Genomic DNA, 56,645 nt, shown 5'->3' on the forward strand with positions numbered 1-56,645 from the left:
GTCGAACAGCTCGGTCGGGAACGGGCCGGCGCCGACCCGGGTGGTGTAGGCCTTGAGGATGCCGATCACCCGGTTGATCTTGGTGGGGCCGATGCCCGAGCCGGTGCAGGCGCCGCCGGCCGTCGGGTTGGACGAGGTCACGAAGGGGTACGTGCCGTGGTCGACGTCCAGCAGGGTGCCCTGGCCGCCCTCGAGGAGGACGACCTTGCCCTCGTCGAGCGCGGTGTTGAGGACCAGCGTCGTGTCGGCGACGTAGTCCTTGATCTGCTCCGCGTAGCCCAGGTACTCCTCGACCACCTGGTCGGTGCTGATGGCACGGCGGTTGAAGATCTTGATCAGGACCTGGTTCTTGTCGTGGAGGGCCGCCTCGACCTTCTGACGGAGGATCGACTCGTCGAAGAGGTCCTGGACCCGGATGCCCACGCGGTTGATCTTGTCGGCGTAGGCGGGACCGATGCCGCGACCGGTGGTGCCGATCTTGCGCTTGCCGAGGAAGCGTTCCGTCACCTTGTCGAGCGTCTGGTGGTACGGCGTGATCAGGTGCGCGTTACCGCTGATGAGGAGCTTGGACGTGTCGACGCCGCGCTCGTTCAGCCCGCTCAGCTCGGAGAGCAGGACCGCCGGGTCGACGACGACTCCGTTGCCGATGACCGGGGTGCACCCTGGCGAGAGGATCCCGGAAGGCAGGAGGTGCAGCGCGTACTTCTGGTCGCCGACGACGACCGTGTGGCCGGCGTTGTTGCCGCCCTGGTAGCGCACCACGTAGTCCACGGAGCCACCGAGCAGGTCGGTGGCCTTTCCCTTGCCCTCATCACCCCACTGAGCACCGAGCAGCACAAGTGCGGGCACAGGCGTACACCCCTTCCGGGCGGGGCATGTCCAACGTGGCTCCCCATGGCGGGGAGAGCCGTCGGACCGGTGCCCCGGAAATAGACGAAGCCCCTGGCGCAAGGCAGCGCAAGGGGCTCTTGCACCGAGATGTTACCTGAGGAAGGACCAAGGTGTCGGCTCAGCGACCGTCCGGGCAGCCCCTGCTCGTGGTCATCGACCCCGCCGCCCGTGTCATGGACGGCGAATCCGTGCGCATCGCGAAGGACGTGCTGTGCGGGGGAGCCCCCTCCGTGAAGATCGCTCTTCCGGAGTCCGAGGAGGAGGCCGTCCGGGTGCTGGAGCACCGGGGCCGGCGGCGCCCGGTGGTCGTGGGCGACGACGCGGCGCTGCTGCGCACGGTACGGACGCTGCACTCGGGCCGGGGGCTGGGCGAGGCCGTCGTCGGCCTGGTGCCGGTCGGCCGGCGGACCGGCCTGGCGCGGGCGCTGGGCGTCCCGGGCGGGGCGGTGAGCGCGGCGCGCGCGGTGCTGGACGGGACGGAGCGCGAGCTGGACCTGCTGCTCGACGACAGCGGCGGCATCGTGCTGGGCGCGCTGCGCATCGGCTCGGCAACGCCCGCCTGGTGGACGCCGGTGGAGCGCCGGGCCCGCTCGCTGGCCCGCACGCTGAGCCTGAACGGCCACTCCCCCCACCTGGGGCTGGGGATGCGCGGCGGCCACCGGCTGCGGATCGAGGCGGACGGGGTGGTGCTGGCCGACCTGGACGACTGCGTCGAGGAGGTGTCGGTCTCCACGGCGGTGCCCGGCGTCGCCGAGGTGCTCGTCCGCAGGGAGGGCATCACGCCCGCGGGGCCGGTGCACGCCCGGAGCGTCACCGTCTCGGGACGGGACTTCCGCTACACGGCGGACACCGCGCCGGCCGGCCCGGTCCGGCGCCGCACCTGGACGGTGGTGCCCGCCGCCTGGCGGCTGACCGTCCCGCGGTCGGCCTACTAGACCGTGTCCCGGGAGGGCGTCAGAGGACGCCCTGTTCGCGCAGTTCCGCCTTGCGCTCGCGCCAGCGGTCCATCATGTCCACGAGTTCGTCCTGAAGGAAGTCGAAGAAGGCCGCGGTCTCCGCGAGCCGCCGGCCGGCCGCGGATTCCGGTCCGAGGGCGTCGATGCCGGAGCGCAGGGTGTTCTCCCAGCGGGCGAGGACCTGGTCGCGGCGGGTGAAGGTCTCGTACCACTGGTCGCTGTGCACCCGGTAGCGCTCGCGCCGTGAGCCCGGCTCGCGTTCACGGGTGAGCATGCCCACCTGCGCCAGGTAGCGGACCGCGCCGGAGACGGCGGCCGGGCTGGCCTGGAGCCGTTCGGACAGCTCGGCGGCGCTCAGCACGCCGGTGTCCGAGGCGAGGAGCGCGGCGAACACCCGTGCCGCCATGCGCTGCATGCCCGCCTCCACCAGTTCCGCCGCGAAGCGCTCGACGAACGTCATCGGCTCCAAGGACTCATCCGCCACCGTCATCGCCTCCCGTCCCGAAGTTTATACACTTCCTTAACTTCACAAATTTGTGAATCTACTGTACGTTCGGAATCATGACGAAGGCAATCAGTGTGGCCGGACTGCACAAGTCCTTCGGCCGCACGCACGCACTGGACGGCCTCGACCTGACCGTCGAAAAGGGAGAGGTGCACGGCTTCCTGGGGCCCAACGGCGCCGGCAAGTCCACCACCATCCGCATCCTGCTCGGGCTGCTGCGCGCGGACCGGGGGGCCGCCCGGCTGCTCGGCGGCGACCCGTGGCGCGACGCCGTCACGCTCCACCGGCGCCTGGCCTACGTCCCGGGCGATGTCACCCTCTGGCGCAACCTCAGCGGGGGCGAGGTCATCGACCTGCTGGGGCGGCTGCGCGGCGGGCTGGACGAGGCGCGCAGAAGGCAGTTGCTGGAGCGCTTCGAGCTGGACCCGACGAAGAAGGGCCGCGCGTACTCCAAGGGCAACCGGCAGAAGGTCGCACTCGTCGCCGCCTTCGCCTCCGACGTGGACCTGCTGATACTCGACGAGCCCACGTCCGGCCTCGACCCCCTGATGGAGGAGGTCTTCCGCGAGTGCGTCCGCGAGGAACGCGACCGCGGCCGGACGGTGCTGCTGTCCAGTCACATCCTCAGCGAGGTCGAGGCCCTGTGCGACCGGGTCAGCATCATCCGCGGCGGGCGCACGGTGGAGACCGGGAGCCTCGGCGAGCTGCGGCACCTCACCCGCACCTCGGTCACCGCGGAGCTGGCCGGCCGGCCGGAGGGCCTCGGCGGACTGCCGGGCGTGCACGACCTCGACGTGCGCGGCAACCACGTCCGGCTCCAGGTCGACACCGACCGGCTCGACGCCGTGCTGCGGCGGTTGAGCGAGACGGGCGTACGCAGCCTCACCAGCACTCCCCCCACCCTGGAGGAGCTGTTCCTGCGGCACTACGAGGACGGCCCCGCCAACCCAGCCAACCCAGCCAACCCAGCCGGCCCCGAGGACCCGGCCGTCGCCACCGGCGCCCTCGGGGCGGACTCGGAGGCCCGGCGATGAACGCCCTCACGGGGACGGGCACGCTCACCCGGCTCGCGCTGCGCAGGGACCGCGTCATGATCCCGGCGTGGGTCGTGCCGATCGCGCTGCTGGTCGCGTCCACCGCCTCGGCCTTCGGCGGCCTCTACGACACCCCGGCAAAACGCGCGGGGGTCGCGGCGAGCACCGCGGGCAACGGCTCGCTGCGCGCCCTGTACGGGCCGGTGTTCGACACGAGCATCGGCGGACTGACGGCCTGGCGCATGATGGCCTTCGGCGCGGCGCTGGCCGGCCTGATGGCGATGCTGCTCGTCGTCCGGCACACCCGGGAGGAAGAGGAGGCCGGCCGGCTGGAGCTGGTCGGTGCGGGTGCCGTCGGACGACGGGCGCCGCTGGCCGCCGCCCTGGTCACCGGCTTCGGCGCCTCGCTGCTCCTGGGGCTGCTGGTCACCCTGGCCCTGCTCGGACAGGGTGCGCGGGGCGCGGTCGCCTTCGGGATCGCCTTCGCCGGTGCGGGCTGCTCCTTCGCCGCGGTCGCGGCGGTCGCGGCGCAGCTGACGGAGAGCGCCCGTGCGGCACGCGGCCTCTCCGGCGCGGTCCTCGGTCTCGCCTTCCTGATACGCGCCGTCGGCGACGCCGGGAGCGGCACGCTGAGCTGGCTCTCGCCGCTGGGCTGGGCGGAGAACATGCGCCCCTTCGCGGACGAACGCTGGTGGGTGGCCGCCCTGTTCGCGGCCTGGGCCGCCGGGCTCGTCGCCGTCGCGTACGCCCTGGTGGCCCGGCGCGACATCGACGCCTCCCTGCTGCCGCCCCGCCCGGGCCCGGCCACCGCCGGCCACCGTCTGCGCTCCGCCCAGGGGCTGGCCTGGCGGCTGCAGCGCGGCTCGCTGTGGGGCTGGACGGCCGGCTTCGCCGTGGGCGGCGGCGCACTGGGCGGCCTCGCCAACGGGGCGGCCGACCTCGTCCGGGACAACGAGCAGCTCGCCGACGTCATGCGCGACATGGGCGGCGCCTCCGGGCTGGTCGACTCCTACCTCGCCTCCATGACCGGGGTGATGGGGATGATCGCCGCGATCTACGCCGTCCAGGCCGTGCTCAGGCTCCAGGGCGAGGAGAACTCCGGCGGCGCCGAGCCCGTTCTCGCCACGGCCGTGAGCCGGGTGCGCTGGGCCGCGGGCCACGCGCTGCTCGCCTTCGCCGGATCCGTGCTCCTCATGGCCGTCTCCGGCCTGACCATGGGGCTCGGCTACGGGGCGACGGCCGGCGACGTCGGCGGTCAGGTGTGGCGGCTGACGGGCGCGGGCCTGGTCCAGCTGCCCGCGGTCTGGTTCGTGGCCGCGGTGGCGCTGCTGCTGTACGGCGCGGCACCGAAGGCGGCACGGGCGAGCTGGGGGGTGGCGTCGCTGACGCTCGCCATCGGGCTCTACGGGCCCGCGCTGGGGCTCTCGCCCTGGGTGATGGACCTGTCCGTCTTCACGCACCTGCCGAAGGTGCCCTCGGCGGACGTCACCGTGACCCCGCTGGCGGTGCTCACCGCGCTGGCCCTCGCGCTCGCCGCCCTGGGGCTCGCGGCACTGCGCCGCCGCGACATCACGGCGTGAACGGCGTGAACCGCGGGACTCGCGGGACCCTGCCACCGGGCCGGGTCCCGCGGGCGGCGCGCCGGGCTGCGGCCTAGGCCCTGTCGTCAAAGTCCCTCCTGCCCCGCGCCGCTCCCCCAGCTCCGCTGGGAGGTGCCCCCAGGCACGCCACCTCGCTGCGTTGTCGAATCGTCCGAGTAGCCCACTACGAGGACGACTCTCCGCCTTGCGATGCACCGCACTGGGGGCACCTCCCAGCGCAAGCTGGGGGAGCCGCGGGGCCCGCCCTCCGGGCGGCCGGAGCTACTTTGACGACACGGCCTAGCAGGTGACGCGCAATTCGCGCAGACCGCGGATGACGTAGCCCTCGTTCCAGGCCGGCTCCGCCGCGAGCTCCAGCCCCGGGGCACGGCGCAGCAGCGCCGTGAAGGACGCGGCGAGTTCGATGCGGGCCAGCGGCGCGCCGAGGCAGTAGTGGATGCCGGCGCCGAAGGTGATGTGCGGGTTGTCGGCGCGGGAGAGGTCCAGCCGGTCGGGATCGGCGAAGCGCTCCGGGTCGCGGTTGGCGGAGCCGAAGAGCAGCGCCACCTCGCTGCCGCGCGGGATGACCGTGCCGCCCAGCTCGATGTCGTCCAGAACCCAGCGCTCGAACATCTGCAGCGGGGTGTCGAAGCGCAGCAGCTCCTCGATCGCCGAGGGCAGCAGCTCCTCCGGTGCCGCCCGCAGCTCCGCCAGCTGCTCGGGGTGCCGGAACAGCGTCCACCAGCTGTTGGCCGTGGTGTTGACGGTCGCCTCGTGGCCCGCGTTCAGCAGCAGCACGCAGGTGGAGACCATCTCCTGCTCGCTGAGCCGGTCGCCCTCGTCGTGCGCCGCGATCAGCGCGCTGATCAGGTCCTCGCCGGGCGCCTTGCGGCGTTCGGCGATCAGCTCGCGCAGGTAGGCGGAGAACTCCTCGCTGGCGCGGACCGCCTTGCGCGCGGCCTCCTCGGAGGGGTTGAGCTCGAACATCCCGACGATGTCGGCCGACCAGGGCCGCAGCAGGTGCCGGTCCGCGGCCGGTATCCCCAGCATCTCGGCGATGACGGCCACCGGCAGCGGTTCCGCGACCGTGGCGACGAGGTCGCCGCCGCCCTCCGCGACCAGCCGCTCCACCAGTTCCCCGGCCAGCCGCTGCACGGTCGGCGTGAGCCGCTCGACCGTGCGCGGGGTGAACGCCTTGGAGACCAGCCGCCGGATGCGGGTGTGGTCGGGGGCCTCCAGGTCGAGCAGGCCGTTGCCGTTGAGCGTGGTGAAGGGCTCGTGCTCCGGCGGCGGCGCGGTGCGGCCGAACTCCTCGTGCGTGAATCGGTGCAGGTACGTCCGCCCGAGCCGCCGGTCCCGCAGCAGCGCGCTGACGTCCGCGAAGTGCGGGATGAGCCACTGCCCACTCGGCTCGAACCAGTGGGCGCGCCCCTCGGCACGCAGCCGGGCGTAGGCCGGGTAGGGGTCGGCGACGAACTGCGGCGACCAGGGATCGAAGGCGGTGGCAGTGCTGCTCATGTGCGGAGACTACCCTCCGCCCGTTCAGCCGCCCGGGGTGACCAACCGGGCCTCGTACGCGAAGACCGCCGCCTGGGTCCGGTCGCGCAGCCCCAGCTTGACCAGGACCCGGCTCACGTGGGTCTTGACCGTCGACTCGGCGACCACCAGATGGTCGGCGATCTCCGCGTTGGACAGCCCCTGGGCGACCAGCACCAGGACCTCCGTCTCACGCTCGGTGAGCTCCCCGACCCGGTCCTGGGCGGGCGGCCGGGGCGTGCCCAGCCGGTTGAACTCGGTGATCAGGCGCTTGGTGATCGCCGGGGCGAGCAGCGCGTCGCCGGCCGCCACGATCCGCACGCCGTCCGCGAGCTGGCGGGCCGAGGCGTCCTTGAGCAGGAAGCCCGACGCACCGGCGCGCAGCGCCTGGTAGACGTACTCGTCCAGGTCGAAGGTGGTCAGCACCAGCACCTTCGCGTCGGCGTCCGCGGCGACGATCTCGCGGGTGGCCTCCAGGCCGTTGAGCTCGGGCATGCGGATGTCCATCAGCACGACGTCCGGCCGCAGCGCCGCGACCTGCTCGATCGCCTGCCGCCCGTCGACGGCCTCGCCGACGACCTCAATGTCCGGCTGGGCGCCCAGCAGTACCGAGAAGCCCTCGCGGACCATCATCTGGTCGTCCGCGATCAGCACCCGGATGGTGTTGCCGCTCATGCCCGCTCCCCGGGGACCGGGATGAACACGGTGACCTCGTAGCCGCCGTCCCCGGTCGGCCCGTCGGTCATCTCGCCGCTGAGCATGGCCACCCGCTCCCGCATGCCGGCTATGCCGTGCCCCGCTCCCGGTGACGGTTTCACCAGGCCGCGCGGCGGGCCGTTGACGACGCGCAGCCCGAGCCCGCCGAGGACGTAGCTGACCTCGACCCGGGCGGCGGCGCCCGGCGCGTGCCGCAGCGTGTTGCTCAGCGCCTCCTGGATGATCCGGTACGCCGACAGCTCGACGCCCTGCGGGAGCTCGCGCACCGCGCCGGTCACCGTCCGCTCCACGCCCAGACCCGCCTCGCGCACGTTGGTGACGAGCCGGTCGAGGTCGGCGAGGGTCGGCTGCGGCGCGTCGGGTGCCTGGTAGTCCTCGGCGCGCACGACCCCGAGGACGCGGCGCAGCTCGGTCAGGGCGATGACGGCGTTCTCACGGATGATCGAGAAGCTCTTGGTCAGCTCCTCCGGCGGGTTCTCCACGCGGTACGGCGCGGCCTCCGCCTGGATGGCGATCACGGACATGTGGTGGGCGACGACGTCGTGCAGTTCGCGGGCGATGGTCGTGCGCTCCTCCAGCAGCGTGCGCCGGGTCCGCTCGACCTCGGTCACGGCGACCTGGGCGGCGACCTCCTGCCGCGACTGGCGCAGCCCGCGGACCGCCGACACGACCGAGAGCACGACCGCCGAGAGGAAGATCATGATGAACGGGTCCGAGCCGTACATGCCGGACATCGGCTGGAAGACCAGTGCCAGCGCGGCGGTGAGCAGCCACATCTCCGCGGCCACCCGCGCCCTGGTACGCCCCGCCACCACGGCCAGCACCGTCAGGTGCGAGACGAAGCCGACGTCCGTCCACGGGTAGGTGGACGACCACTGGCCGGCGCCGACCACCCCGGTGAGCACCGTGGCCCCGACGGACAGCCACCACGCCCCGATCGGCCGGAACATCGTGGTGATCACGGGCGCGGCGGCCAGCAGCGCCAGCACCGGGCCGCCCGGCCCGTCCTGGCTCTCCAGCGAGACGAACATCAGGAAGACCGCGAAGCAGGTCAGCGCCGCGTGCGGCATCCAGCGCCCGTACCCCCGGAGCCTGCGCGGCACCACGGCGAGCAGCGGGTGTCCTTCCCGCAGCGGTGCCATCGGGCGGAAGGCGAAGCCGTCGGTGATCAGGTCGTGCCGCAGCCCGCTGAGGGCGCCGCGGGCCATGCGGAGCTCGGTCCGCAGCGAGGTCTGGCTTGTCTCGGTCACACTCTCACCGTAGGGACTCCGCACGTCGCCGTCGTCACCTGCGAAGACGATGTAGCGGCGTCATCCTCAAGTAGGACCCGCCGCGGGAGGGCGCGTCACCAGGCGAGCTGGGCGATCTCCTCGGCGACCACGGCCGCCGCGTCCGCCGCCGGGTCGATCACCGGGAAGTGGCCGACGCCCTCCAGCAGGGTCAGCTGGACCTCTTCCCCCGCCTTCGCCGAGGCTGCCGCGAAGGCCTCCGCGACCTGCGGCGGGACGACCTCGTCGCGGTCGCCGTGCACGACGGTCACCGGGATGCCGGTGGGCAGCAGCGCGGCCGGGTCGGTCTCCGCCCGGCGCTCGGCGAGCAGTTGCGCCCCGCCGAGGAGTTCCGCGACCGCCCCGGAGCACACGTCCCGCTCGACGGCGGCCTCGAAGTCGGCGATGGGCGCGAGCGCCACCACGCCGCGCAGCGCGGGCGCGCCGGGGCGGTGCCAGCGCGACCCGGCGGGCAGCACGTGCCGGGCGGCCGCCCACAACGCCAGGTGCCCGCCCGCCGAGTGACCGGTGAGCACGATCCGCCGGACGTCCACGCTGTCGGCGCCGAGGGCGGCCTCGGCCAGCGCCGCCACGGCGTCGGTGGCGGCCGCCACGTCGTCGAAGGTGTCCGGCCAGCGGCCCGCGGCCGTACCGCCGTTGCCCCGGCGGTACTCCACCGAGGCCACCGCGAAGCCGTGCCCGGCGAGCAGGCCGGCCAGCGGCGAGACGTGCGTCCTGTCGTACGCCGCCCGCCAGGCGCCGCCGTGCAGCAGCACGACCAGCGGCCCGGGCCGGGTGCCGTCCGCACCGGGGCGCGGACGGTAGAAGTCCACGACCTGGTCCGGGTGCTCGCCGTAGGCGGCGGTGGCGTCCGGCGGAACGGGGGCGTGCGAGAACGCGGACGCCTCCTCGGCCGCGGCCCGCTCGGCGGGGTCCAGCGGAGCGGGCCGGGCCCCCACCGCGTCGGCGCGGCCGTCGGCGCCCGCCGGAATGGTGTCGCTCGACGAGGTGGGGTCGGACATGCGTTACCGCGTTCCTTCCAGGACCTGGGCCAGCACCCGCGCCGCCCGCTCCGCGTCCGCGAAGCGCGTGTACAGCGGGGTGAATCCGAAGCGGAGGATATCCGGCTCGCGGAAGTCGCCGACGACGCCCCTGGCGATCAGCTCCCCCATCACCGCGCCCGCGTCGGGACAGCGCAGCGCGACCTGGCTGCCCCGCTCGGCGTGCGCGGCCGGGGTGACCGGCCGTACGACGCCGTCCGGCACGTACGCCGCGACGCACTCCAGGAAGAAGTCGGTGAGGGCGAGGCTCTTGGCCCGCACGGCGTCCAGGGACACGCCGTCCCAGACGTCGAGGGCCGTGTCCAGCGCCAGCAGCGACAGGATCTCCGGGGTGCCGACCCGGCCGCGGACGCTGCCGTCGGCGGGCCGGTAGGCGGCCTCCATCGCGAACGGGTCACGGTGGGAGTTCCAGCCGGGCAGCGGGGAGTCGAAGCCCGGCTGCAGGTCACGGCGGACGTACAGGTACGCGGGCGCGCCGGGGCCGCCGTTGAGGTACTTGTACGTGCAGCCGACCGCCAGGTCCACGCCGTGCTCGTCCAGGCCGACCGGCAGGGCCCCGGCCGTGTGGCAGAGGTCCCAGACGACCAGGGCGCCGGCCGCGTGCACGGCGGCGGTGGTGCCCGGCAGGTCGTGCAGCCGGCCGCTGCGGTAGTCCACGTGGTTGACCAGCGCGACGGCGGTGCGCGAGCCCGCCGCGGCGGCGATGTCCGCGGCGTCGACCGCGCGGATCGCGCACCCGGTCATGCGGGCCGCGGACTCCGCGATGTACCCGTCCGTGGGGAAGGTGGCGGCGTCGACCAGCACCTCGTCGCGGGCGGGGTCGGTCCGCTGGGCCATCCGGACGGCGCCGACGACGGCCTTGAAGACGTTGACGCTGGTGGAGTCGCCGGCCACGACCTGGCCGGGGGCGGCGCCTATGAGCGCGCCGATGCGGTCGCCGATCCGCTCCGGCGCCGTCCACCAGCCGCTCTCGGTCCAGGAGCGGATGCGCAACTGCCCCCACTCGCGCCCGACCACGTCCGCCATCCGGTCCTGCACCCCGGCGGGCAGCGCGCCCAGCGAGTTGCCGTCCAGGTAGACCACGTCGTCCAGCACGAAACGGTCGCGGAGCTTGGCCAGCTCGTCGGCGGTGTCGAGACGGGCGGCCTTCGCCGCGGGGGATTCGGTGGGCTTCATCGCGTCAGACATGGCTGCGGGCCGTCCAGAGCTCGGGGAACACGTTCTTGGTCGCGCGCTTCTCCAGCCAGGAGACCCCCGCGGAGCCTCCGGTGCCGGTCTTGGCGCCCATCGCGCGGCGGGTCGCCACCAGGTGGTCGTTGCGCCAGCGCCACACCAGCTCGGCCACCTCGGTCAGCGCCTCGCCCAGCCGGACGAGTTCGCTCTCCTGGTCACCGGAGTAGACGGCCTGCCAGGCCCGCTCGACGGCCGGGTCGGCCTCGTAGCGCCGGGAGAGGTCGTCGCGCTGCGGGATCTCGTGGCCGCGGCGGGCCAGCAGCCGCAGCACCTCGTCGTAGAGGCTGGGCTCGTGCAGTGCCTTCTGCAGCTCGTCGTGCACCCGCGGCGCACCGCGGTGCGGGACCAGCATCGACGCGGACTTCTCGCCGAGCAGGAACTCCATGCGCCGGTACATCGCCGACTGGAAGCCCGAACCCTCGCCGAGGGCGGCGCGGTAGGCGTTGAACTGCGCCGGCGTGAGATGGGCGATCGGCTCCCAGGAGGCGTTGAGCGACTGCAGTTCGTAGGTGCTGCGCTTGAGCGCGGCCAGCGCCGTCGGCAGGTCGTCGGCGGCGAGCGCACGGGAGGCGGTCTCCCACTCGTGCACGATGACGGTGAACCACAGCTCCATGACCTGGGTGGTCACCAGGAAGACCATCTCGCCGGGGTCGTCGGAGCGGGGGTGCTGCAGATGGGTGAGGACGTCGGCCTGGACGTAGTCCTCGTACGGGGTGGTCCCTTCGAAGTCCAGGTTCGGTGCCTCGGGGGCGTCCTGGGAAACGTCGGGGCGGTGGGACATCGGTGTCTCCGTGGATACGAGCTACCGGGTAGCGGTCTGTCCCGCGCGCCGTCGCGGCGGGACCCCGGTCCCCTCGGGCCCGCGCTCTACCGGCGCCGGGCCCAACGGGCATCATGCGTGGTCAGAGCACGCTACGGCAAGACCTGCCCGGCGCGCGCGCCGGACAGGTCGGAGTGGGTGCCGTGGTCGCCGGCGGGTCGGCGGCTCAGCCGAGGGTCTCGGCGGCGGTCTGCGAGGAGTCCCGCAGGAAGGTGCTGCAGCGCTCGTACTCCTCCTGCTCGCCGATCGCCTGGGCGGCCCGCGCCAGGGCGTGCAGGGCCCGCAGGAAGCCGCGGTTGGGCTCGTGCTCCCAGGGCACCGGGCCGTGGCCCTTCCAGCCGTTGCGGCGCAGCGCGTCCAGGCCGCGGTGGTAGCCGGTGCGGGCGTAGGCGTACGACTCGACGACGCGGCCGGCCTCGAAGGCGTCGTCCGCGAGCTGCGCCCAGGCCAGTGAGGACACCGGGTACTTGGCGGCGACCTCGGAGGGGGCCGCTCCCGAGGCGAGCAGCTCGCGCGGCTCGGGGTCGTCGGGCAGGTTCGTCGGGGGCGGTCCCCCGAGCAGGTTCTCGTGAATTGCCATGGGTTCCAGTATGGCCGGGGCCCGGCCCCTCCACGTGGAAGGGCCGGGCCCGGTGCGTTACCGCCGTGCGGGGCGGTTACTTGAGCTTGGTGCCGGCGGAGCGCAGGTCCTGGCAGGCCTCGAGGACACGGGCGGCCATGCCGGCCTCGGCCAGCTTGCCCCAGCTGCGCGGGTCGTAGGTCTTCTTGTCGCCGACCTCGCCGTCGATCTTCAGCACGCCGTCGTAGTTGCGGAGCACGTGGTCCGCGACGGGACGGGTGAAGGCGTACTGCGTGTCGGTGTCGATGTTCATCTTGACCACGCCGTTCTCCAGCGCGGTGGCGATCTCCTCCTTGGTGGAGCCGGAGCCGCCGTGGAAGACGAAGTTGAACGGGTCCTGCTTGCCGAACTTGGCGGCGACGCCCTCCGCGAGCTCCTTCAGCAGCTCGGGGCGGAGCACGACGTTGCCCGGCTTGTAGACGCCGTGGACGTTGCCGAAGGAGGCGGCCAGCAGGTAGCGGCCCTTCTCACCCAGACCCAGCGCCTCGGCGGTGCGGATCGCGTCCTCGACCGTGGTGTAGAGCTTGTCGTTGATCTCGTGGGTGACGCCGTCCTCCTCGCCGCCGGTGGGGGTGATCTCCACCTCGAGGATGATCTTCGCCTTGACGGCCTCGGCCAGCAGCTCCTGCGCGATGGCGAGGTTGTGGTCGAGGGTCTCGGCCGAGCCGTCCCACATGTGCGACTGGAACAGCGGGTTGCGGCCGGCCGCCACGCGCTCCTGGGAGATCGCCAGCAGCGGGCGCACGTAGCCGTCCAGCTTGTCCTTCGGGCAGTGGTCGGTGTGCAGCGCGATGTTGACGGGGTACTTCTCGGCGACGACGTGCGCGAACTCGGCCAGCGCCACCGAACCGGTGACCATCTCCTTCTTGTACTGGCCACCGAGGAACTCCGCGCCGCCCGTCGAGATCTGGACGATGCCGTCGCTCTCCGCCTCCGCGAAGCCGCGCAGCGCGGCGTGCAGGGTCTGGGTCGAGGTCACGTTGATGGCCGGGTAGGCGAACTTGCCGGCCTTCGCCCGGTCGAGCATCTCGTTGTAGATCTCGGGGGTTGCGATGGGCATCTGTCCGCTCCTTGTGATGTGCGGGTTGTTCGGTGAGTGACCCTGACCTGGGATCGACGTCATCGTCGCCCCCATCTTGGCAGACTTGCGCAAGAGCTCCACACACTGCGCACCACGGACAAACCTCAGGGGTGAAGGGTTTCACGTGAAACCCTTCACCCCTGAGGGAAAGCGCAGGTCAGACGGCCGATCAGCCCAGGCCGAGATCGTCCAGACCGAACGCGCGGACGTACGGAAGCCCCGCCTGCTCGATGGCCGGAGCGGCACCCCGTTCGACGATCACGGCGACGGCCACGACCTCGGCGCCGGCCTCGCGCGCGGCCTCCACCGCGGTCAGCGGCGAACCGCCCGTGGTGGAGGTGTCCTCGACGACCAGCACCCGCCGGCCCTCGATGTCCGGCCCCTCGATGCGCCGCTGCATGCCGTGCGCCTTCTGCGCCTTGCGCACGACGAAGGCGTCCAGCCGGCGGCCGCGGGCCGCCGCGGCGTGCAGCATCGAGGTGGCGACCGGGTCGGCGCCCAGGGTGAGTCCGCCGACGGCGTCGTAGTCCAGGTCGGCGGTGGCGTCGAGCATCACCTGGCCCACCAGCGGAGCGGCCTCGGCGTCCAGCGTGATCCGGCGCAGGTCGATGTAGTAGTCGGCCTCGAGACCCGAGGAGAGGGTCACCTTGCCGTGCACCACGGCCTTGTCCTTGATCTGCTGCAGCAGGGCATCACGCGCGTCACTCATGGCCACGAGCCTAGCCCAGCGGCTCCCAGGCCCAGGTCGCGCGGATCTCCAGCGGATCGATGGGGGTGACCAGACGCGGCGCCGTGTTCAGCCCGTTCGGCGGACCCGACTGCGGCTCCACGCAGATGGCCGGGGGCTGTTCGTCGTAGACGACCACCCACTCCGCGGGGCTGGTGATCCGCAGCCGCAGCTCGTCCGGCCAGGTCAGGGTGACGTCCACACCGTCCGGCATGCCGAAGCAGTCGTCCCAGGGGCGGGGCTTCGGCTCCACCCGGTGGCCGGTGGGCAGGTGGTCGTCGCCGCGCTCCTCCATCCAGCCGGGGGTGAAGTCGATCAGGGCGTCCTGGCCGCCCCGGCCGAGGTTGCGCAGGAACCAGGGGTGCCAGCCGGCCTGGGCCGGGAAGGAGTCGTCCGCGCTCTCCACGCTCATCGTGAGGTCGAGGCGGTCCTCGGACAGCTCGAAGCGCTGGCTGACCCGGCCCTTGTACGGCCAGGGCTCGGCCAGGTCGTAGTAGAAGCAGGCGCTGCTGCCGGTGGCGCCGGGCGCCGTCCGCCAGGCCACGTGCCGGCCGGTGCCGTGGATGGCGTGCGGGCCCGCGTCGCGCGGCATCTGGTGCAGCACCCCGCCGTTGCGGAACTGCCCGTCGCGGGTGCGGCCGCACCAGGGGACCATCGGGAAGGACCCGAAGTTGGGTCCCTGCCGCAGCAGCTCGACGCCGCCGACGGTCAGCGAGCCGACACGGCAGCCGAGATCCGGAAGGATCGTCAGCCGCGCCGGTCCGGCTTCGAGTTGGACAGCGTGCTCGTCGTCTCGCCCGTCAGGGGTCTCATCCGTGGCCACGGCACAGACCCTACGGGAACGAACGCCTGCGCCGCCGCAGCACCCGCCCCGCGACGACGGCCGACAGCAGCAGCGCCGCCGCGGCCGGCGCGTAGCGGCGCAGCGAGGCGGTCGCGGTGCCGCTCTGCGGTGCGGGCACCGGGGCGTAGCGGCCGCGCGGCGGGGCGTGGTCGACCTCCTCGGCACTGCGGCCGATCAGGGTGCGGCGGGCGTGCGCGGCCTCGGCGGGCAGGTCGATCCCGGCCGGGTCCTCGGGGACCGCGGCCGCCGTGTCCCCGCCGGGCAGCGCCTCGCCGGCGTCCTCGCCGTCCGCGTCCTGCGGCTCGGGGAGCTGCTGCAGCTCCTGGGCGTCGTGCCCGGCGAACTCGTCGAGCTGCGCGGGCAGGTCGTCGGTGAGGTCCTCGACGCCGGTGCCCTCGGCGGCGGTCCCGGGCGCCCCGGCCGGGGCCTCCTCCTCCAGGTCGGAGGTGAGCGCCGCGACGAAACGGTCCAGCAGCCGGTGGCCCGCGGCCCCGACCGCCGCCTCCTCGTGCTCGGCGAGCCGCCCGTCGGCCTGCACGGTGCCGGTGAAGGTCAGCAGCGCGCCGCCCGACACGGTGTCCACGCCGAGCTCCAGCGCCACCTTGACCGTGCCCGCGCCGCGCGCCTCCACCGCCTCGCCCTCGATGGTGAGCCCGCCGCCGCGCGGGACGAGCCGCAGCGTGCCGCGGTAGGTGATGGTCGAGCCGCCGATCCGGAGCCTCAGCCGGCCGGCCAGCCCCTCCTCGGCGCCGGCGTCGCGCTGGAGTCCGGGCACGCAGCGGGCCACGCGCTCCAGGTCGGCGAGGGACCGGCGAATGGTTTCGGCCGGAAACGGAACGAACACCTCATGCGGCTCCATGCCGCGAGCCTAATCCGCCGGGCGGCCCTTCGGTGCCGATTCGACGCCGGTTCGCCCTCACCCGGAGCGCGGATGCATCAGCGTGGACGGGGGCAGGTCCCGCAACGGGGTCCGCGCCGCGCGCCGGGCCGCCGAGGAGAGTCCGGCGGAGGACAGCGACCGCAGCCGCGGCGCGTCCGCGGCGAGCCGCAGCGCCGGGGCGCGGTGCCGGGTGGCGAGGACGAAGCCCCAGTCCTCGTCCCCGCGGCCGCTGCCGATCCAGTAGTCGGCGGTGCGCAGCCCGGCCGCCCGTACGGTCGCGTCGACCGTCCAGAAGCCGCGCCGGGCGGCACCCGGCGCGCCCGCGTGCACCGCGAGCCGGCCGCCGGGGGCGAGCACGCGCCCGACCAGTCCGTAGAACTCCTGCGAGTACAGCTTCGCGCTGCGCGAGATCCCCGGGTCGGGGAGGTCGGCGAGCACGACGTCGTACCCGCCGGACGGTCGCGGCGGCCGTTCCCGCCGCAGCCAGTCGAAGACGTCCGCGGTGGTCACCCGGACCCGGGGGTCGCGGTAGGCGTGCCGGTTGAGCCGGGCCAGCGCGGGGTCGTCCCGCGCGAGGGCGACCAGCCGGTCGTCGGGGTCGACGAGGGTCACCGAGCCGACCCCCCGGTGGCGCAGCACCTCGCGCAGCGCGAGCCCGTCGCCGCCGCCGAGGATCAGCACGCGCCGGTGCCGGCCCGTCATGGCGGGGTGCACCAGCGCCTCGTGGTAGCGGTACTCGTCCCGGCCGCGCACCCGCAGCCGGCCGTCGAGGAAGAGCTGCAGCGGTGCCGCGGTGAGCACGACCTCCTGGACGGCGGTCTGCTCGGCGAGCCGTACGTCACCGCCGTACACCGCCTGCCGGGCGGCCCGCTCGAAAGGTCCGGCGGCCCAGGCCGCGCCCGCGAGCAGTGCGAGGACCATGACGTTGGCGGCGAGCAGCCGGGCGCGGGCCCGTGGTGTGACGTCACCGCGGAAGAGCCACAGCACGATGGCGCCGCCCGCCACGGCGTTGACGGCGCCCGTGACGAGCGCCCCGGTCAGCTGTCCGTAGCAGGGCAGCAGGAGGAAGGGGAAGGCGAGGCCGCCGACCAGCGCGCCCACGTAGTCCGCCGCGAAGAGGTCGGCGACGGCACCGCCCGCGTCCTGCCGCCGGATCCGCTGGATCAGCGTCATCAGCAGCGGGATCTCGGCGCCGATGAGGACGCCGATGGCGAAGGCGAAGACCGCCATCGCGGGCCGTGACTGGCCGAACCAGGCGAAGCTGGCGTACAGCGCCATCACCGAGAGCCCGCCAACCAGCGCCAGCGCGATCTCGACGGCGGCGAAGCCGATCGCCGGCGCGCAGCTGAGCCGCTTGGCCAGCAGCGAGCCGACGCCCATGGCGAAGACCATCACGGACAGCACGATCGACGCCTGGGTCACGGAGTCGCCGACCAGGTAAGAGGCGAGGGCGACCAGTTCGAGCTCGTACACCAGGCCGCAGGCGGCGCAGACGAAGACCGCGGCCAGGACCAGCGCCCTGGCGGCGGCCGCCGGGACGGGCAGCCGCGGCCCGCGGACGCGCGGGGCGGCCCGGGCCGTACGGGAGGTGGACTGGTCGATCATGACTGCACGCTATGTCAGCTGTATGGCGGTCCACGTCACCCACAGGGGTGCGATTCGTGGCATCCGGCGGCGCGTTGACGCCGTGCCGGCCACACCCGTACCACCGCGCTCACGGCTGCGCGCTGAGCGTCGAACGGGTCGCCACCAGCCGTCCTTCCTGGGGGTACGCGTGCCAGGTGCGCCACAGGACGCTGCCGCCGCGGTACTGCACCAGCATCGCGGTGAAGGCGAGCGGATCACCCGGGAAGGTCCCCGCCAGGCCGTTGGGGTGATCGGCCACCAGGGCGAGCAGTTCCTGCGCCCGCCCGGCGAAGCACCCGCGGGAGAGCGTCTCGATCCGCGCCGCGAACTCGTAGTCCCAGCCGTCGATCCGCCGCGCCACCCCGAACGGCAGCGGCGCGCTGCTGCCCGGCATGCAGGCGACGGTCTCCGAGCAGCGGCCGCGCGGCGAGTCCAGGATGACCTGGTGGGAGGCACCGAGCAGCCGCAGCTGGACCTGCACGCGGGGCGCGCCGGACGCGGCGCCGCCGGCGGCGGTGCCCGGCAGCTCACGGTCGAGCACGGCGAGCGCCGGCAGTTCGTCCTTCCCCAGACACCAGGCCAGGTCGCCGGCGCGGGTGTCGGTGTAGGCGGTCTGAAGCGTGGTGAGCATGAAGTCGGCTCCGCAGGCACATCGCGAGCAAGCGAGGGGAGGTCACGGGCGTGGGGGGAGAGGACGCGCCGACCCGCGCCTGTGGGGAAGGACGTCCGTCGGCTCGTGCCCACGGGGGGTCGGTGAATACGCAATCATGAATGGCGCGTCGCCTTCAGCGTTTTTACCCATCTCCACCCGCTTTACATCCCCAAGGGCCCGGACGGGTTCAGGTGTTCACTACAAATGCGCCCGACGGGTGAACAACCCGCCGGGCGCATATGCGATTCGGCACGGGCAATACGCAATTTCGTATCGTCAGCTTCCGCCGCCGCAGCCGCCGCCCCCACCGCACGAGCTCCCGCCACCGCAGGAGTGGTGGCCTCCCCCGTGGTGGCCACCGCCTCCCCCGTCCCCGGAACTCGCGTCCCCCGCCCACCAGCTCATGCCGCCCCCGGCCTCGGCACCGGCCACGGCGGAGCCGCGCGAACGCCGCCGCCGGTGGCCGCGGCCGGAGTTCCGCGCCACCAGGACGAGCAGCACAATCGCGCCGAAGACCAGCAGAATGATGAAGGCCTCCATCGTTCCCACCCCCGTTTTCCTTGCTTTCCGTTGTGCGACGGTGATGCCCCCGCCGTCCGCGGCCGAAAGCAAAGTTGAGGAAGTCCAGAGGTTTCCGTGTGCGGGAAGGCCCCTGGTCTGCATCGGAAGCAGAACCAGGGGCCAAGGGTGGACGACTGGGCCGTCTAGGGGCCGTGATCTTCATCGTCAGGCGGACCAAGGACTCGGTCAACGGCCCGCCGGGATCGCTCGCGGCTATTGGGCATCAGGTGCGCGTACACGCGAAGGGTCATCGCCGGGTCAGCGTGTCCCATGTACTCGCTCACGGCCTTCACGCTCTCCCCGGAGTCCAGGAGAACAGAGGCGTAGAAGTGCCGGAGAGCATGCATGCCGTGTTCACGGGCGGAGACGTAGCGCTTCCCTTCCTCCGCCTCCGGGATTAGGCCGATCGAGGCGAGAGCCGGCTTCCAGTCGTGGGCGTTGAAGTTGCTCCGCCACACGATGCCCCCGCCGGGGTTGGTGAACAGCAGGCGGGCAGTCACTTTCGGGCCCTCCGGAGAACCCCAGGGCAAGGACACCTCGACCGGCTTGCAGAGGTCCATGTGCGCCTTCATGGCGTAGGCCACGGAGTCGGGGAGCGGCACATCGCGCTCCTTCTCGCACTTCGGCAGCGCAAACACAGGCTTGCCCTCCACGTGCTTGATCTGTCGAACCACGTGCAAGGTCCGGCCCGCAAAGTCCAGCGCGCCCTCAGCGAGCCCGAACACTTCCCCCTGGCGCAGTCCGCACCCAGCCGCGACATCGACTACGGCGCGGTAGCGCTCCTCAAGAGCAGTCCTGACGCCTCGCACCTGATCTGGGGTCCACGGCACCACCCGGGAAGCATCACCCCTGGGTGCCCGCACCGATTTAGCACTGCATGGGTTCCGGATCAGCAGCGTGTCGTCAACGGCCGCCGACAACACCGCCCGCACATCGGCATAGATCGAACGCGCGTACGAGGAACTGATTCCGGGCTTCGCCTCCAACACCGACAGCAGGTGCCGGATGTGCTCGGGCCGAAAGGTCCCGATCGAGCGAGGACCGATCACCGGGTACGCGTGGAGGCGCAGACGGCGACCCAGCTCTGTCCGCGTGGTCGGACTAGATGTTCGGGTCCCCAACCAGCGCTCGGCGTACTGGCGGAAGGTGATCCGAGCTGCACCGGGGTCGATGTACTGGCCGCGCGACATGTCGGCCTCGATGTGGATCAGCCACTGTTCAGCCTCGCGCTTCTTCCGGTCCGGGAAGCTCTTGGACTTCTCCGTGCCGTCTGGGGCGACGTAGCGGGCGCGGTACCGCAGGCCCAGGCCGAAACGGTCAGTCTTGACCTTGACCGACTTGCCATCGGACCCAGCCTCGACCTTGAACCAGCGATCTTGGACGTGTCCGGCCATCAGGCAGCCCCCTCCATCTGGGACTCGACCCAGACGCGGACGTCCTCAGGGTCGAAGCGGAGGTGACGGCCGACACGGAATCCACGCGGTCCGGTGTGCTTGCGGCGCCACTGATAGACGGTTTCGACGGGGACGCCGAGAAGGTCTGCCAGGTCAACCGGGGTCAGGTAGCGGGCGGGCAGTGGGCGCGGCACAGTCACCACTCCCCCGCTTCGTCGTCGGGTAGGTCGGCGAGGGCTTCGCGGGCGGTGTCGCGGTTGATCCGGATGTCCCGAGCGATCGAGGCGGCGAGCCAGGATTCACCGGGCGTGTGGCCGTGTCCGGCGTAGGTCCAGTGGGCGAGCACGAGCGTGGAGCCCTCCAAGGTGTCATCGGGGTCGGGAAGCCCGCGCTCACGCCGTTCCTGGTGGGCGCGGTAGTCGGCGCGGACCTGGCGCAGCGCCCCAAGGGTGGTGGAGTAGCGGCGGGACTTGGTGGAGAAGTGGCCGCGGAACCCGAGCATGTGAGCCCAGGCGCGCAGCTTGCGGTCCGGGTAGTGCGGGTCGAGGTCGAAGCAGGCTTCGATCAGCCGCCGGGTGTGCGCGGGCAGGTCGAACAGGTCCAGGGCCTCACGGTTCCCGACCCGCCGGTCTACGGTGCCGGTGGTCTCAGCGGCCTTGGTGGCGTACTTGGCCACATACGCGGCGACAGCCTGTTCGGTCAGCTCCTGCCCGTCATCCGTGCCGATCGGGCGGACATCGACCTGCGAACCTCAGCGCAGCTCCCGGGCCGGGAGAGTGCCGGCGGCCGAGACCGGAACCGAGACCCGAGCAGCAGCGGCATGGATCGCGGCATCCAGCAAAGCGACGCTCGCCCACGACGGCGGAACCTCCTCCGGACCGCCGGGGCCGTCGAGACGGACGATCGCGTGGAAGTGCACGGCCCCGCGCTTCTGGTACTCAGCGACCTTCCCGAAGGAGACTCGGCAGACCTCCTTCATGGCGCTCTGGGAGAGTCCGGTGCGGGCGGCGATCTCGCGGCGCAGGTAGATGGTGAAGCGCCGCCACAGGTCGCCCGCGTGGTTGTTCCACAGCACCGCACCCGCATAGTCGTACCGCTCCGGATCGAGCGGAGTGCCGATCGCAGGGTCGTGCTCGGCGTGGGCGACGCCGCAGCGGCAGCGGCCGGTGTCGGGGCGGTTGTGGACAGGCCCGAACGACGGCGCGGTCAGCGTGGCGAACACCTTCGGATGCGTGCGGACCGCCACCGGCACGTCCTTGCGCTCATCCCCCGTCAGCCCCGCCCGGATCAGGTGGAAGGTATCGCCCGCGTAGGTCCAGGCGCACGAGGGGCAGCGCGATGCCCGGCGGTTGCCGCACGCCACCCGTAACCGGCCCCCCGGCTCCCCGTCGGTCGAGTACGAGTAGAGGACGTCGCCTGACTTGGCGTCCCGGGTGACCGTGAGTCCTTGCAGGTGGATCGGGTCGGCACAGCCCCCGGTGCGCTGGACCTGTTCCCGCCACCGCTCGAACCCGGGATCATTGGCCAGCCGCAGCGCGTCGAGGAGCGTGCGGGGATCGGTGCCGCAGGCGGCCGCAGCGTCAGCCACGACCGCCGGGGCAACAGGCATCAAGGTCACGCGACCACCGCCAGCGGGCCGGTGAACAGGGCGGCGCGGACGGCGGTGTTGTGGCGCATGCAGGCCGTGAACAGCGGGCCGTCGTCTTCGATGTAGTTCAGCGGGATCGGCACCCAGCCGGTGTGGCCGCCGTCGTGGTCCCAGGTCGGTACCCAGCAGGGGCAGTGCTCGCCGGGCCGGTCGTGCAGGTTGTGGAGGCGGCACTCCCCGCACGGGAGGACGACGCCGGGCAGGCCGGTCAGCGAACCGTCGTTGTCGATCTCTTCACCGGAGCCCTGGCAGCTACCGCAGATAGCGGCGGCGAGACGGGGACGAACAGCGAGCGATGCAGGCATGATGAAGGCTCCCTTTGTGGGAGCCCCGGGCGGCGTCGTGATCCTGGCAGAGAGCGCGCCGCACGGGGCGTGGTCATGTAGCCGAGCAGTAACCCGAAGCTACTCGCAGAAAAACTGCGGGTCAATAGAAAAGCTGCGACTAGTAGTAGATCTACACTTCTGCGATGCTGGGAATCCGGCATCGAGGAGGAAAGATGAGCAACTTCGCGCTGTTTGTACGGTTCACGCTCAAGGAAGGCGGAGCCGAGGGCTTCGACGCCCTGGTGCGTGAGACCACCGCCGCCATTCGCGCGAAGGAGCCCGGAACTCTCGTCTACGCCTGCCACGAGGTCGAGGGCGCCCCGGATCAGCGCATCTTCTTCGAGCTGTACGCCGACCGCGCCGCCTTCGACGAGCACGAGCGCCAGGGCCACACGAAGCACTTCCTGTCCGAGCGCGACAAGTACGTGGCGCACACCGAGGTCGACTTCATGGCCCCGTACGCCGGCAAGTACCCGACCGAGGCCCCCGGTGAGTGACGCCGACAACCGCACCGCAGGCCAGCGGGTCGCCGAGCTGCGCCGCAAGAGAGGCTTGTCCCAGCGCGACCTGGCGGCCGAGATGGGCCGTTCCGAAAGCTGGGTCTCCCAAGTCGAGCGCGGCGTCCAGCCGATCGAGCGCCTGTCGGTGCTCCAAGCCCTCGCCGACGCCCTCGGCGTGCCGGTGCGCGAACTGCGCCCGGAAGCCGAGATCGCGCCCGAACCCGAACCCGAGCAGCAGCCGCAGAGCAACGACCTCGACGGGCTGCGTGTCGCCCTGACCGGACACCCCTCGTTGGGAAGCCTCTTCGGGCAGATCACCGCCTGCCCGGAGCCCTCACTCGACGACTTCCACCGGCACGTCGACGAACTGTGGGAGCTTGCCCATGCGGCGAGCTACGCGGCACTGAGCGACCGGCTCTCCAAGTTGCTGCCGCAGCTCGAAGCCGCCGTACGCCACGGTCCCGAAGCCGAACGCGCGGAACTTCACGCCCTACTGGCGCGGACCTACCAGGTAGCCGCGGCAAGCTTCGTGCGCCAGGACGAGCCGGATGCCGCATGGGTCGCTGCCGACCGGGCACTCCAGGCAGCTGAACGCGCCGGCCAACCGCTGGAAGTCGTTGCGGGTCTCTTCCGCCTGGCTCACGCCTTCATAAGGCAGCAGCGCACCGATCAGGCCGAACAAGCCGCCATGTCGGCGATCAACGTGCTGACACCTCGCAGCCAAGCAGACGCCAGCCCCCCGGAGGAGAGGTCGCTCCTGGGAGCCATGCACTTGGTCATGGCCGTGATCAGCGCCCGTGAGGGAGCCCGCTCCGCCACCCACGCCCACATCGAAGAGGCACGGCGTATCGCCGCCACCAACGGAGCCGACCGCAACGACTTCGACACCGAGTTCGGCCCCACCAACGTCGAGATCCACGCCGTCAGCACCGCAGTCGACCTCGGCGACGCCGGCATGGCCCTGGACGTAGCCGAACACATCGACCCCACAGGACTGTCCCCGGAGCGACAGGCACGTTTCCTGGTTGACGTGGCGCGAGCGCACGCGCAGCGGCGACACGTCGGCGAGGCCACCGCCGCACTCCTCGAAGCCGAAACCCTAGCCCCCGAACAAGTCCACTCCCACCACCTGGCCCGCGAAGCAGTCCGCGACCTCCTCCAGTTCTCCGGCCACCGAGTCCCCGAACCCTTGGCAGGGCTCGCTGACCGCATGGCGATCGCGTAAGGCTTCCTGGCGATACAGCACGTCACTAGGCTCGCGACGTGACAGACCACGGCATCGAGTTCCCAGTCTTCCGACTCCACGTTGTGCCAGCGGTCCTGGCGCTCGCGAGCCCGTCTTGGCAGCGCGATGTGTGGCTGCGGCCGGAGGGACTCGAAGATCTGGACTACGTGATCCACGTGCTCTTCGACGACTTCTGCAACGCGGACGACCCTGCCCCGTGGCTGGGCAAGAGTCTGCGTACGGAGGAGGAAGTCACGCTCATGAAAGAACTGGGCGAGGCCTACTCCATCGTGCAAGACCAAGTCGGCCACATGGCACCGGACCAGGACTATCTGGATAGTCCTGACTGGGCTCCGGTGATCACAATCGCGGCCAAGCTGGCTCAGGTGATGGTGACCAACGATCTCCAGGCTGCGGTTCTGCTGCACGAGGAACGGTCTCAGCAGGGCGCATCCCCCGGTATCGGACACACAACCAACTGAGCTGCACTGTTACGGATTTCTCTACCTCATCAAGACGCTCCCGCCGCGCAGAGCGCGGCGGCGCGCGGCCCGGCGCCTCGGGCCGACGCTCCTGTCTGCGCCCCGCTCCGGCCCGGCCGCCGGCCGCCCGCCAGACGGCGAGGGGTGGGGCCGAGGGGAGACCCGCTGTGGCCGGGGCGGTCAACTCCGCGGCTTTACGCAGCCACCATGGGGCGAGCCTCGAAGATCGGGGGCCCACTTCGGGCTATTGCGGGCAGCCGAGGTGCTGCCCGAGTCGCGGCGAGCTTACGGGCCCCCGATCTCTCGCCCCATGGCGGCTCCTGCCCAAAGCCGCTACGCCGACCTCCGCTGTACGGTTGCCCCGTGATCGAAGAGAACGAATGGGGGCTGCGACCACTCACCCCAAGCGAGGCCGACCGTCTTCGGGAGCTCGCCGAAGCAGTGGGGGAGGATCTGGGCCAATTCGGGCTCACTTTGTACAACCGTGAGGCGCCAGATTGGGAGACAGCGGCTGGCGGGCTGGATATCGAAGTAGACGCGTTCGATGATGCCGCGGGCGGGATCTGGCTCCACTGGAGCGTACATCCTGCTCTCCGCCGTGCGAGCCTCGAAGCTCATCAGAGTGGGAAGCCGAACCAATCAGTGATCCGGGCTGCAGGGCACGTTCACGAACGGATGGCGTCAGCGATCCTGTCCATGTTGCAAGCGCTCGGATACGTCGCCGAGAACAGCAACGATGACTATCGCCCCTTTGCGATCAAGGTTCTCTCTGGACCCCGCTGATCCCAGGGCCGTGCCCCCCGCTCCTAAACGGTGGCGCGACAGTGCTGTACAGCAGCGGAGTACAGCAACCTCCGCGCCCACAACCGACCGCCGCCCGCTCCAGGAAACCGCCTGACATCCCCAGCAGACCTCAGCGACCGTCGCGCCCATAGTTCGCATCGAGGGGATCAGGCCGGGCGTGCCACAGTCGTGCCAGGTGAGGCAGTGCCGAACGGGGACCCACGGGGAACAGCGGTGACAGGGTCGGTTTGCCGCAGGTCCGCTCCCCCCTGGCACCCTACTCAAGCTCAAGTGGCGTCTACTGCCTTGCCGGCGCGACGGATCGGCGGCCCAAGAAGACCATCGACCTCCGTCGATACAGCGTCGAGGAATACATCACCAAACAGGCAGAGGGACTCTTCCCACGGGTGCCCAAAGCTGCCCATACGGAAGTCTTGCGAAAGGAAGATGTAGTAGTCCCCGTCTGGGTACGGACTCAGTGGCCAAGCCGGTTGTTCAGGACCGCCGACCTCATGCGGAGTGAAGCGGTACGACGTGTGCTGCCAGTCCAGCGCGAACAGCGTGCCGTGCACGTCGACGCACGAGGCCAGCCCCTGTTGGACCACCTCGACTAGGCGGTCCAGACTCTCGTAGCCAGGTTCATCGGGAAGGGTCGCCAGGCTCCAGGTGACTGACTCGGCTGGCTCCTTGATGGCTGGCCATTTGAGCGAACTCACACTCGGCTGGAAGTTGAACTCCGCGTAGAAGCGGTCCCAGACCTGCCGGTACTCGGACTCTGACAGTGCGGTAACGGGTTCGTCCATCACGGGTCGATCCTAAAGCGGGTGTCGCCCGGCAAGGAGGGCACCATTACGGGGCCGTCTCTGGGCCGTGCGGCGGTAGCCAACGACGACAGATGACGACAGTCGCCGACGCCCCATCCCCTGCTCAGGGGCGGTGCTCCGAACGCCGTCGCAGGTGCCATCCCCCGGACGGAAGTAGAGGAAGTCCAGAGGTTCGGCGGAGGATGGCGGTCATGACCTCCTCGCGACCCCCGCTCAACCGCGCACTCGCCGAGTTCGGGACCACGATCTTCGCCGAGATGTCCGCCCTCGCCGTCCGTACCGGCGCGATCAACCTGGGCCAGGGCTTCCCGGACACCGACGGCCCCGAGGAGGTGCGCGAGGCCGCCGTGCGCGCGCTGCGCGACGGCCGCGGCAACCAGTACCCGCCCGGGCCCGGCGTGCCCGAGCTGCGCCAGGCCGTCGCCGAGCACCAGCTGCGCTTCCACGGGCTCGGCTTCGACCCCGACACCGAGGTGCTGGTCACCGCGGGCGCCACCGAGGCGATCGCGGCCGCCATGCTCGGACTGCTGGAACCCGGAGACGAGGTGATCGCCTTCGAGCCCTTCTACGACTCGTACGCCGCCTGCATCGCCATGGCCGGCGCCCGGCGCGTCCCGCTCACCCTGCGCGCGCCGTCCTTCCGCCCCGACCTGGACGCCCTGCGCGCGGCGGTCACCCCGCGGACCCGGCTGCTGCTGCTCAACAGCCCGCACAACCCGACCGGCATGGTCCTCACCCGCGAGGAGCTGACGGCCGTCGCGGAGCTGGCCGTCGAGCGCGACCTGATCGTGGTCACCGACGAGGTCTACGAGCACCTGACGTACGGGGCCGAGCACGTACCGCTCGCGTCCTTCCCCGGGATGCGCGACCGCACGGTCACCATCTCGAGCGCGGGCAAGACCTTCTCGTTCACCGGCTGGAAGGTCGGCTGGGTGACGGCCGCCCCCGCCCTGGTCAACGCCGTGCGCGCGGCCAAGCAGTACCTGACGTACGTGAGCGCGGGGCCGTTCCAGTACGCCGTGGCCGAGGCGCTGCGGCTGCCCGACGCCTACTACCGGGACTTCCGCGAGGACCTGCGGCGCAAGCGGGATCTGCTCTCGGACGGCCTGGAGGAGGCCGGGTTCCGGGTCTTCCGCCCGGAGGGGACGTACTTCGTGACCACCGACATCCGGCCGCTCGACGAGAAGGACGGCCTGGCGTTCTGCCGGGCGCTGCCCGAGCGCTGCGGGGTCGTGGCGGTGCCCAACGTGATCTTCTACGACGACACCGAGGAGGGCCGCAGCCTGGTGCGCTTCGCCTTCTGCAAGCGCGAGGACGTGCTGCGGGAGAGCGTGGAGCGACTGCGCCGGCTCTGAGGCGGCGCGGGGGCGGAAAACGGCAGCCCGCCCGCACACGCCCGCTCATCGGCGGTCGCGTGGCGGACGGGCCGCTCACGTGGGGTCCTGTGCGCCCGTGCGGGCGGGCTCAGTCCTCGCCGTCGTCGTCCGTGGACTCCGCGTCCTTCTCCAGTCCGAGGGCCTCGAGGATCCACTTCTCGAACTCGATGGAGGCCCGGACCCAGCTGACGGTGCTGGAGACGAAGTGCTCCAGACCGACGCCGAGGCCGATCAGCATCTGGGCCTCGCCGATCAGACGGACCGTGCCGTCGTCGTGAGTGTGGGTGTAGACCTTCGGCCACAGGGTGCGGCGGTTCCAGTCGTCGAGCGCCTCGTGCAGCTGAGGCTTGTCCTCGATGCTGTAGGGCCGGTCGTAGAAGGTGCGGACCGCGAAGATCTGCTGGTCCTCCTCACCCCGGAACATGAAGTAGGTGCGGAACTCCTCCCACGGCGCGGCGAGGTCGCCCTCCTCGTCGACGACGTACTTGAGCTCCATCTGCTCCAGCAGCTGCTTGACCAGATCCTGGTCAGGAATGACCACGTTCCCGGCAGAGCCGGGCTGGGGGTCCGGCTGGCCCCCGAAATTCGGAATCGAGGACGGGTCGATGCTCACCTTGGAGTTCCCTTCGTACGGATACACCCATCCTCCCTCACGGCGGGCCGCTCCGTGCAAGCGCGGCCCGCCGTGCCCCATTCGCGTGGGATTCCCGCGGGAGGCCTCAGAGGGTCTTGCCGGTGGTGGCGCCCACCAGCAGCTGGTCACCGACCCGGTCGACCCGCACCGTGTCGCCGTCCCTGACCTCGCCGGCCAGGATCTCCCGGGCCAGCTGGTCGCCGATGGCGGTCTGCACCAGGCGGCGCAGCGGACGGGCACCGTAGGCGGGGTCGTTGCCCTCCTCGGCGAGCCAGTCCAGGGCCTCGTCGGTGACGTCGAGGGCGATCCGCCGGTCGCGCAGCCGGAGCGCCAGGCGGTCGGTCTGCAGCCGGGCGATGCGGCGCAGCTCGTCCTTGTTCAGGGCACTGAAGACCACGATGTCGTCGAGCCGGTTGAGGAACTCGGGCTTGAAGGACGCCCGCACCGTCTCCAGCACGCTCTCCTTCTTCTCCTCGGCGCCGAGCACCGGATCGACCAGGTACTGGCTGCCGAGGTTGGAGGTGAGGATGAGGATGGCGTTGCGGAAGTCGACCGTACGGCCCTGGCCGTCGGTGAGCCGGCCGTCGTCGAGCACCTGGAGCAGGACGTCGAAGACCTCGGGGTGGGCCTTCTCCACCTCGTCCAGCAGCACCACGGAGTACGGGCGGCGGCGCACCGCCTCGGTCAGCTGACCGCCCTCCTCGTAGCCGACGTAGCCGGGCGGGGCACCGACCAGGCGGGCGACGGAGTGCTTCTCCCCGTACTCGCTCATGTCGATGCGGACCATGGCCCGCTCGTCGTCGAAGAGGAAGTCCGCCAGCGCCTTGGCCAGCTCGGTCTTGCCGACGCCGGTCGGGCCGAGGAAGAGGAAGGAGCCCGTCGGGCGGTCGGGGTCGGCGATGCCCGAGCGCGAGCGGCGCACCGCGTCGGACACCGAGCGCACGGCCTCGCTCTGGCCGATCAGGCGCTTGCCGAGCTCCTCCTCCATGCGCAGCAGCTTCTGGGTCTCGCCCTCCATCAGGCGGCCGGCCGGGATGCCGGTCCAGGCGGCTACCACGTCGGCCACGTCGTCCGGGCCGACCTCCTCCTTGACCATGGTGCCCCGCTTGGCCACCTCCTCGGCCTCGGTGGCCTCGGCGAGCTCCTCCTCCAGCTTCGGCTTCTCGCCGTACAGCAGCTTGGACGCGGCCTCGAAGTCGCCGTCGCGCTGGGCGCGCTCGATCCGGGTGGTCAGGTCGTCCAGGCGCTCCTTGAGCTCGCCGACCCGGTTGAGGCCCTCCTTCTCCTTCTGCCAGCGGGCGGTCAGACCGCGCAGCTCCTCGTCCTTGTCGGCGAGGTCCTTGCGCAGCTTCTCCAGGCGCTGCTTGGAGGCCTCGTCCGTCTCCTTCTCCAGGGCCATCTCCTCCATGCGGAGGCGGTCGACGGAACGCTGCAGTTCGTCGATCTCGACCGGCGAGGAGTCGATCTCCATGCGCAGCCGCGAGGCGGCCTCGTCGACCAGGTCGATGGCCTTGTCGGGCAGGAAGCGGGCGGTGATGTAGCGGTCGGAGAGGGTCGCGGCCGCGACCAGGGCGGCGTCGGCGATCTGCACCTTGTGGTGCGCCTCGTAGCGTCCCTTCAGACCGCGCAGGATCGCGATGGTGTCCTCGACGCTGGGCTCGGCCACCAGCACCTGCTGGAAGCGGCGCTCCAGGGCCGGGTCCTTCTCGATCCGCTCGCGGTACTCGTCGAGGGTGGTCGCGCCGACCATCCGCAGCTCGCCGCGGGCCAGCATCGGCTTGAGCATGTTGCCCGCGTCCATGGCGGAGTCGCCGCCGGCGCCCGCGCCAACGACGGTGTGCAGCTCGTCGATGAAGGTGATGATCCGGCCGTCGCTGGCCTTGATCTCCGCCAGTACGGCCTTCAGCCGCTCCTCGAACTCGCCGCGGTACTTGGCGCCCGCGACCATCGCGCCCAGGTCCAGGGCGACCAGCCGCTTGTTGCGCAGGCTCTCGGGCACGTCGCCCTTGACGATGCGCTGCGCCAGGCCCTCGACGACGGCGGTCTTGCCGACGCCGGGCTCACCGATGAGCACCGGGTTGTTCTTGGTGCGCCGCGAGAGCACCTGCACCACGCGCCGGATCTCGTTGTCCCGGCCGATCACCGGGTCGAGCTTGCCCTCGCGGGCCGCCGCGGTGAAGTCCGTGCCGTACTTCTCCAGCGCCTTGTACGTGCCCTCGGGGTCGGGTGTCGTCACGCGCTGACCTCCCCTGATCTGCTCGAAGGCGTCCTGCAGCCGACTGCCGGTCGCACCGTGTTGTCCCAGCAGCTCACCGGCGGCCCCGCCCTTGAGGGCGATGCCGATGAGCAGGTGCTCGGTGGACACGTACGCGTCCCCGAGTTCCTTCGCCCGCCGTGCCGCGTCGGCGATCACGGCGAGCAGTTCGCGGTTCGCCTGCGGCGGCGCCACCGTACTGCCCTGCACGCTGGGCAGTCCGCCCAGCAGCCGTTCGGCGCCGGAGCGCACCGCGGCGGCGTCCGCGCCGGTCGCCGCGAGGACGTCCAGCACGCTGTCGTTCTCCGGCTGCTCCAGCAGCGCCAGCAGCAGGTGCGCGGGAGTCAGGTCCGCATGCCCGGCCGAGACCGCCTTGGTGTTGGCGGCGTTCAGGGCCTCCCGGCTCTTGTTGGTCAGCTCGGCGTCCACGTCCGCGTGCTCCTCCTTCTCGACCCACCATCGAAGCTGCTTTTTCCAGCGTAAGACAAGTTGAGTCTATTCCACTCAAGGTTGCTTTTCCAAGGAGCGCCCGCCATCCGGCCCGCCGCTTCGCCGGAGCCCCTCCGGGGAGGGGACCTTTCACAGGTCCATACGCATCAGGGCGGCCAGGGCCGCCACCATGACCGTCACCGTCGGCGCGAGCCGCCTCGCGCCGCCCGCCGGCGCCGCCCACGCGGCCACCACCAGCTCCACCGGGGTCCGGGTCGCGTCCTCCTACGCGAACACCACCTCCAAGGGCGCCCCGAAGAAGACCACGCCCGGGGCGGGGCGGCGCGGAGCCGGCCGCCGACCCGTCGGGGCTGCAGCTCATCCTCACCGGCGTCACCGACCGTGACCACTACTACGCCGTCGTCGCCGTCATCCGGGCCGGCGCGACATCCGGGTACTGCGCCGGCCACCTGCCGGTCCGGCAGCCGGCCGGCCTGCGGCCGACCGAGATCCACGAGACCTCCGAGGGCGACTGCACCGCCACGCCGCGCCGGGCGGCCGCCGGATCGCGTTCCGGGCCGAGCAACGGCGTGACCTACTACTACGCGGTCTCCGTCCGGCCGGTACGACCAGGGCGAGTCGGGGCTGTCACCCGAGGTGGCCCTGACGCCGCACAGCTGAGACCGGGGCGGAAGCCGGGGCCCGGGAGCGCGGCCGCAAGGTGACGTAACCTCGCGGACATGGCCATCGACCCCCGCAACCCCGAACCCGGCTACCTCGCCTTCTGGCGGGAGTACCTCATGAGCACCCTCACCACCCACCGCCCCGACGGCACCCCGCACGTCGTCCCGGTCGGCGTGACGTACGACCCGGAGGCCGGGCTGGCCCGGGTGATCACCAACAAGGCGAGCCGCAAGGTCGCCAACGTGCTGGCGGCCGGACCGCAGGGCACCCGGGTCGCGGTGTGCCAGGTCGACAAGGGGCGGTGGGCGACGCTGGAGGGCGTGGCCAGGATCAGCACCGACCCCGACGCCGTCGCCGACGCGGTACGGCGCTACGCCGAGCGCTACGGCCGCACCCCCGCCCCCAACCCGGACCGGGTCGTCGTGGAGATCGCGCTGACCCGTGCGATGGGTCGCGCCTGAGCCTCATCCGCCCCGTCAATCCCGTCCCCCAAACACCCCTGCGTGCTGCATGATTGACGCTCCGGCAGATTCGGACGACGTACGGCTACGGGGAGGTGCCCGGCTGTGGCACGGGTTGTGGGAATCGATCTGGGCACGACGTACTCCGCGGTCGCGGTGGCGGACCGCAGCGGCACCGCGTCCATCGTCCGCAACCGCGAGGGCGAGAACATCACCCCGTCCGTGGTGATGTTCCAGGGCGACGTAGTCGTCGTCGGTTCGCAGGCCAAGCGTTCCGCGGCCACCGCCCCGGACCACGTGGTGCAGTTCGTCAAGCGCTACATGGGCGAGCCCACCCCCGTCTACACCTCGGAGTCCGGCACCTCCTTCCGCCCCGAGGAGATCTCCGCGCTGATCCTCAAGCGCCTCAAGGAGGACGCCGAGATGATGCTCGGCGAGTCCGTCGAGCGCGCCGTGATCACCGTCCCCGCCTATTTCGACGACGCGCGCCGCAAGGCCACCCAGGACGCCGGCCGGATCGCCGGCCTGGAGGTGCTGCGGATCGTCAACGAGCCGACCGCGGCCGCCCTGGCGTACGGCCTCGACCAGGACGAGGACGCGCGGGTCGGCACCGTCCTCGTCTACGACCTCGGCGGCGGCACCTTCGACGTCACCGTGATGAAGGTCGAGGACGGCGAGTACGACGTCGTCGCCACCGACGGGGACCGCAACCTCGGCGGCTTCGACTGGGACGGGGCGCTGATGGAGCACCTCAACGGCGCCTTCATGGCGGCCGGCGGCCCCGACCTCACCGACGACACCGCCACCCTCGCCGAACTGCGCGACAAGGCCGAGATCGCCAAGCGCACCCTGTCCAACGCCCCTCAGGCGGTCGTCATGCTGTCGGCCGGCGGCCGGCACGAGCAGATCCGCGTCACCCGCGAGAAGTTCGACGAACTCACCGCCGAACTGCTGGACCGCACCCGCATCCTCACCGAGGGCGTGCTGGAGGAGTCCGGGCTGAGCTGGGACGACATCGACAAGGTGCTGCTCGTCGGCGGTTCCACGCGCATGCCGCAGGTCCCGGCGCTGGTCGAGCGGCTGTCCGGGAAGACCGCGGAACGCGGCGTCAACCAGGACGAGGTGGTGGCCCTGGGGGCCGCGCTGATCGCTCTGGACGCCGAGGTCCGCGCCGAACAGGCTGCCGAGCGCAAGAAGTACATCGGCAGCGGCGCCCACGTGGAGTCCGCCCCGGGCGACGGCCTGGCCCGGCTGACCAAGGGCCGGGTGAAGTCGATCAAGGACGTCACCTCGCAGTCCCTCGGCATGGTCGCCGTGCACGACGACGCCCCCCGCTCGCCGGAGTACAACGCGGTGATCATCCCGCACAACACCACGGTCCCCGCGAAGGAGAGCGACACCTTCTACACGGTCCGGGAACGCCAGACCGCGCTGCGGGTGCAGGTCACCGAGGGCGAGGGCGAGGACCTGGACTACGTGAAGGTCGTCGGCGAGAGCACCCTCAAGATCCCGCCGTACCCCAGGGGCGCGCCGTTCGAGGTGTACTACGCCTACGACGTGGACGGCATCATCCACGTCGAGGTCAAGGACCTGACCTCGGGCGAATGGCTCGGCGAGTTCGAGGTCGAGCGCCCGGACAACCTGGGCAGCGAGGAACTGGAGCAGCTCAGCGACCGCGTGTCCCGTACCGCGGCCCTCTGACCGGAGCGGGAGCCGACGCGCCATGACCACGACGGACGTGCCCGACTACTACTCCGAGTTCGGGATCGGCACCGGCGACAGCGCCGAGGAGATCGGCCGGAAACTCGACCGCGAGCACCGCAGCTGGGCGGGGAAGGCGAGCAAGGCCCCCACCGCCGACAAGCGCCGCGAGGCCGAGGACAAGGTGCGGCAGGTGCTGGAGGCGCGCAAGGCGCTCACCGACCCCAACGCGCGCGCCCTGTACGACCAGCGGCTGGCCCGCTCCCGGAAGCAGGGGCAAGAGCCCCGGGAGCCGAAGATGCCCGCTCCCACCCAGGGCGGCGGTGTCCGCGACTGGCTGGGCATCGCCGAGCGGAACATCGCGGAGGGCGACCTCCAGGCCGCCGAGTACGAACTGCGCCAGGCCGTGCACCACGACGACCGCAACGCCTACGCCTGGCGGCTGCTGGGCGCCGTCCACCAGGACCTCGGCGCGTACCAGGACGCCCTCCAGGAGCACCGCAGGGCGCTCCAGCTGGCCCCGGACGACGCCGCGAACCACGTCCAGATCGGCAACGTCCACACCGCGCTCGGCGACCACCGCACGGCGCTGACCTGGTACATGAAGGCCGACGAACTGTCCCCGGGCGACCTCGGGACCGAACTCGCCGTGGGCGACGGCCTGTACGCCTCCTCCCGCTTCGACGAGGCGCTGGCGTGGTACGAGAAGGCCCTCGCGCACAGCCCGGGCCACACCGGGCTGCGCGACCAGATCAGCCGCATCTGGTCGCTGCGCGCGGAGGGCGCGATGATCACGCACCCGGTCAGCCGCCGGCTGGTCGTCGCGTCCGCGGAGTCCGCCCGGCGCATCCTGCACTGCGTCGACCAGGGCCTGGCCGTACGCCCTGGCGATCAGGACCTGACGGGGCGGCTGGAGTTCTACCGGGGACTGGCCGCCGAGTCCCTGGGCAAGACCTGGCGGTGGCACAGGCTCATGCTCTGGGTCGTGGTCCCGGCCGTCGTGGTGCTGCTCACCCCGGCCAGGGCGTACGCCGTGTTCGTGGTCCCCACGGCCGTCGTACTCATCGCGTGGATCGGCTTCAGACCGCGCTGGTGGCACACCCGCGCGTCCCTCCCCCGGCACCTCCTCAACCCGCCGCAGCAGTCCTGGAGCCGCGCATGAGCACCCCGCCGCCGCAGCCGCCGCAGCCTCCGTGGGTCCCGCCCCTGCCGGAGGTGCCGCCGCAACCCGCCGCGCCGGTGCCGCCGGTGCCGCCGGCCCCGCCGGCGCCGCCCGTGCCGCCGGAGGAGAGCGCGCCGGACCCCGCTTCGCGGGCGGCGGAGCAGCCCGCGCCCGACCCGTTCGCGGTGGTGGCCGACGCCGTCGACGGACTGCGCGAGGAGATGGCGGCGCTCGGCGACCAGTTCCGCCGCCGGCTGCTCAACGACCGCGAGGGGCGCCGCGGTCTGGACGAACTGCGCGCCGAGCTCGACCACACCCGCAAGGCCGCCGAGGGCCGGCTGGTGCAGCCGCTCCTCTACGACCTCGTCCTCCTCCTGGACCGCATCGACCGCCACCTCGGCGTCGACGGCGGCTTCGCCGACTCGGTCGGCGCCGAACTGCTGACCCTCCTGGAGAAGTACGGCATGACCCGTATCCCGGTCACCGCGGGCCGCTTCGACCCCGCCCTCCAGGAGGCGGTGGGCACCGTCCCCGCTCCGCGCCCGGAACTCGCCGGCGACGTAGCCGAGGTCGTACGCCACGGCTACCGCATGGGCGACCGCGTGGTACGCCCCCAGCAGGTCCGCGTGCACGCCATCACCTGAGCCGAGGGAGCCCCGCATTGCCCAGGACCACACAGCTGCGGACGTACACCATCAAGCCGGAGATGCTCGACGCCTGGCTCGGCCTGTGGCACACGGAGATCGTGCCGCTGCGCCGCGCCCACGGCTTCGAGATCGGCCTGGCCTGGGTGGACCGCGAGCACAGCCGGTTCGTCTGGCTGATCGCCTACGCCGGCGAGGACGGCTTCGCCGCGGCCAACGCCCGCTACTGGAACAGCCCCGAACGCGCACGGATGCCGCTGCAGCCCGAGGACTACCTCGTCGGCAGCGAGGTCCAGGAGGTCGAACCCGCCTGAGCCGCCGCCCACATCGCGGCCGCCACCCACACCGGCAGCCACGCGGTCGCCACCAGGGCCCCGGCCCCGGCCGCCGCGCCCGCCACGCCCATCGTCCGGCACCGGGCCCACACGGACCCCGCGCCGCCCACCACCAGCAGCGCCGCCACGACAGGGACCGGCACCAGCCCCGCGTACCGCGGCACACCCACGTCCCCGTACGCCGCCACGCCCACGCTCACCAGGGCCAGCGCCATCACCCCGGCGATCCACCAGGGCCCCTCGCGCCGCGCGGCCAGCCTCAGCCCGGCCCACATCGCCACGGTCGCCAGCCCGACGTCCAGCCCCTCGGCGCCCCAGTTCGCCCCGAGCGGCACCGCGCCGGCCACCATCCCCACGGCCAGCCCCACGACGATCCCGGCTCCGACACCCCTGTGCGGCATACGGAGCGTCTTCCCCACCACGCGCCCCGCACGCCCGCCCCGCCACGGAAGGCCACCCCTTCGGCGGAGGCCGCCATGGCCGGGTCCGACCGCCGCCGCACCGTCCGTTCCCCCGCGCGACACCCCCCGTTGGTCCGTCGCGGGGGGAATCCGACCCGGCACGACACGGCATGATCACGGGTCACAGGCCCGGCTTGGCACAGCCGTTCGACGCCTGTCAGGCTCCTCCCCAGGGAGGGATCTTTGACCAAATCCACGCGCGCCCGCGCCACCGCGCTCGCGCTCGCCACAACCGCTGCGGGCCTCGCGCTGCCCGCCGGCGCCGCCCACGCGGCCACCACCTGCTCCACCGGGGTCTGGGTCGCGTCCTACTACGCGAACACCACCTTCAAGGGCACCCCGAAGAAGACCGCCTGCGACACCTCGATCAACGAGAACTACGGCACCGGCGACCCCGCCGGCGTCACCCTGCCGAAGGACAACTTCGGCGTCCGCTGGAGCCTCACCCGCGACTTCGGCTCCGGAGGCCCCTTCACGTTCACCGCCGCCGCCCGTGACGGCATCCGGGTCTACCTCGACGGCACCCGCAAGATCGACCTCTGGAAGGACGTCTCCACCACCCGGACCAAGACGCTCAACCTCACGATCCCCAAGGGCAGGCACACCCTCCGCGTCGACTTCGCCGCGTTCAAGGGCACCGCGAACGTGAAGTTCACGTACGCGCCGCGCACGTCGGCGTCCGTGGACAAGACCAAGCCGCTGGCGCCCACCGGGCTCAAGGCCCCGGCCAGCGGGCACGCGTTCACCCTCGCGTGGACCAAGGGCGCGGAGATGGACCTCGCCGGCTACCGCGTCTACCGGCGCACCGGCACCGGCGCCTGGGCCCGCATCGGCGGCACCGCGCTCGTGACCACGCCGTCCTTCCGTGACGTGCCTTCCGCCACGGGGGCGAAGTACTCGTACGCGGTCACCTCCGTCGACAAGGCCGGCAACGCCTCCGCGATGTCGTCCGCGGTGACGGTCACCTCGATCGACGAGCAGGCCCCGGCCGCGCCGACCGGCCTGAGGGCCGCGGTCACCGCCGACGGCAAGGGCTACGCCCTGACCTGGAACGCGGTACCGGACGCCAAGCAGTACCGGGTCTACCGGGCCACGTCGGCAGCCGGCCCGTGGACGATCCTCGGCACCGTCGCCGCCCCGTCGTACACGGACACCAAGGTCGCCACCAGGACGCAGTACTTCTACACGGTCATCGCAATGGACGCCGCCACCAACCTCTCCGGCAGGTCGGCCGCCGCGAGTGCGGCCCCGCTGGCGATCCGGCCGGACGCGCCCCGGAACGTGGCGGCGGTCTCCTCCGGGAGCATCATCGCCGTCAAGGTGACCTGGGACCTTCCCAGCGAGCGGGCCGTCGGTTCGTACAAGGTGTACCGCTCGACCACCTCGCCGGTGGACCCGGCCACCGCGACCGCCCTGGACTGCCCCATCCGCGGAGAGGGCGAACTCGGCGGGGACACCGCCAGGTTCAGCTGCAACGACGACGAATCCCTGCTGCGCGGCGTGACGTACCACTACGCCGTCACCCAGACCGCCGACGGCCTCGAGTCACCCCTCTCCGGCGAGGCCGCTGTCACCCTCCCCGGCGACGAGGAGCCCCCTGCCAAGGTAACCAGCCTGACCGTCGTGCCGACCGAGTACGGGGTGCGCCTGCACTGGGACCCCAACACCGAGCCGGACCTCGCCCGTTACGCGGTCTACCGCGGTGAGCTGTACGAGGACGAGGAGGAGCGGGTCTGCTACGACGTCCACGCGGTCGAGTGGCTGAGCCCGGGCACCACGGAGTACTTCGCCGAGCGGCTGCCCGACGGCGAGAAGGGCTGCTACTTCGTCGACGCCCAGGACATCTGGGGCAACTCCTTCTTCCTCTCGGAACGCGACGCCAATGTGGTGGAGTTCACCGAGCTCGACCTCACCCCGTCCGTCGGCACCCCCGAGGGCTCCCCGGTCGACCTGACCGCCTACGACGTCAGTGACGGCGTGCGGCTGGGATGGAACGACGTGGCCGACGCCGCCGGTTACCGCGTCTACCGCTGGGACCGCGACACCGGCCGCTACGAGAGCCTCACCTCGGAGCCGGTCACCGCCACCGCCTGGACCGACACCACCGCCGCCCGCGGCACCACCCACTTCTACTGGGTGCGCGCCGTGTACGCGGACGGAACGGAGTCGCTGCCCGGCGGGGGCTACGCGATCCTGACTCCGTGACACCCTGAGGCAGCAGGAAAGGGCGGGCCTTGCGATTATCGCAAGGCCCGCCCTACTCTGTAGCCATGGACCCGCATGTCATCACACGCGTACGCACCGTGATGGACGCGGCCGCGATGACCAAGGCCGCGTTCGCCCGGTCGGTCGGGCTCACGCCCGACAAGCTGTCGAAGTCGCTGAGCGGCGTGCGCCGCTTCACCTCGCTCGACCTGGCACTGATCGCGGAGGCGGGCGGCACGACCGTGGACTGGCTGCTCACCGGCAACGAGCCGCTGCGCCCCGCGCTCGCGGCCCGTACGCGGGGCGACACCGCCGCCGACCCGGTGGGGGCGCAGGAGGTCGCGGCACGCTTCGCCGCCGCTTACGAGGTGCTGGAACTGCTCGGACGCCCACGGGAGTTGCCCCCCGCGCCGGAGGTGGACACGGCGGCGGACGGCTGCGCGGCGCAGGGGGAGCGGCTGGCGGCCGAGGTGCTGGGGGTGCTGCCGGCCGCGGAGCTGGGCACGGACGAGCTGATCGCGGCGATGGAGGACCGCTTCGGTGTGGACGTTGCCATCACCGGTCTTCCCCAGGGTGTGGACGGCCTGGCGTGGCAGGCCGACGCCTTCCGCCTCGTCCTCCTCGCGCCCACCGACCTGTGGACGCGGCAGCGCTTCACCCTGGCCCACGAGCTCTGCCACATCCTCGCCAGGGACGCGCGGAGCGTGGTCGTGGAGTCCCGGGTCGCCCCCGGCCGGCAGAAGGACCTGGCCGAGGTGAGGGCCAACGTCTTCGCCTCGCACCTGCTGATGCCCGCGCGGGAGCTGACGCGGGCCGCCGCGGCGGAGGGCGGGCTCTCGGACGCCGGCTTCGAGCGGCTGGTCGTGCGCTTCCGGGTGTCGCCGAGCGCGCTGGCGGCCCGGCTGCACCAGCTCGGGCTCGTCGACGCCGCACGCCGCGCCCGGCTGCGCGCCCTCACCACGGAGGCGTGCCACCTGCTCGCGGGCGCCGGCGACGCCTACCAGAAGCAGGCCTCGCGGGCCTCGGCGGAGCGCTTCCCGCCCCGTGTCGCCTCGGAGTTGTACAAGGCCTACCTGGCGGGGGAGACGACCCTGCGCCCGCTGGCCGCGCTGCTCGACACCGACGTGGAGCGGCTGCACGAGCTCCTCGCCCCCGAGCCGCCCCCGGGCAACGGCATCGAACCCCTCGAACAACAGGACGCGGAAGAAGGGGACCCGGTCTTCCAGCCATGACCACGTGGTGGTTCCCCGACAACACCGTCCTGTGCAACTTCGCCGCCGTCGACCGGATGCTGCTGCTGGAGAAGGTGCTGGACGGCCGCGGCCGCTGGACCCAGGCGGTGGCCTGGGAGGCCGCCCGCTCCGCGCGTTTCCTGCCGCGGCTGGCCGGGCTGGCCGAGGCCGGCTGGCTCGGCGAGCCCGTGGAGATCACCGACGGCGCCGAGCTGCGGGAGGTCGACCGGCTGCGCCGTGCGGTCTTCGGCGGCTCGTCCCACCTGCCGACCAAGCACCTCGGCGAGGCAGAGACCTGCGTGCTGATCACCCGGCGCCGGGAGTTCCGGGGCGCGGTCTGGATCACCGACGACCGCTCGGCCCGCGACTTCGCGCGCCGGCGCGGCATCACCACCAAGGAGACCTTCGACCTGGTGCGGGACGCCTGCGCGGGAGGGCTCGTCCCCGCGGCGGAGGGCCATCGCCTGCTGGAGGCGATGGTCGCCTCCGGGCGCCATCTGCACCGCGTCTCGCGTGAACCGTCCGACCTGATGGCCTAGGCAGGGCCCCGGCGCGACGGCCGGCGGCCGGCTACTCCGGCCGCTTGGGCCGCCACACCACCAGCGCGGAGGTCTGCTGGACGTCCTGGTAGGGCACCAGATCACGCCGGTAGGAGGCGTGGACGGCGGCCTCGCGCTGCTGCATGGCCGCCGCCGCACCCTCGAGGGCCGCGGAGAGCTCGGCGACCCGCGACTGCAGGGCCGCCACCTGGTTCTCCAATTCGATGATGCGCTTGATGCCGGCCAGGTTGATGCCCTCGTCCTGGGAGAGGCGCTGGACCTCGCGCAGGAGTTCGATGTCACGAGCCGAATAACGGCGGCCGCGCCCGGCCGTACGGTCGGGCGAGACCAGACCGAGGCGGTCGTACTGGCGCAGGGTCTGCGGGTGCAGCCCGGAGAGCTGGGCCGCCACCGAGATGACGTAGACGGGGGATTCGTCGGTCAGCTCGTACGGGTTGCGGCCCCGTCCGCCACGCATGCCGCCGCTCGTGTTCATCGGCTCAGACTCCCTTCGCGGCCTTGAACAGCTCTGCCCGCGGGTCGGTGTCCGCGGTCGCCTCCCGGTACGCCTCCAGGGCGTCCAGCGCCTTGCCCTCGGTGGCCGCCGGGACGGCGACCTCGATCGAGACCAGCAGGTCCCCGCGGGTGCCGTCCTTGCGGACCGCGCCCTTGCCGCGGGCCCGCAGGGTGCGCCCGTTGGGCGTGCCCGGGGGCAGCTTCAGGGTCACGGGGGGACCGCCGAGCGTCGGGACCTTGATCTCCCCGCCCAGCGCCGCCTCCACGAAGGTGACGGGCACGGTGACGGTGAGGTTGTCGGCCTTGCGGCCGAACACCGGGTGCGCGTCGACGTGCACGGTGACGTACAGGTCGCCGCCCGGGCCCCCGCGCTCGCCCGGCGCGCCCTTGCCGCGCAGCCGGATGCGCTGCCCGTCGGTGACGCCGGCCGGGATGCGCACCTGCATGGTGCGCGCCGAACGGGCCCGGCCGCTGCCGTTGCAGACCTCGCAGGGGTCCTGCGCGATCAGGCCGCGGCCCTTGCAGTCCGTGCACGGGTCGGTGAGCGAGAAGCTGCCGCTGCCGCCGCGCGAGACCTGGCCGGTGCCGACGCAGGTCGGGCACACCCGCGGCGTGCCGTTCTTGTCGCCGGTGCCGGAACAGGCCTTGCAGGGGGCCTGGCTGGTCATCTTCAGCGGAACCGTGGCACCGTCCACCGCCTCGGTGAACTTCAGCGTCACCTCGGTCTCGATGTCCTGGCCGCGCCGCGGCTGCGTACGGGTCGTGGCGCCGCCGCGGTTGAACAGGCCGCCGAACACGTCCCCGAGGCCGCCGCCGAAGCCGCCGCCCTGGGGGGCGGTGCCACCGGGGGCACCGCCGAAGAGGTCACCGAGGTCGAAGCCGAACCCGCCCGCGCCGGCCGGGCCGGCACGGAAGCCGCCGTTGCCGAAGAGGGCGCGGCCCTCGTCGTACTCCTTGCGGCGCTTGGGGTCGGACAGGACGTCATTGGCCTCGGAGATCTCCTTGAAGCGCTCCTCGGCCTTGGCGTCGCCCTTGTTGGCGTCCGGGTGGAACTCGCGGGCGAGCTTCCGGTACGCCTTCTTGATCTCCGCCTCGGTGGCGTCCTTCGGGACGCCGAGGACCTTGTAGAGGTCCTTCTCGAACAGGTCCCTGCTGATGCTCATCCCCGGCGTCCCTCCTTCCGTTCGCCACCTACGTCAGCCCTGCTCGGGGCCACCGTTCTCCTCGTCCGCCGTGTCGTCGTTCTTCTGCGTGCCCTGCGAGCCCGGCTGGGGCTCGGCGACGGCCACCCGCGCGGGGCGGATGGTGCGTTCACCGATGCGATACCCGGGCTGCAGGATCTGCACGCAGGTCGTCTGCGTGACGTCCGGCGAGTAACTGTGCATCAGGGCCTCGTGCACCAGCGGGTCGAAGGGCTCGCCCTCCTTGCCGAACTGCTGCAGCCCCATCTTGGCGGCGACCGTCTCCAGGGACTCGCCGACCGACTTGAACCCGCCGACCAGCTCCTTGTGGTCCCGGGCACGGCCGATGTCGTCGAGCACCGGGAGCAGCTCGGTGAGCAGGTTCGCGATCGCGATCTCGCGGACCGCGATCCGGTCCCGCTCCACCCGGCGGCGGTAGTTCTGGTACTCCGCCTGGAGCCGCTGGAGGTCCGCCGTGCGCTCACCGAGCGCCGTACGCACCTGGTCCAGCTGCGCCTGCAGAGCGACGCCTGTGTTCGCGTCCCCGGCCGGGGCCGCCGGGCCCGCCTGGTCGGCGGACCCGGCGCCGGGCCCCGCCTCGCCGGGGGACTCCCCCGGCGAGGTGGAACCGGCCTCGGCAGAGGGGACGACAGGCTCCTCCTCGAAGCCCGGGGTCTCCTCCGTCACGCGGCACCGTCCTTCTTGTCCTCGTCGACGATCTCGGCGTCGACGACGTCGTCGTCGGCCTGGGCCTGGGCACCGCCCGCGGCACCGGCCGCGCCGCCCTCGGCCTGGGTGTTGGCGTACAGCGCCTGGCCCAGCTTCTGGGAGGTGGCTGCGACCTTCTCGGTGGCCTCGCGGATGGCGGCGGAGTCCTCGCCCTTCAGCTTCTCCTTCAGGTCCGCGACGGCCGCCTCGACCTCGGTCTTGACGTCACCGGGGACCTTGTCCTCGTTGTCCTTGAGGAACTTCTCGGTCTGGTAGACCAGCTGCTCGGCCTGGTTGCGGGTCTCGGCGGACTCACGGCGCTTGTGGTCCTCCTCCGCGTACTGCTCGGCCTCGCGCATCATGCGGTCGATGTCGTCCTTCGGCAGCGCCGAGCCACCGGTGACCGTCATGCGCTGCTCCTTGCCGGTACCGAGGTCCTTGGCGGAGACGTGCATGATGCCGTTGGCGTCGATGTCGAAGGCGACCTCGATCTGCGGGATGCCGCGCGGGGCCGGCGGGAGACCGGTCAGCTCGAACATGCCGAGCTTCTTGTTGTACGCCGCGATCTCGCGCTCGCCCTGGTAGACCTGGATCTGCACCGACGGCTGGTTGTCCTCGGCCGTGGTGAAGATCTCCGAACGCTTGGTCGGGATCGTGGTGTTGCGCTCGATCAGCTTGGTCATGATGCCGCCCTTGGTCTCGATGCCGAGGGACAGCGGGGTCACGTCGAGGAGCAGGACGTCCTTGACCTCGCCCTTGAGGACACCGGCCTGGAGCGCGGCGCCGATGGCGACGACCTCGTCCGGGTTGACGCCCTTGTTGGCGTCCTGGCCGCCGGTCAGCTCCTTGACGAGCTCGGCGACGGCGGGCATACGGGTCGAACCGCCGACGAGGACGACGTGGTCGATCTCGGAGAGCTGGATGCCCGCGTCCTTGATCACGTTGTGGAACGGGATCTTGCAGCGCTCGAGCAGGTCCGAGGACAGCTGCTGGAACTGGGCGCGGGTGAGCTTCTCGTCCAGGTGGAGCGGGCCCTCGGCGGACGCCGTGATGTAGGGCAGGTTGATCGAGGTCTCGGTGGACGAGGACAGCTCGATCTTCGCCTTCTCGGCGGCCTCGCGCAGACGCTGCAGCGCCATCTTGTCCTTGGACAGGTCCACGCCGTGACCCGAGGCGAACTGCTTCACCAGGTAGTCGACGATGCGCTGGTCCCAGTCGTCACCACCGAGGTGGTTGTCGCCGTTGGTGGCCTTCACCTCGACGACGCCGTCGCCGATCTCCAGCAGCGAGACGTCGAAGGTGCCGCCACCGAGGTCGAAGACGAGGATCGTCTGGTCGTCCTTGTCCAGGCCGTACGCCAGGGCGGCGGCCGTGGGCTCGTTGACGATGCGCAGGACGTTCAGGCCCGCGATCTCGCCGGCCTCCTTGGTGGCCTGGCGCTCCGAGTCGTTGAAGTACGCCGGGACCGTGATGACCGCGTCGGTGACCTTCTCGCCGAGGTAGGCCTCGGCGTCCCGCTTGAGCTTCTGCAGGATGAAGGCGCTCATCTGCTGCGGGTTGAAGTCCTTGCCGTCCAGGTTGATCTTCCAGTCGGTGCCCATGTGGCGCTTGACCGACCGGACGGTCCTGTCGACGTTGGTGACGGCCTGGCGCTTGGCGACCTCGCCGACGAGCACCTCGCCGTTCTTGGCGAAGGCGACGACGGACGGCGTGGTCCTGGCACCCTCGGCGTTGGTGATGACGGTGGGCTCGCCGCCTTCGAGAACGCTGACGACGGAGTTAGTCGTGCCCAGGTCGATGCCGACCGCACGTGCCATGGTGGAATCCTCCAGCTGCCTACTTGAGTGGAACTCGCTCAAGGGTGCCGCACACCTCCCGTCCTGTCAACAGACCTGAGTCGTGGCGGCTCAACTTATGCGCCACCCCTCCGCGCACGGGCGGCCACGGCGAGCTACCGCGGGAGCCCGGGCGCCCCCTGGAGCCCCGGTGGGCCCGGGAAAGGCACCCCTCAGCGACACAGATCACCGGCGGCGCGGCTGCGCACGTACGCCGATACTGGGTAGTCTCAGGAGAACCGAATAAGTTACTGCTTAGTATTCAGCCGGGCATCAGCCCCGAGCCTCCGCTCTCGCAGGTCCGAGGAGCCCCGAAATGCAACTCGCCGCGATCATCGTGTCGCTGGTACTCGCCGTGGTCGGCGTCGCGCTGTTCAGCCGCGCCATCGCCCAGATCTACCGGTTCGTGCGACTCGGCCAGGACGTCCCCGCGGGCACCCGCACGGACGACTGGCGAGCCCGCACCGTCACGGTGGTCCGGGAGTTCCTCGGCCACACCCGGATGAACCGCTGGGGCGTGGTCGGCGTCGCCCACTGGTTCGTCGCCGTGGGCTTCTTCTCCCTCGTGCTCACCCTGGTGAACGCCTTCGGCCAGCTCTTCAAGGCCGACTGGGCGCTGCCGGTCATCGGCCACTGGCTGCCGTACGAGGTCTTCGTCGAGTTCATCGGCCTGATGACCACCCTCGGCATCCTCACGCTGATCGTGATCCGCCAGCTGTCCCGGCCCGGCCGGGCCGGCCGCAAGTCACGCTTCGCGGGCTCCAACACCGGCCAGGCCTACTTCGTCGAGTCCGTGATCCTCATCATCGGCCTCGCGATCATGACGCTGCGCGGCCTGGAGGGCGCCCTCGCGGAGGTGCACGGCTACGAGGCCGCGTACTTCGCCTCGTACCCGCTGGTCGCCGCCTTCAAGGGGCTGAGCGTCGGCACGCTGCAGAACCTGGTCTATCTGACCGCCATGATCAAGATCGGGACCTCCTTCATCTGGATGATCACGGTCGGGCTCAGGACCGACATGGGCGTCGCCTGGCACCGCTTCCTGGCCTTCCCGAACATCTGGTTCAAGCGGAACGCCGACGGCGCCGTGGCGCTCGGCGCCCTGCAGCCCATGGCCTCCGGCGGCAAGCCGATCGACTTCGAGGACCCGGGCGAGGACGACGTCTTCGGCGTCAGCCAGGTGGAGCAGTTCTCCTGGAAGGGCATCCTCGACTTCTCCACCTGCACCGAGTGCGGCCGCTGCCAGTCGCAGTGCCCCGCCTGGAACACCGGCAAGCCGCTCTCCCCGAAGCTGCTGATCATGTCGCTGCGCGACCACGCGCACGCCAAGGCGCCCTACCTGCTCGCGGGCGGCGGCAAGAGCGTGGAGGGCGAGGAGAAGGCCTCCGAGGAGCAGCTGAAGGACGTCCCCGCGGCGGCCCTCGCCGAGGCCGAGCGCCCGCTGATCGGCACCGCCGAGGAGAACGGCGTCATCGACCCGGACGTCCTGTGGTCCTGCACCACCTGCGGCGCCTGCGTCGAGCAGTGCCCGGTGGACATCGAGCACATCGACCACATCGTCGACATGCGCCGCTACCAGGTCATGATCGAGTCCTCGTTCCCGTCCGAGGCGGGCACGATGCTCAAGAACCTGGAGAAGAAGGGCAACCCCTGGGGCTTGCCCAAGAAGCAGCGGCTCGCCTGGGTCAAGGAGGTCGACTTCGAGGTCCCCGTCGTGGGCGAGGACATCGAGGACCTCACCGAGGTGGAGTACCTGTACTGGGTCGGCTGCGCCGGCTCCCTGGAGGACCGCGCCAAGAAGACCACCAAGGCCTTCGCCGAGCTGCTGAACATCGCGGGCGTCAAGTTCGCGATCATGGGCGGCGAGGAGAACTGCACCGGTGACTCCGCCCGGCGCCTGGGCAACGAGTTCCTCTTCCAGCAGCTCGGCGCCGAGAACGTCGCCATGCTGAACATGGCCTTCGGCGAGGACGACGAGGACGAGTCGACCAGGAAGCCCAAGGCGCAGAAGAAGATCGTCGCCACCTGCCCGCACTGCTTCAACACCCTGGCGAACGAGTACCCGCAGCTCGGCGGCGAGTACGAGGTCATCCACCACACCCAGCTGCTGCAGCACCTGGTCGACGAGGGCAAGCTCGTCCCCGTCACCCCGGTCGAGGGCATCATCACCTACCACGACCCCTGCTACCTGGGCCGCCACAACAAGGTCTACACGCCGCCGCGCGAGATCATCGCCAAGGTGCCGGGCCTGCGGAACGAGGAGATGCACCGCCACAAGGAGCGCGGCTTCTGCTGCGGCGCCGGCGGCGCCCGCATGTGGATGGAGGAGCGGATCGGCAAGCGCATCAACAACGAGCGCGTCGACGAGGCGCTGTCCCTCGACCCGGACATCGTCTCCACCGCCTGCCCGTTCTGCCTGGTGATGCTCTCCGACTCCGTCAACGGCCGGAAGAACGAGGGCAAGGCCAAGGAGACGTTGCAGGTCGTCGACGTCTCCCAGCTGCTGCTGGACTCCGTCAAGAGCCCGCTCGACCCCGACGGCGAGCCGGAGACGGTCGGCGAGCCGCAGCCGGAGCCCGCGAAGTAGCCCGGTCCGCGGACGGACGTGAGAACGCCGGTGGGCGCGTACGGATCCCGTACGCGCCCACCGGCGTTCCCGGCGTCTCCCGGGCTCCCCGGCGCCCTCAGCCGCCGATGCCGGACTGCCGCAGCAGCGCGGCGAAGGAGGCCGGGTCGAAGAGCTTCTGCAGGTCGGCCTGGGACACCGCCGTGCCGTCGATCTTCACGTACGGGGTGCCCGTGGCACCGCTCTTGACGAAGGCGTCCTCGGAGGCGGTCACGAAGTCCGCGTACGACTGCTTCCGCACCGCGTCGTCGAAGGCCGGCCCGCGCAGCCCCTTCACCTTGCCGGCGAGTTCCAGCAGGTATGCGTCGGTGAACCCGTCCACCTGCTCCTGCGGCTGGTTGGCGTAGAGCAGTTCGTGGTACGTCGCGAAGGCCCCGGGGCCCGCCTCCACGGACGCGCGCAGGGCGCCGGCGGCCTTCTTCGAACCGCTGCCCTCGAGGTTCTCGTCCAGGAACGAGGCCAGGGTGTACTGCACCTTGACGTCACCGGACTTCGCCAGCGCCGCCAGCTGCGGCCCGGCGGCCGCCTCGAACGCCTTGCAGATCGGGCAGCGCGGGTCCTCGTAGATGTGGACGGTCTTCGGCGCCGCCGGGTCGCCCACCGTGATCGTCGTCCCGTCCGCCTCCAGGCGCGCGGGCAGCGCGGCCAGCACCGCCGGGTCCGGCCGCACCGGCACGTCGCCCGCACCGGAGGACGCGGCGGAGGAGGCGGCCGAGCTCGCGGCGGCCGGCGCGTCCGGGGAACCGGAGTCGGTGGTCAGCAGCCCGCACCCCGTCACCGCCAGGGTCAGCAACCCCGCCGCAGCCGCGCCCGCCGCGGCACGCGCTGAGGTGCGCGCGGTCCCGCGCGCGGCATTCCGTACGGCCCTGACAACCATCGGCACTTCCCGTCCCTTCGGATCCGTTCCGCCCAGAACCGTAGGGCTTCGCGGGCCCGCATGCCCAACCGCGCGACGGCCGCCCGGGGTGTGCGGCTCGGCCCGTTCACCCTGTGTGCACCAAGCCACGGTCTTTCGGCCACCCGGGGTGTCGCACAGGCACCTGTTCCCCACCCGTCGGGAGCCGCCGTGCGGGTCCGCGTCCTCCGCCCGCGCGGGCGTGGAATCTGTCACAGCTTGGCAGCAAAGCCCCTCCGGGGGCGGGGGGCACCGTCCTCCGCCCCCGGGACCGGGTACGTTCGAAGCGTGGCTGGATTCAGGAACGGACGCGGACGGGACGGGGACGTGCAGCACCCGCATCAGCAGTACGGCGGCTACCCGCAGCAGAACACCTCGCCGGGCGGGCAGCAGCCCCACCACGGCTTCGCGCCGGCCGCCGAGGGTGAGCCCGAGTACTTCGGCTCCGCGGCGTCGGCACCCTCGTACGACGACAACCCCGGGCACACCCGCGCCTTCTCGATCGGCGACGCGCCCGACGCCTACGACCCCTACGCGCAGCAGCCCCCGCAGCCGGACCAGGTGTCGACCTACCGCGCGGGCCACACCATGGCGCCCCCGGCCGGACCCCGGCTCGGCTGGAAGCAGCTGCTGAGCGGGATCGTCATGCGCCCCTCCGCCACCTTCTGGCAGATGCGCGACCACCAGGTGTGGGTCCCCGCCCTCATCGTGACCTTCCTCTACGGGCTGCTCGCCGTCTTCGGCTTCGACACCGCCCGCGAGGACGTGCTCGACGCCACCCTCTCCAACAGCGTCCCCTGGGTGGTGTGCACGGCGATCGCCGTCATCCTGTGCGGCCTGATGCTCGGTGCCGTCACCAACGCCCTCGCCCGCCAGCTCGGCGGCGACGGCGCCTGGGGGCCCACCGTCGGCATGGCGATGCTCATCACCTCGCTGACGGACGCCCCGCGACTGGCCTTCGCCGTCTTCCTGGGCAGCGCCAACAGCTTCGTCCAGTTCCTCGGCTGGGCCACCTGGATCGGCTGTGCGGCCCTGCTGACCTCCATGGTCTCCAAGTCGCACGACCTGCCGTGGCCCAAGGCCCTGGGCGCGGCGTCGATCCAGCTGATCGCGCTGCTGGTGCTGTTCAAGCTGCCGGTGATCTGAGGCCGCCTGCCCGTTCGCCCGCTCGTCGGCGCGCGGAACACGGAACACGCGTAAGGGGCGCCACTCCTGGAGTGGCGCCCCTTACGCATGCGGTGGCGGCGGCCGTGATGGAGCGGCCCGAGCGGGGGACGGCCGTCGGAGTGGTTCTATCCCCGGTGCGTCCGGTCCTGACCGGCGATGCGCGCAGGTGCGGTGCGGTGGCGGCCCTGACGAAGAGGCGGCGCGGAGCGGGATGTGGCCTGCTGTACGAGTCGGGTGGTTTCGCTTCCGCGGAGGGTGCACGTCGATGGAACCGGATCTCTTTGTTCTTCGCCGCAACCGGCATGCGAGCACGGCTCGAAATGCCGTCGGCAAGGGTTCCGGGTCTGCTGTGGCTCCCGGCGCGCGCCGCAGGGCGGCCCGGACCTGCGGCCTGCTGCTGCCCTTGCTGGCCTTGGCGACCACGGGATTCGTCACCCCCGCCGGCCACCCGTCCGCCGCCGTCCCCGCCGCGTACCCGCAGACCCCCGTACCGGGCACCCCGACCTGTGGGGGCATGCCCGCGACGATCGTCGGCACGAACGGCAACGACACCATCGTGGGCACGGCGGGCGTCGATGTGATCGCCGCCCTGCGCGGGAACGACCGCGTCGACGGCCTCGGCGACAACGACCTCATCTGCGGCGACGCCGGCGACGACCGCCTCGCGGGCAGTAACGGCAGCGACATCGTCTACGGCGGCGACGGCCGCGACGGCCTCGACGGCGGCGCGGGCAACGACACCCTCAACGGCGGCAAGGGCAACGACGCCCTCTCCGGAGGGGACGGCACCGACATCCTCAACGGCGAGGCCGGCGACGACAGCCTCTACGGCGCCGCCAACGGTGACCACCTCAACGGCGGCGACGGCGATGACGCCCTCACCGGCAGCGCCGGCAACGACGATCTCGACGGCGGAGCCGACGACGACAGCCTCTACGGCGGCGACGGCGACGACATCCTGCGCGGCGGCGTCGGCCGCGCGGGGCCCCACGGCACCGGTGACGGCCCCAACGGCCACGACAGTGCCCGCGGCGGCAATGACCACCTCTTCGGCGGCAACGGCAACGACAGGATCTTCGGCGGCGACGGCAACGACGCGCTTTTCGGCAACCCGGGCAACGACGCCCTCAACGGCGAGGCCGGCGACGACGACCTCTTCGGCGGCGAAGCCAACGACAACCTCGACGGGGGTACCGGCTCCAACATCAACGACGGGGGTACCGGCACCAACACCTGCACCAACCCCGCCAGCGGACCCGGCTGCCCCTGACGGCCGCCCGGAATCCGCTCCGGAATCCGCTCCGCGTGGGAGGCGGTTCTTCAGGCCTCGCGGGACGGCTTGGCGGGCTCGCCGGACCTGTGCACCGGAGGCAGGACGCTCCAGGGGAAGTTGATCCAGTCGTCGGTGCGCCGCCAGACGTAGTCGCACTTCACGAGCGACTGCGACTTCTCGTAGACCACCGCGCTGCGCACCTCGGCGACGTGGTCGGCGCAGAAGTCCCGGACGAGCTTGAGCGTCTTGCCCGTGTCGGCGACGTCGTCCGCGATCAGGACCTTCTTGTCGGAGAAGTCGATCACGTTCGGCACCGGGGCCAGCATCACCGGCATCTCCAGCGTCGTCCCGACCCCGGTGTAGAACTCCACGTTCACCAGGTGGATGTTCTTGCAGTCCAGCGCGTACGCCAGCCCGCCCGCCACGAAGACCCCGCCGCGGGCGATCGACAGCACGATGTCCGGCTCGAAGCCGTCGTCGGCGATCGTCTGCGCCAGGTCCCGCACCGCCTGCCCGAAGGCCTCGTACGTCAGGTTCTCCCGCGCCGGCCCGCCCATGGGCTCAGACCTGCGTCCGGTGGAAGTTGAGGTAGGAACGCGACGGCGTCGGCCCCCGCTGCCCCTGGTACCGCGAGCCGTACTTGTCCGAGCCGTACGGGAACTCCGCCGCCGAGGTCAGCCGGAACAGGCACAGCTGCCCGATCTTCATGCCCGGCCAGAGCTTGATCGGCAGCGTGGCGACGTTCGACAGCTCCAGCGTCACGTGGCCGGAGAACCCGGGGTCGATGAAGCCCGCGGTCGAGTGCGTCAGCAGCCCCAGCCGGCCGAGGCTCGACTTGCCCTCCAGGCGCGAGGCGATGTCGTCCGGCAGGGAGATCACCTCGTACGTCGAGGCCAGCACGAACTCCCCGGGGTGGAGGATGAACGCGTCCTCCCCCTCCGGCTCCACCAGTCGCGTCAGGTCCGGCTGCTCGACGGCCGGGTCGATGTGCGGGTACCGGTGGTTCTCGAACACCCGGAAGAAGCGGTCCAGCCGGACGTCGATGCTCGACGGCTGCACCATCGACGGGTCGTACGGGTCGATCATGACCCGCCCGTTGTCGATCTCGGTCCGGATGTCCTTGTCAGAGAGAAGCACGCAAGCAGGTTACGCGCGGACGGGGCTCCGGGCCGAATCGAGCCGGCCCGGCCCGGAGCCCCCGCGTCACGTCCGACCTGCGCGGTCCGGACCTCGGCTGCCGCTACTTGCCGATGTCAGCCGTCACGGGGACGGCGCTGCGCAGCCGTGCACACCGTGGACACCTGATCAACCGCCCGGGGCCGAGCCTTCCGGCGCCCAGGTTCTGCATCGGGAACGTAGCGGTGCTGAAAATGTGCCCTTCGGCACAACGAACGACGGTGCGATCCATCGCTGCCCTTCTCCCCGGTACCTCAACGACGAAAGCCACATTAGGGGATGAACCCACCCCCGCCTCACGCGGCACTCCGCCCACTCGGGCACCTCGGGTCGCCCTCACCGTACGCCCCCCACGCCTCCCCGCGCACGCCTTTCGGGGGGCAACACGAAGGCCCCGGAGGTATGCGTCCGGGGCCGGGCATGGGGTACAGTGTGCGAGGTCAGATGCCTCAACAGGTGTCTTACGCGGGTGTAGTTTAATGGTAGAACATGAGCTTCCCAAGCTCAGAGCGCGGGTTCGATTCCCGTCACCCGCTCCAGCAGAAAGCCCCAGGCACGCAGCCCGGGGCTTCTTTGTTGTCTAGACCTCTCTAGGCGTCGCGCACCAGATCCGCACCAGATGCCGCGCGTAGCCTCCGCGTCCTGAACAGCTTCGGGCGACGGGGATCGTTGATTGTGGCCCTGACCGGCGGCTAGAAGGGGGGTTGCCAGTCGCCCCAGTGCGGCGTGTAGCCGGGTGGGGGCCAGGATTTCGATCTACCTGGATAGTGCCACTGGCGGCCCACCCATTCACACTCCGGGATCAGGCCTTCCCAATCGTCGGTGCACCGGTCGGCCCAGGTCCGGCCCACCATGACCGGCCGGGTCACCGTGCCTCTGGTGACCTCCTGCACCCGCACCACCAGGCCGAGCCCGTTGACTCCAGGGTTCCCCCGCGGACCGTAGGACACATCAAGCACCCCACACCAGTGAGCCTGCAAGAGGAACCGTTCCAGGTCGGCTGGGACGCAGGCGTTCAACTCCCGCCCCCAGAGCGTCACCTGAGGTCCATGGACCGCGTCCATCGCAACACAGAACAACCGGCCGTCGATGAAATAGGCGTACACAGCGGGCCCCACGCCCCTCGTGCCGAACTCCACACCGAGGATCTCCTGAAACGCGGGATCAGCTTGGAACCGACGCAGCTCGGTCATGCCCGGCAACTCTGCGGCGACCTCCGTGACACCCATGCCGAAACACAGCGGCCCGACGCCCTCCAGAGGCATCAGCTCCCAGTCCAACCGCGCTAGCCCGTTCACGGAACCCTGAAGTCCCGCTGCCACCATCTCTCCATCCGTCCCCGCCCACGCACCGAGCCGCCACGATGTCAGGCGTTCAGCGTCACCCTGGCGTTGCACCAAGCCTCAGATCGTTCACGGAATCCTGGTCAGAGCTCAAGGAGCACCATCATGCCGGGTGTCAAGCATCAGGTGAAGCCGCACTGTCAACCGTCAACCGAGACAGGACAGCAGCCCTCTGATCAGCTCCTCGCAGGGCCTGTCGGAACCGAGGGTGGCCCGTAGCAATCAGATGTTCCGCGTGTCACGACCGCGCCAGATCGGGCGGGTACCGCGGGTCGGCGCCCGGCTCGCCCCACCTCGCTTCCTGAAACGGTGTTGGAGGAGGGCGAGTCGCCCGACGAGGAGTCTCCTGAGTGACGGCCGCCCGGCAGCCGCCGGGGGCGTGGGGCCGGCGACGTGAACACCCCGGCTCCCGGTAAGAGAATGGCAAGAGGCTGGTAAAGTCCGCTCACTTGGGCGGGGGCAGGGGGCCCTTGCCGGGAGGGACTCTCACGTGGGCAGACATGCCCTGAGACGGGGCGGTCTGACCGTCGCCGTCTCCGCACTCTCGGTCGCCGTCGCGGCGGTCACCGTGGTCTCGGGGGGCGGCGAGCCGGCCCGCGCGGCCACCGCACAGACAGCGGGAACGACGGAGATTCTCCTTCAGGACCCGCGCACGGAAACGACGCGTTCGGACCGCGTGCTCGCGGCCGGCGAGACCGGCTTCCTGCACCGGCAGGCCGGTGGAGCCGGGCTGCTCTGGACGGACTACGAGGACGGCGGCACCACCACCGTCACCACCCCGCCCGGCGACGCCGGTGCGGGCCAGCCGTATCAGCCGACCACCACCAGCTGCTACGACATCAGCGCCACCTGCCCCTCGGGCATGTTCGGACAGGGCGCCGACACCGTCGCGCTCCCGCACCGGTCGTACACCGAACCCGTCTCGCTGTGGACGCCCGACGGAGCGGACGGCGGCACGCTGCGCACGCTGGACATGCCGCGGCTGGACTACGTCGGCACGTACGGCGGGACTGTCGTGGCGGCCGAGCAGAACACCAACATCGACGGCTCGCCCCGGCCCGGCACCGGGCTGGAACTGCTGGACTACGTCGACGGCAAGCAGCGCACCCGCGTGGTGACCGGAGGCCCGGCCGACAAGGTCTGGAAGACGGGCGTCACCTCCGTGCGCACCGGAGACGCCAAGGGCGCGCTGCTCGCGTACCCGGGCGCCGCCGACGCGACCGGCGCCGCGACCTTCGACATCCACTACCTCGACTTCGCCACCGCGGAGCTCACCCAGGTCTTCTCCGGCGCCGGGAGCGGGCTGTCACTCGCCCTCTCCGGTGACCGGATCGGCTGGTACACCCCGGCCGCGGGCCTGCACCTCAAGTCCCGCGCGGACCTCGCCGCCGAGGAGACGGTCCCGGTGGGCAACGGCACGGCCGGCTCCCCTGTGCTCGTCGGGAACTGGCTCGTCCTGGTGGCGGACCGGGGCCCCGTCACGGCCGTCTCGCTGACCGACGGCACCACGAAGACCCTGCTGACCCGCTCGTACGGCGACCCCGTCGCCGCCCCCGACGGCTCCGCCCTCGTCACCGGCGGCACGAGCACCACCGACTGGTGGGTGCAGCGCGTCGTCCAGGGCGCCGACGGCACCCCGCGGCTGGAGAAGGTGGCCAAGGTGCCGCCGTACGAGAACCCCAAGACGGGCCTCGCGCTCAGCCGGGGCAGCCTGCGCGTGGCGGAGAGCGACCCCGCCGTCAGCAGCACCATGGACGCCACGTCCGTGCGCACGCTGACGACGAACGGCAGCACCACGCTCACCGCGTCCGACGCCACGGCCGGCGACAAGGTCTCGGCCGTGTGCCCGTACCCGGGCACCTCCTGCTCTGCGATGTGGGGTAACAAGGTCACCGCCCCCCGGGACGCCTACCTCGAGACGTTCTACGACGGCGACGAGGGCGGGTCGGGTCTGTCGGACGCGGACCGGGTGGCCCGCGTCGGCGACGGCTCGGGCGTTCCCGACCTCGAGTTCGGCACCGAGAAGGGCACGATCGTCGACGTGTCCGACGACTACGCGGTCTACAACTCGGGCGGCTCCGCCCCGATGCAGTACGTGGGCCACTTCGGCTACGGCCAGAAGCTGAAGCGCTCGGTCCGCGCCGCGGCCCTGAACGGGCCCGTCCTGTGGAGCGCCACCGCCACCGCCGGCCAGGTCACCTCCTACAGCCTCACCACGGACAAGACCCTCACCACGGTCACGGTCCCCGGCGCCGGCTGTGTGCCGACCGAGCTGCAGGCAGCGGGCCGCTGGCTGTACTGGGCCTGCGGCACGGCCTCAGCGGGCGTGTACGACACCAAGGCCGGCACGTCCGCCGCCGTGGCCCCCGGTGACGTGCTGCTCGGCGACGGCTTCACCGTCCGCCACGACCACGCCGCCGACAAGCTGGTCCTCACCGACGCGGCCACCGGAGCCACCCGCGTGGTCGCCGCGAAGGTCCCGGACACCGGCCTGGCCGCTGACCGTCGCTACCGCTGGACGGTCGACGAGTACACCGGCCTGGTCGCCTGGTTCGACGCGTTCGAGCAGACGCACGTCGCCACCACCGGCGTGACCCCGTCCGCCCTCACCGCGTTCGACTCGAGCGCCGACAGCCACGCCGTGCCATCCACCGCCGACTCCTGGACGGGTTCGTGGCTGCTGTCCCGCCCTGTCGGCTCCTGGTCGCTCACCTTCACCTCGGTGGAGAGCGGCGAGACCGGAAAGGCGAGCCGCTCGGTCACCGGCGGTGCGAGCGCCGCCCGGGTCTCGGCGGGCTGGAACGGCAAGACCGCGAGCGGGGCCCGCTTCCCCAACGGCCGGTTCACCTGGACCCTGAAGGCGACGGGCCTGAACACGTCCACCGCCACCACCGTGGCGACCGGCAGCGGCTTCCTCACCAACGGGGCGCCGGTACGGCACGACTTCGGCAGCCCCGACGGCCCGGACGGCACTGGCGATCTGCTGACCCTCAACCCCTCGGGCGCCCTGACCTTCCAGAGGGGCACGGGCACGGGGACGTTCTCGAGCAAGGTCAGCGGCAGCGGCTGGGCGACCAGCGTCAAGGCGGTCCCGTTCGGCGACCTGAGCGGGGACCGGTGCAACGACGTCCTGGTGCGCTACAGCAGCGGGGCCCTGCGCCTGTACAAGCCGGGCTGCGGTGCGGCGCTCAAGCCGACGACGTCGTACACCACGCTGGCGACCAGCGGCTGGACCCAGTACGACGTGCTGACCTCGCCGGGTGACATCAGCGGTGACGGCCGGCCCGACCTGATCGCGCGCAACGCCTCGACCGGCACGGTGTACCTGTACAAGGGCACCAGCACGGGCAAGCTGGCCGCGCGCGTGAAGCTGTACGACAGCTGGAAGGGCTACAAGAAGATCGTCGGCGCCGGTGACCTCAACGGTGACGGCATCGGCGACCTGGTCGTCCAGGACACCTCGAACACCCTGTACCGCTACAACGGCACCGGCAAGGGCACGTTCGGCGCCCGCGCCAAGGTGTTCGCCAACTGGGGCGGCTCGTACAACGCCGTCGTCGGTGTCGGCGACCTCAACCGTGACGGCAAGGCGGACATCGTCGTCCGGGACAGCGCGGGCAAGCTGTACCGCAACTACGGCGACGGGAAGGGGTCGTTCGGGTCCCGTACCCAGATCGCCACCGGCTGGGGCGGGTACAAGACCCTCTCCTAGCGACCTGTGGGGCTCGGAAAGTCGTCGCTGCAGGTCAAGCCGAATGGCCCTCAGTAACCTTTCTGCATAGAGCCATGGATCAGAGGGCGCCGTGCCCGTTCCGTGCCCGAGGGGACGGTAAACCACGGTCAACGGCGCGTGCTGGGGCGAGCTCATTGGTTCGCCCCAGCTGCCGTTGACGCTGATCAGAGCATGGCCGGGGCCGCAGGGACCGGGGATTCCCATGCGCAAAGCGCGGGTTTGAGTCCACGTCATCCGCTCGAAAGACGAGGGGCCAGGTCAGGGATGCGCTCCCCGACCCGGCCCCCGGCGTCCGCGTTGGCGCT

At 71.5% G+C, this 56,645-nt stretch carries 51 protein-coding genes, 1 tRNA gene and 1 pseudogene (1 of these 53 only partly in view); 21 read left to right on the forward strand and 32 right to left on the reverse strand.

The features are described from left to right. On the reverse strand, window positions 1-849 hold the 5' portion of the coding sequence (locus tag ACFW3D_RS17900; protein WP_500505099.1) for an adenylosuccinate synthase. 435 nt of this gene lie to the left of the window's left edge; only the first 849 of its 1,284 coding nucleotides appear in the window; its start codon is at window positions 847-849; its stop codon lies off the left edge, out of view. 188 nt (window positions 850-1,037) lie between these two features. Here ACFW3D_RS17900 and ACFW3D_RS17905 point away from each other — a divergent pair, with 188 nt between their 5' ends. Next, on the forward strand, window positions 1,038-1,826 hold the full coding sequence (locus tag ACFW3D_RS17905) for a diacylglycerol kinase catalytic domain-containing protein (RefSeq protein WP_500505161.1): 789 nt from the start codon (window positions 1,038-1,040) through the stop codon (window positions 1,824-1,826). A gap of 19 nt (window positions 1,827-1,845) precedes the next feature. Here the strand turns inward: ACFW3D_RS17905 and ACFW3D_RS17910 are convergent, their stop codons facing one another. After that, complete coding sequence (locus ACFW3D_RS17910) at window positions 1,846-2,337, reverse strand: GbsR/MarR family transcriptional regulator (protein ID WP_500505100.1); 492 nt, start codon at window positions 2,335-2,337, stop codon at window positions 1,846-1,848. A gap of 71 nt (window positions 2,338-2,408) precedes the next feature. Here ACFW3D_RS17910 and ACFW3D_RS17915 point away from each other — a divergent pair, with 71 nt between their 5' ends. Beyond that, window positions 2,409-3,386, forward strand: a complete 978-nt coding sequence (locus ACFW3D_RS17915; protein WP_500505102.1) for an ABC transporter ATP-binding protein — start codon at window positions 2,409-2,411, stop codon at window positions 3,384-3,386. Beyond that, the gene (locus ACFW3D_RS17920) at window positions 3,383-4,966 is read left to right on the forward strand and encodes an ABC transporter permease (protein WP_500505103.1); all 1,584 of its coding nucleotides are present in this window, start codon (window positions 3,383-3,385) and stop codon (window positions 4,964-4,966) included. Before ACFW3D_RS17915 ends, ACFW3D_RS17920 begins: the two co-directional genes overlap by 4 nt. Window positions 4,967-5,266: 300 nt before the next feature. Here ACFW3D_RS17920 and ACFW3D_RS17925 read toward each other — a convergent pair whose 3' ends face one another. The 18 genes and pseudogenes from ACFW3D_RS17925 to ACFW3D_RS18010 form a co-directional block, all read right to left on the reverse strand. Next, window positions 5,267-6,484 carry a cytochrome P450 gene (locus ACFW3D_RS17925; protein WP_500505105.1) on the reverse strand — a complete coding sequence of 406 codons (1,218 nt, stop codon included), beginning with the start codon at window positions 6,482-6,484 and terminating at the stop codon, window positions 5,267-5,269. Window positions 6,485-6,508: 24 nt separating this feature from the next. Continuing rightward, window positions 6,509-7,177, reverse strand: coding sequence for a response regulator (locus ACFW3D_RS17930; protein ID WP_018558377.1), 669 nt, complete (start codon window positions 7,175-7,177; stop codon window positions 6,509-6,511). After that, window positions 7,174-8,469, reverse strand: a complete 1,296-nt coding sequence (locus ACFW3D_RS17935; RefSeq protein ID WP_500505106.1) for a sensor histidine kinase — start codon at window positions 8,467-8,469, stop codon at window positions 7,174-7,176. Before ACFW3D_RS17935 ends, ACFW3D_RS17930 begins: the two co-directional genes overlap by 4 nt. A gap of 95 nt (window positions 8,470-8,564) precedes the next feature. Next, window positions 8,565-9,509 (reverse strand): alpha/beta hydrolase family protein, encoded by a 945-nt coding sequence (locus ACFW3D_RS17940; RefSeq protein WP_500505107.1) that lies wholly within the window; start codon window positions 9,507-9,509, stop codon window positions 8,565-8,567. Window positions 9,510-9,512: 3 nt separating this feature from the next. Beyond that, window positions 9,513-10,736 (reverse strand): kynureninase, encoded by a 1,224-nt coding sequence (gene kynU / locus ACFW3D_RS17945; RefSeq protein WP_500505108.1) that lies wholly within the window; start codon window positions 10,734-10,736, stop codon window positions 9,513-9,515. Further along, a complete protein-coding gene (locus tag ACFW3D_RS17950) occupies window positions 10,729-11,562 on the reverse strand; it encodes a tryptophan 2,3-dioxygenase family protein (protein ID WP_500505110.1) in 834 nt (277 codons plus the stop codon). Before ACFW3D_RS17950 ends, kynU begins: the two co-directional genes overlap by 8 nt. Window positions 11,563-11,767: 205 nt before the next feature. Continuing rightward, the gene (locus ACFW3D_RS17955; RefSeq protein WP_500505112.1) at window positions 11,768-12,181 is read right to left on the reverse strand and encodes a DUF3151 domain-containing protein; all 414 of its coding nucleotides are present in this window, start codon (window positions 12,179-12,181) and stop codon (window positions 11,768-11,770) included. 76 nt (window positions 12,182-12,257) lie between these two features. Then, the gene (gene fbaA, locus ACFW3D_RS17960; RefSeq protein ID WP_500505114.1) at window positions 12,258-13,280 is read right to left on the reverse strand and encodes a class II fructose-bisphosphate aldolase; all 1,023 of its coding nucleotides are present in this window, start codon (window positions 13,278-13,280) and stop codon (window positions 12,258-12,260) included. Between the two features lie 190 nt (window positions 13,281-13,470). Next, complete coding sequence (gene pyrE, locus ACFW3D_RS17965; protein WP_500505115.1) at window positions 13,471-14,010, reverse strand: orotate phosphoribosyltransferase; 540 nt, start codon at window positions 14,008-14,010, stop codon at window positions 13,471-13,473. A 10-nt stretch (window positions 14,011-14,020) separates the two neighbouring features. Further along, window positions 14,021-14,851, reverse strand: coding sequence for an aldose epimerase family protein (locus ACFW3D_RS17970; protein ID WP_500505116.1), 831 nt, complete (start codon window positions 14,849-14,851; stop codon window positions 14,021-14,023). A 10-nt stretch (window positions 14,852-14,861) separates the two neighbouring features. Beyond that, entirely contained in the window at window positions 14,862-15,731 is an 870-nt protein-coding gene (locus ACFW3D_RS17975) for an SRPBCC domain-containing protein (protein WP_500505117.1), read from the reverse strand. A 57-nt stretch (window positions 15,732-15,788) separates the two neighbouring features. Next, entirely contained in the window at window positions 15,789-17,357 is a 1,569-nt protein-coding gene (locus ACFW3D_RS17980; RefSeq protein ID WP_500505118.1) for a polyamine aminopropyltransferase, read from the reverse strand. A 109-nt stretch (window positions 17,358-17,466) separates the two neighbouring features. Continuing rightward, window positions 17,467-18,009 carry a DUF2617 family protein gene (locus ACFW3D_RS17985; protein ID WP_500505119.1) on the reverse strand — a complete coding sequence of 181 codons (543 nt, stop codon included), beginning with the start codon at window positions 18,007-18,009 and terminating at the stop codon, window positions 17,467-17,469. A gap of 297 nt (window positions 18,010-18,306) precedes the next feature. Then, window positions 18,307-18,570 (reverse strand): hypothetical protein, encoded by a 264-nt coding sequence (locus ACFW3D_RS17990; RefSeq protein WP_500505162.1) that lies wholly within the window; start codon window positions 18,568-18,570, stop codon window positions 18,307-18,309. A 164-nt stretch (window positions 18,571-18,734) separates the two neighbouring features. Next, entirely contained in the window at window positions 18,735-19,985 is a 1,251-nt protein-coding gene (locus ACFW3D_RS17995; RefSeq protein ID WP_500505120.1) for a tyrosine-type recombinase/integrase, read from the reverse strand. After that, entirely contained in the window at window positions 19,985-20,179 is a 195-nt protein-coding gene (locus ACFW3D_RS18000) for a helix-turn-helix domain-containing protein (RefSeq protein WP_396348335.1), read from the reverse strand. Before ACFW3D_RS18000 ends, ACFW3D_RS17995 begins: the two co-directional genes overlap by 1 nt. 2 nt (window positions 20,180-20,181) lie before the next feature. Beyond that, window positions 20,182-21,594: pseudogene (repSA, locus tag ACFW3D_RS18005) on the reverse strand (replication initiator protein RepSA). A 5-nt stretch (window positions 21,595-21,599) separates the two neighbouring features. Then, window positions 21,600-21,938, reverse strand: coding sequence for a hypothetical protein (locus ACFW3D_RS18010; RefSeq protein ID WP_500505121.1), 339 nt, complete (start codon window positions 21,936-21,938; stop codon window positions 21,600-21,602). 194 nt (window positions 21,939-22,132) lie between these two features. On the opposite strand from ACFW3D_RS18010, the gene ACFW3D_RS18015 reads away from it, so the two are divergent. The 4 genes from ACFW3D_RS18015 to ACFW3D_RS18030 all read left to right on the forward strand — a co-directional run bounded on the left by ACFW3D_RS18015 (window position 22,133) and on the right by ACFW3D_RS18030 (window position 24,949). Further along, a complete protein-coding gene (locus ACFW3D_RS18015) occupies window positions 22,133-22,456 on the forward strand; it encodes a putative quinol monooxygenase (RefSeq protein ID WP_500505122.1) in 324 nt (107 codons plus the stop codon). Next, window positions 22,449-23,684: a helix-turn-helix domain-containing protein gene (locus ACFW3D_RS18020; RefSeq protein WP_500505123.1), complete on the forward strand. Its 1,236-nt coding sequence runs from the start codon at window positions 22,449-22,451 to the stop codon at window positions 23,682-23,684. Before ACFW3D_RS18015 ends, ACFW3D_RS18020 begins: the two co-directional genes overlap by 8 nt. Window positions 23,685-23,722: 38 nt before the next feature. Beyond that, window positions 23,723-24,166 carry an SCO4402 family protein gene (locus tag ACFW3D_RS18025; RefSeq protein ID WP_500505124.1) on the forward strand — a complete coding sequence of 148 codons (444 nt, stop codon included), beginning with the start codon at window positions 23,723-23,725 and terminating at the stop codon, window positions 24,164-24,166. 363 nt (window positions 24,167-24,529) lie between these two features. Next, the gene (locus ACFW3D_RS18030; RefSeq protein ID WP_500505126.1) at window positions 24,530-24,949 is read left to right on the forward strand and encodes a hypothetical protein; all 420 of its coding nucleotides are present in this window, start codon (window positions 24,530-24,532) and stop codon (window positions 24,947-24,949) included. A 287-nt stretch (window positions 24,950-25,236) separates the two neighbouring features. Here the strand turns inward: ACFW3D_RS18030 and ACFW3D_RS18035 are convergent, their stop codons facing one another. Continuing rightward, window positions 25,237-25,752, reverse strand: a complete 516-nt coding sequence (locus tag ACFW3D_RS18035; protein ID WP_500505163.1) for a DUF2716 domain-containing protein — start codon at window positions 25,750-25,752, stop codon at window positions 25,237-25,239. 203 nt (window positions 25,753-25,955) lie between these two features. Between ACFW3D_RS18035 and ACFW3D_RS18040 the strand changes: the two genes are divergently transcribed. Beyond that, window positions 25,956-27,128 (forward strand): pyridoxal phosphate-dependent aminotransferase, encoded by a 1,173-nt coding sequence (locus tag ACFW3D_RS18040; protein ID WP_500505127.1) that lies wholly within the window; start codon window positions 25,956-25,958, stop codon window positions 27,126-27,128. Between the two features lie 109 nt (window positions 27,129-27,237). Here the strand turns inward: ACFW3D_RS18040 and ACFW3D_RS18045 are convergent, their stop codons facing one another. Both ACFW3D_RS18045 and clpB read right to left on the reverse strand, forming a co-directional pair. Beyond that, window positions 27,238-27,762 (reverse strand): type III secretion system chaperone family protein, encoded by a 525-nt coding sequence (locus ACFW3D_RS18045; RefSeq protein WP_026250857.1) that lies wholly within the window; start codon window positions 27,760-27,762, stop codon window positions 27,238-27,240. Window positions 27,763-27,868: 106 nt separating this feature from the next. After that, complete coding sequence (gene clpB / locus ACFW3D_RS18050) at window positions 27,869-30,466, reverse strand: ATP-dependent chaperone ClpB (RefSeq protein WP_500505128.1); 2,598 nt, start codon at window positions 30,464-30,466, stop codon at window positions 27,869-27,871. 740 nt (window positions 30,467-31,206) lie between these two features. Between clpB and ACFW3D_RS18055 the strand changes: the two genes are divergently transcribed. The 5 genes from ACFW3D_RS18055 (at window position 31,207) to ACFW3D_RS18075 (ending at window position 35,432) form a co-directional block, all read left to right on the forward strand. Continuing rightward, window positions 31,207-31,611 (forward strand): pyridoxamine 5'-phosphate oxidase family protein, encoded by a 405-nt coding sequence (locus ACFW3D_RS18055; RefSeq protein WP_500505130.1) that lies wholly within the window; start codon window positions 31,207-31,209, stop codon window positions 31,609-31,611. A 105-nt stretch (window positions 31,612-31,716) separates the two neighbouring features. After that, on the forward strand, window positions 31,717-33,312 hold the full coding sequence (locus tag ACFW3D_RS18060) for an Hsp70 family protein (RefSeq protein ID WP_500505131.1): 1,596 nt from the start codon (window positions 31,717-31,719) through the stop codon (window positions 33,310-33,312). Between the two features lie 22 nt (window positions 33,313-33,334). Further along, the gene (locus tag ACFW3D_RS18065) at window positions 33,335-34,474 is read left to right on the forward strand and encodes a tetratricopeptide repeat protein (RefSeq protein ID WP_500505132.1); all 1,140 of its coding nucleotides are present in this window, start codon (window positions 33,335-33,337) and stop codon (window positions 34,472-34,474) included. Next, window positions 34,471-35,118, forward strand: a complete 648-nt coding sequence (gene grpE, locus ACFW3D_RS18070) for a nucleotide exchange factor GrpE (protein ID WP_500505133.1) — start codon at window positions 34,471-34,473, stop codon at window positions 35,116-35,118. Before ACFW3D_RS18065 ends, grpE (ACFW3D_RS18070) begins: the two co-directional genes overlap by 4 nt. Window positions 35,119-35,135: 17 nt before the next feature. Next, window positions 35,136-35,432, forward strand: coding sequence for an NIPSNAP family protein (locus tag ACFW3D_RS18075; RefSeq protein ID WP_500505134.1), 297 nt, complete (start codon window positions 35,136-35,138; stop codon window positions 35,430-35,432). Here the strand turns inward: ACFW3D_RS18075 and ACFW3D_RS18080 are convergent. Beyond that, a complete protein-coding gene (locus tag ACFW3D_RS18080) occupies window positions 35,390-35,854 on the reverse strand; it encodes a hypothetical protein (protein ID WP_500505135.1) in 465 nt (154 codons plus the stop codon). The two genes, ACFW3D_RS18075 and ACFW3D_RS18080, sit on opposite strands and share 43 nt — an antisense overlap. Window positions 35,855-36,097: 243 nt before the next feature. On the opposite strand from ACFW3D_RS18080, the gene ACFW3D_RS18085 reads away from it, so the two are divergent. The 3 genes from ACFW3D_RS18085 to ACFW3D_RS18095 all read left to right on the forward strand — a co-directional run bounded on the left by ACFW3D_RS18085 (window position 36,098) and on the right by ACFW3D_RS18095 (window position 39,890). Beyond that, window positions 36,098-38,119, forward strand: coding sequence for a PA14 domain-containing protein (locus ACFW3D_RS18085; protein ID WP_500505136.1), 2,022 nt, complete (start codon window positions 36,098-36,100; stop codon window positions 38,117-38,119). A 65-nt stretch (window positions 38,120-38,184) separates the two neighbouring features. Further along, window positions 38,185-39,351, forward strand: a complete 1,167-nt coding sequence (locus ACFW3D_RS18090) for an ImmA/IrrE family metallo-endopeptidase (protein WP_500505137.1) — start codon at window positions 38,185-38,187, stop codon at window positions 39,349-39,351. Further along, window positions 39,348-39,890: a PIN domain-containing protein gene (locus ACFW3D_RS18095; RefSeq protein WP_500505139.1), complete on the forward strand. Its 543-nt coding sequence runs from the start codon at window positions 39,348-39,350 to the stop codon at window positions 39,888-39,890. The genes ACFW3D_RS18090 and ACFW3D_RS18095 overlap by 4 nt, the downstream gene beginning before the upstream one ends. Window positions 39,891-39,921: 31 nt before the next feature. On the opposite strand, the gene ACFW3D_RS18100 is transcribed toward ACFW3D_RS18095, so the two are convergent. The 4 genes from ACFW3D_RS18100 to dnaK are packed head-to-tail and all read right to left on the reverse strand — an operon-like array spanning window position 39,922 to window position 44,112. Next, entirely contained in the window at window positions 39,922-40,386 is a 465-nt protein-coding gene (locus tag ACFW3D_RS18100; RefSeq protein WP_361789985.1) for a heat shock protein transcriptional repressor HspR, read from the reverse strand. Window positions 40,387-40,390: 4 nt separating this feature from the next. After that, on the reverse strand, window positions 40,391-41,569 hold the full coding sequence (dnaJ, locus tag ACFW3D_RS18105; RefSeq protein WP_500505140.1) for a molecular chaperone DnaJ: 1,179 nt from the start codon (window positions 41,567-41,569) through the stop codon (window positions 40,391-40,393). 33 nt (window positions 41,570-41,602) lie between these two features. Further along, window positions 41,603-42,274 (reverse strand): nucleotide exchange factor GrpE, encoded by a 672-nt coding sequence (gene grpE, locus ACFW3D_RS18110; protein WP_499599555.1) that lies wholly within the window; start codon window positions 42,272-42,274, stop codon window positions 41,603-41,605. Further along, window positions 42,271-44,112 carry a molecular chaperone DnaK gene (gene dnaK, locus ACFW3D_RS18115; RefSeq protein WP_500505141.1) on the reverse strand — a complete coding sequence of 614 codons (1,842 nt, stop codon included), beginning with the start codon at window positions 44,110-44,112 and terminating at the stop codon, window positions 42,271-42,273. The genes grpE (ACFW3D_RS18110) and dnaK overlap by 4 nt, the downstream gene beginning before the upstream one ends. 334 nt (window positions 44,113-44,446) lie before the next feature. Here dnaK and ACFW3D_RS18120 point away from each other — a divergent pair, with 334 nt between their 5' ends. After that, window positions 44,447-46,714 carry a (Fe-S)-binding protein gene (locus tag ACFW3D_RS18120; RefSeq protein WP_500505142.1) on the forward strand — a complete coding sequence of 756 codons (2,268 nt, stop codon included), beginning with the start codon at window positions 44,447-44,449 and terminating at the stop codon, window positions 46,712-46,714. A gap of 97 nt (window positions 46,715-46,811) precedes the next feature. Here the strand turns inward: ACFW3D_RS18120 and ACFW3D_RS18125 are convergent, their stop codons facing one another. After that, window positions 46,812-47,630, reverse strand: a complete 819-nt coding sequence (locus ACFW3D_RS18125; RefSeq protein ID WP_500505164.1) for a thioredoxin domain-containing protein — start codon at window positions 47,628-47,630, stop codon at window positions 46,812-46,814. Window positions 47,631-47,936: 306 nt separating this feature from the next. Here ACFW3D_RS18125 and ACFW3D_RS18130 point away from each other — a divergent pair, with 306 nt between their 5' ends. Both ACFW3D_RS18130 and ACFW3D_RS18135 read left to right on the forward strand, forming a co-directional pair. Next, a complete protein-coding gene (locus ACFW3D_RS18130) occupies window positions 47,937-48,794 on the forward strand; it encodes a Yip1 family protein (RefSeq protein ID WP_500505143.1) in 858 nt (285 codons plus the stop codon). 370 nt (window positions 48,795-49,164) lie between these two features. Further along, window positions 49,165-50,085, forward strand: a complete 921-nt coding sequence (locus ACFW3D_RS18135; RefSeq protein WP_500505145.1) for a calcium-binding protein — start codon at window positions 49,165-49,167, stop codon at window positions 50,083-50,085. Window positions 50,086-50,135: 50 nt separating this feature from the next. Here the strand turns inward: ACFW3D_RS18135 and ACFW3D_RS18140 are convergent, their stop codons facing one another. Next, complete coding sequence (locus ACFW3D_RS18140) at window positions 50,136-50,645, reverse strand: phosphoribosyltransferase (protein ID WP_500505146.1); 510 nt, start codon at window positions 50,643-50,645, stop codon at window positions 50,136-50,138. A 4-nt stretch (window positions 50,646-50,649) separates the two neighbouring features. After that, window positions 50,650-51,225: a dCTP deaminase gene (gene dcd, locus ACFW3D_RS18145; RefSeq protein WP_500505147.1), complete on the reverse strand. Its 576-nt coding sequence runs from the start codon at window positions 51,223-51,225 to the stop codon at window positions 50,650-50,652. A 504-nt stretch (window positions 51,226-51,729) separates the two neighbouring features. Here dcd and ACFW3D_RS18150 point away from each other — a divergent pair. Beyond that, a tRNA-Gly gene (locus ACFW3D_RS18150) sits at window positions 51,730-51,803 on the forward strand. Window positions 51,804-51,956: 153 nt separating this feature from the next. Here the strand turns inward: ACFW3D_RS18150 and ACFW3D_RS18155 are convergent. Next, the gene (locus ACFW3D_RS18155; RefSeq protein WP_500505148.1) at window positions 51,957-52,544 is read right to left on the reverse strand and encodes a hypothetical protein; all 588 of its coding nucleotides are present in this window, start codon (window positions 52,542-52,544) and stop codon (window positions 51,957-51,959) included. Window positions 52,545-53,097: 553 nt separating this feature from the next. Here ACFW3D_RS18155 and ACFW3D_RS18160 point away from each other — a divergent pair. Continuing rightward, window positions 53,098-56,319 carry a VCBS repeat-containing protein gene (locus tag ACFW3D_RS18160; RefSeq protein WP_500505149.1) on the forward strand — a complete coding sequence of 1,074 codons (3,222 nt, stop codon included), beginning with the start codon at window positions 53,098-53,100 and terminating at the stop codon, window positions 56,317-56,319. The last annotated feature ends 326 nt before the right edge of the window (window positions 56,320-56,645 follow it).

The organism is Streptomyces sp. NPDC058864, from assembly GCF_042742985.1.
Lineage (GTDB): Bacteria > Actinomycetota > Actinomycetes > Streptomycetales > Streptomycetaceae > Actinacidiphila.

Bases quoted from the DNA above. Each gene is read 5' to 3' on its own strand.
- ACFW3D_RS17910 (WP_500505100.1), bottom strand. From the start codon at position 2,337: ATGACGGTGGCGGATGAGTCCTTGGAGCCGATGACGTTCGTCGAGCGC.
- ACFW3D_RS17915 (WP_500505102.1), top strand. From the start codon at position 2,409: ATGACGAAGGCAATCAGTGTGGCCGGACTGCACAAGTCCTTCGGCCGC.
- ACFW3D_RS17920 (WP_500505103.1), top strand. From the start codon at position 3,383: ATGAACGCCCTCACGGGGACGGGCACGCTCACCCGGCTCGCGCTGCGC.
- ACFW3D_RS17925 (WP_500505105.1), bottom strand. From the start codon at position 6,484: ATGAGCAGCACTGCCACCGCCTTCGATCCCTGGTCGCCGCAGTTCGTC.
- ACFW3D_RS17930 (WP_018558377.1), bottom strand. From the start codon at position 7,177: ATGAGCGGCAACACCATCCGGGTGCTGATCGCGGACGACCAGATGATG.
- ACFW3D_RS17940 (WP_500505107.1), bottom strand. From the start codon at position 9,509: ATGTCCGACCCCACCTCGTCGAGCGACACCATTCCGGCGGGCGCCGAC.
- kynU (WP_500505108.1), bottom strand. From the start codon at position 10,736: ATGTCTGACGCGATGAAGCCCACCGAATCCCCCGCGGCGAAGGCCGCC.
- ACFW3D_RS17950 (WP_500505110.1), bottom strand. From the start codon at position 11,562: ATGTCCCACCGCCCCGACGTTTCCCAGGACGCCCCCGAGGCACCGAAC.
- ACFW3D_RS17955 (WP_500505112.1), bottom strand. From the start codon at position 12,181: ATGGCAATTCACGAGAACCTGCTCGGGGGACCGCCCCCGACGAACCTG.
- fbaA (WP_500505114.1), bottom strand. From the start codon at position 13,280: ATGCCCATCGCAACCCCCGAGATCTACAACGAGATGCTCGACCGGGCG.
- pyrE (WP_500505115.1), bottom strand. From the start codon at position 14,010: ATGAGTGACGCGCGTGATGCCCTGCTGCAGCAGATCAAGGACAAGGCC.
- ACFW3D_RS17975 (WP_500505117.1), bottom strand. From the start codon at position 15,731: ATGGAGCCGCATGAGGTGTTCGTTCCGTTTCCGGCCGAAACCATTCGC.
- ACFW3D_RS17980 (WP_500505118.1), bottom strand. From the start codon at position 17,357: ATGATCGACCAGTCCACCTCCCGTACGGCCCGGGCCGCCCCGCGCGTC.
- ACFW3D_RS17985 (WP_500505119.1), bottom strand. From the start codon at position 18,009: ATGCTCACCACGCTTCAGACCGCCTACACCGACACCCGCGCCGGCGAC.
- ACFW3D_RS17990 (WP_500505162.1), bottom strand. From the start codon at position 18,570: ATGGAGGCCTTCATCATTCTGCTGGTCTTCGGCGCGATTGTGCTGCTC.
- ACFW3D_RS17995 (WP_500505120.1), bottom strand. From the start codon at position 19,985: ATGGCCGGACACGTCCAAGATCGCTGGTTCAAGGTCGAGGCTGGGTCC.
- ACFW3D_RS18010 (WP_500505121.1), bottom strand. From the start codon at position 21,938: ATGCCTGCATCGCTCGCTGTTCGTCCCCGTCTCGCCGCCGCTATCTGC.
- ACFW3D_RS18015 (WP_500505122.1), top strand. From the start codon at position 22,133: ATGAGCAACTTCGCGCTGTTTGTACGGTTCACGCTCAAGGAAGGCGGA.
- ACFW3D_RS18035 (WP_500505163.1), bottom strand. From the start codon at position 25,752: ATGGACGAACCCGTTACCGCACTGTCAGAGTCCGAGTACCGGCAGGTC.
- ACFW3D_RS18040 (WP_500505127.1), top strand. From the start codon at position 25,956: ATGGCGGTCATGACCTCCTCGCGACCCCCGCTCAACCGCGCACTCGCC.
- ACFW3D_RS18055 (WP_500505130.1), top strand. From the start codon at position 31,207: ATGGCCATCGACCCCCGCAACCCCGAACCCGGCTACCTCGCCTTCTGG.
- ACFW3D_RS18065 (WP_500505132.1), top strand. From the start codon at position 33,335: ATGACCACGACGGACGTGCCCGACTACTACTCCGAGTTCGGGATCGGC.
- grpE (WP_500505133.1), top strand. From the start codon at position 34,471: ATGAGCACCCCGCCGCCGCAGCCGCCGCAGCCTCCGTGGGTCCCGCCC.
- ACFW3D_RS18080 (WP_500505135.1), bottom strand. From the start codon at position 35,854: ATGCCGCACAGGGGTGTCGGAGCCGGGATCGTCGTGGGGCTGGCCGTG.
- ACFW3D_RS18090 (WP_500505137.1), top strand. From the start codon at position 38,185: ATGGACCCGCATGTCATCACACGCGTACGCACCGTGATGGACGCGGCC.
- ACFW3D_RS18095 (WP_500505139.1), top strand. From the start codon at position 39,348: ATGACCACGTGGTGGTTCCCCGACAACACCGTCCTGTGCAACTTCGCC.
- ACFW3D_RS18100 (WP_361789985.1), bottom strand. From the start codon at position 40,386: ATGAACACGAGCGGCGGCATGCGTGGCGGACGGGGCCGCAACCCGTAC.
- dnaJ (WP_500505140.1), bottom strand. From the start codon at position 41,569: ATGAGCATCAGCAGGGACCTGTTCGAGAAGGACCTCTACAAGGTCCTC.
- dnaK (WP_500505141.1), bottom strand. From the start codon at position 44,112: ATGGCACGTGCGGTCGGCATCGACCTGGGCACGACTAACTCCGTCGTC.
- ACFW3D_RS18120 (WP_500505142.1), top strand. From the start codon at position 44,447: ATGCAACTCGCCGCGATCATCGTGTCGCTGGTACTCGCCGTGGTCGGC.
- ACFW3D_RS18125 (WP_500505164.1), bottom strand. From the start codon at position 47,630: ATGGTTGTCAGGGCCGTACGGAATGCCGCGCGCGGGACCGCGCGCACC.
- ACFW3D_RS18140 (WP_500505146.1), bottom strand. From the start codon at position 50,645: ATGGGCGGGCCGGCGCGGGAGAACCTGACGTACGAGGCCTTCGGGCAG.